Source organism: Endobacterium cereale (assembly GCF_009617585.1).
Taxonomy (GTDB): Bacteria; Pseudomonadota; Alphaproteobacteria; order Rhizobiales; family Rhizobiaceae; genus Neorhizobium; species Neorhizobium cereale.
Genome location: NZ_WIXI01000034.1, coordinates 1 through 51,987 on the forward strand (window position 1 = coordinate 1; position 51,987 = coordinate 51,987).

Annotated in this window: 48 protein-coding genes; 17 read left to right on the forward strand and 31 right to left on the reverse strand. The window is 60.0% G+C overall.

Annotation, left to right across the window (positions count from 1 at the left end):
* Positions 1–174 precede the first annotated feature (174 nt).
* The 6 genes from bluB to rpiA form a co-directional block, all read right to left on the reverse strand.
* Positions 175–870 carry a 5,6-dimethylbenzimidazole synthase gene (gene bluB / locus GAO09_RS05440; RefSeq protein ID WP_153353036.1) on the reverse strand — a complete coding sequence of 232 codons (696 nt, stop codon included), beginning with the start codon at positions 868–870 and terminating at the stop codon, positions 175–177.
* Positions 871–882: 12 nt separating this feature from the next.
* Positions 883–1,713, reverse strand: a complete 831-nt coding sequence (locus tag GAO09_RS05445) for a TolB family protein (RefSeq protein WP_153353076.1) — start codon at positions 1,711–1,713, stop codon at positions 883–885.
* A gap of 368 nt (positions 1,714–2,081) precedes the next feature.
* A complete protein-coding gene (locus GAO09_RS05450) occupies positions 2,082–3,458 on the reverse strand; it encodes a class II 3-deoxy-7-phosphoheptulonate synthase (protein ID WP_153353037.1) in 1,377 nt (458 codons plus the stop codon).
* A 170-nt stretch (positions 3,459–3,628) separates the two neighbouring features.
* A complete protein-coding gene (gene gor, locus GAO09_RS05455; protein ID WP_153353038.1) occupies positions 3,629–5,035 on the reverse strand; it encodes a glutathione-disulfide reductase in 1,407 nt (468 codons plus the stop codon).
* A 127-nt stretch (positions 5,036–5,162) separates the two neighbouring features.
* The gene (locus GAO09_RS05460; protein ID WP_153353039.1) at positions 5,163–5,720 is read right to left on the reverse strand and encodes a DUF2059 domain-containing protein; all 558 of its coding nucleotides are present in this window, start codon (positions 5,718–5,720) and stop codon (positions 5,163–5,165) included.
* Positions 5,717–6,433, reverse strand: coding sequence for a ribose-5-phosphate isomerase RpiA (gene rpiA / locus GAO09_RS05465; RefSeq protein WP_153353077.1), 717 nt, complete (start codon positions 6,431–6,433; stop codon positions 5,717–5,719). The genes GAO09_RS05460 and rpiA overlap by 4 nt, the downstream gene beginning before the upstream one ends.
* Positions 6,434–6,647: 214 nt before the next feature.
* Here rpiA and GAO09_RS05470 point away from each other — a divergent pair, with 214 nt between their 5' ends.
* Positions 6,648–7,355 (forward strand): HAD family hydrolase, encoded by a 708-nt coding sequence (locus GAO09_RS05470; protein ID WP_153353040.1) that lies wholly within the window; start codon positions 6,648–6,650, stop codon positions 7,353–7,355.
* Positions 7,356–7,435: 80 nt separating this feature from the next.
* Here the strand turns inward: GAO09_RS05470 and GAO09_RS05475 are convergent, their stop codons facing one another.
* Positions 7,436–9,769: a L,D-transpeptidase family protein gene (locus GAO09_RS05475; RefSeq protein ID WP_235937942.1), complete on the reverse strand. Its 2,334-nt coding sequence runs from the start codon at positions 9,767–9,769 to the stop codon at positions 7,436–7,438.
* A 446-nt stretch (positions 9,770–10,215) separates the two neighbouring features.
* Here GAO09_RS05475 and fumC point away from each other — a divergent pair, with 446 nt between their 5' ends.
* Positions 10,216–11,607: a class II fumarate hydratase gene (gene fumC / locus GAO09_RS05480; RefSeq protein ID WP_153353041.1), complete on the forward strand. Its 1,392-nt coding sequence runs from the start codon at positions 10,216–10,218 to the stop codon at positions 11,605–11,607.
* A gap of 271 nt (positions 11,608–11,878) precedes the next feature.
* Entirely contained in the window at positions 11,879–12,949 is a 1,071-nt protein-coding gene (locus GAO09_RS05485; RefSeq protein ID WP_153353042.1) for a GGDEF domain-containing protein, read from the forward strand.
* A gap of 34 nt (positions 12,950–12,983) precedes the next feature.
* Here the strand turns inward: GAO09_RS05485 and GAO09_RS05490 are convergent, their stop codons facing one another.
* The 3 genes from GAO09_RS05490 to GAO09_RS05500 are packed head-to-tail and all read right to left on the reverse strand — an operon-like array spanning position 12,984 to position 15,834.
* A complete protein-coding gene (locus GAO09_RS05490; protein ID WP_153353043.1) occupies positions 12,984–13,610 on the reverse strand; it encodes a pyridoxamine 5'-phosphate oxidase family protein in 627 nt (208 codons plus the stop codon).
* Positions 13,607–15,430, reverse strand: coding sequence for a monovalent cation:proton antiporter-2 (CPA2) family protein (locus GAO09_RS05495; RefSeq protein WP_324184743.1), 1,824 nt, complete (start codon positions 15,428–15,430; stop codon positions 13,607–13,609). Before GAO09_RS05495 ends, GAO09_RS05490 begins: the two co-directional genes overlap by 4 nt.
* Positions 15,431–15,459: 29 nt before the next feature.
* Positions 15,460–15,834 (reverse strand): gamma-butyrobetaine hydroxylase family protein, encoded by a 375-nt coding sequence (locus GAO09_RS05500; protein WP_324184820.1) that lies wholly within the window; start codon positions 15,832–15,834, stop codon positions 15,460–15,462.
* 309 nt (positions 15,835–16,143) lie between these two features.
* Here GAO09_RS05500 and moaA point away from each other — a divergent pair, with 309 nt between their 5' ends.
* Positions 16,144–17,130, forward strand: a complete 987-nt coding sequence (gene moaA / locus GAO09_RS05505) for a GTP 3',8-cyclase MoaA (protein ID WP_153353080.1) — start codon at positions 16,144–16,146, stop codon at positions 17,128–17,130.
* 11 nt (positions 17,131–17,141) lie between these two features.
* On the opposite strand, the gene GAO09_RS05510 is transcribed toward moaA, so the two are convergent.
* Entirely contained in the window at positions 17,142–17,774 is a 633-nt protein-coding gene (locus tag GAO09_RS05510; protein WP_153353045.1) for an FMN-binding negative transcriptional regulator, read from the reverse strand.
* Between the two features lie 148 nt (positions 17,775–17,922).
* Positions 17,923–20,484: a methyl-accepting chemotaxis protein gene (locus GAO09_RS05515; RefSeq protein WP_153353046.1), complete on the reverse strand. Its 2,562-nt coding sequence runs from the start codon at positions 20,482–20,484 to the stop codon at positions 17,923–17,925.
* Between the two features lie 248 nt (positions 20,485–20,732).
* On the opposite strand from GAO09_RS05515, the gene GAO09_RS05520 reads away from it, so the two are divergent.
* From GAO09_RS05520 to mobB, 3 genes are read left to right on the forward strand one after another with little or no spacing between them, the layout of a single operon-like run.
* Positions 20,733–21,641 carry a DMT family transporter gene (locus tag GAO09_RS05520; protein ID WP_235937943.1) on the forward strand — a complete coding sequence of 303 codons (909 nt, stop codon included), beginning with the start codon at positions 20,733–20,735 and terminating at the stop codon, positions 21,639–21,641.
* A 12-nt stretch (positions 21,642–21,653) separates the two neighbouring features.
* Entirely contained in the window at positions 21,654–22,283 is a 630-nt protein-coding gene (gene mobA / locus GAO09_RS05525; RefSeq protein WP_153353047.1) for a molybdenum cofactor guanylyltransferase MobA, read from the forward strand.
* Entirely contained in the window at positions 22,280–22,795 is a 516-nt protein-coding gene (gene mobB, locus GAO09_RS05530; protein WP_153353048.1) for a molybdopterin-guanine dinucleotide biosynthesis protein B, read from the forward strand. Before mobA ends, mobB begins: the two co-directional genes overlap by 4 nt.
* A 29-nt stretch (positions 22,796–22,824) precedes the next feature.
* Here the strand turns inward: mobB and GAO09_RS05535 are convergent, their stop codons facing one another.
* Positions 22,825–24,012 carry a vWA domain-containing protein gene (locus tag GAO09_RS05535; RefSeq protein WP_209018617.1) on the reverse strand — a complete coding sequence of 396 codons (1,188 nt, stop codon included), beginning with the start codon at positions 24,010–24,012 and terminating at the stop codon, positions 22,825–22,827.
* A 157-nt stretch (positions 24,013–24,169) separates the two neighbouring features.
* Positions 24,170–25,504: a solute carrier family 23 protein gene (locus GAO09_RS05540; RefSeq protein ID WP_153353050.1), complete on the reverse strand. Its 1,335-nt coding sequence runs from the start codon at positions 25,502–25,504 to the stop codon at positions 24,170–24,172.
* A 315-nt stretch (positions 25,505–25,819) separates the two neighbouring features.
* Between GAO09_RS05540 and GAO09_RS05545 the strand changes: the two genes are divergently transcribed.
* Together GAO09_RS05545 and GAO09_RS05550 are read left to right on the forward strand one after the other, a co-directional pair.
* A complete protein-coding gene (locus GAO09_RS05545; RefSeq protein WP_153353051.1) occupies positions 25,820–26,302 on the forward strand; it encodes a VOC family protein in 483 nt (160 codons plus the stop codon).
* A gap of 29 nt (positions 26,303–26,331) precedes the next feature.
* Complete coding sequence (locus GAO09_RS05550; protein WP_153353052.1) at positions 26,332–26,589, forward strand: hypothetical protein; 258 nt, start codon at positions 26,332–26,334, stop codon at positions 26,587–26,589.
* A gap of 31 nt (positions 26,590–26,620) precedes the next feature.
* Here the strand turns inward: GAO09_RS05550 and GAO09_RS05555 are convergent, their stop codons facing one another.
* Entirely contained in the window at positions 26,621–27,013 is a 393-nt protein-coding gene (locus tag GAO09_RS05555; protein WP_153353053.1) for a GFA family protein, read from the reverse strand.
* 48 nt (positions 27,014–27,061) lie between these two features.
* Entirely contained in the window at positions 27,062–27,808 is a 747-nt protein-coding gene (locus GAO09_RS05560; protein ID WP_153353054.1) for an NYN domain-containing protein, read from the reverse strand.
* 297 nt (positions 27,809–28,105) lie between these two features.
* Between GAO09_RS05560 and GAO09_RS05565 the strand changes: the two genes are divergently transcribed.
* A complete protein-coding gene (locus GAO09_RS05565; protein WP_153353055.1) occupies positions 28,106–29,476 on the forward strand; it encodes a dicarboxylate/amino acid:cation symporter in 1,371 nt (456 codons plus the stop codon).
* Between the two features lie 94 nt (positions 29,477–29,570).
* On the opposite strand, the gene GAO09_RS05570 is transcribed toward GAO09_RS05565, so the two are convergent.
* The 3 genes from GAO09_RS05570 to GAO09_RS05580 form a co-directional block, all read right to left on the reverse strand.
* Positions 29,571–29,783 carry a hypothetical protein gene (locus GAO09_RS05570; RefSeq protein ID WP_235937944.1) on the reverse strand — a complete coding sequence of 71 codons (213 nt, stop codon included), beginning with the start codon at positions 29,781–29,783 and terminating at the stop codon, positions 29,571–29,573.
* A 114-nt stretch (positions 29,784–29,897) separates the two neighbouring features.
* Positions 29,898–30,119 carry a hypothetical protein gene (locus GAO09_RS05575; protein ID WP_153353056.1) on the reverse strand — a complete coding sequence of 74 codons (222 nt, stop codon included), beginning with the start codon at positions 30,117–30,119 and terminating at the stop codon, positions 29,898–29,900.
* 84 nt (positions 30,120–30,203) lie between these two features.
* Positions 30,204–30,488, reverse strand: coding sequence for an I78 family peptidase inhibitor (locus tag GAO09_RS05580; RefSeq protein WP_235937945.1), 285 nt, complete (start codon positions 30,486–30,488; stop codon positions 30,204–30,206).
* A 162-nt stretch (positions 30,489–30,650) separates the two neighbouring features.
* Between GAO09_RS05580 and GAO09_RS05585 the strand changes: the two genes are divergently transcribed.
* Positions 30,651–31,709 carry a D-alanyl-D-alanine carboxypeptidase family protein gene (locus GAO09_RS05585; protein ID WP_153353058.1) on the forward strand — a complete coding sequence of 353 codons (1,059 nt, stop codon included), beginning with the start codon at positions 30,651–30,653 and terminating at the stop codon, positions 31,707–31,709.
* Positions 31,710–31,724: 15 nt separating this feature from the next.
* On the opposite strand, the gene GAO09_RS05590 is transcribed toward GAO09_RS05585, so the two are convergent.
* A complete protein-coding gene (locus GAO09_RS05590) occupies positions 31,725–32,147 on the reverse strand; it encodes a VOC family protein (RefSeq protein WP_153353059.1) in 423 nt (140 codons plus the stop codon).
* A 182-nt stretch (positions 32,148–32,329) separates the two neighbouring features.
* Positions 32,330–32,962: a Rossmann-fold NAD(P)-binding domain-containing protein gene (locus GAO09_RS05595; RefSeq protein WP_153353060.1), complete on the reverse strand. Its 633-nt coding sequence runs from the start codon at positions 32,960–32,962 to the stop codon at positions 32,330–32,332.
* A gap of 162 nt (positions 32,963–33,124) precedes the next feature.
* Here GAO09_RS05595 and GAO09_RS05600 point away from each other — a divergent pair, with 162 nt between their 5' ends.
* A complete protein-coding gene (locus GAO09_RS05600) occupies positions 33,125–33,832 on the forward strand; it encodes an ankyrin repeat domain-containing protein (protein WP_153353061.1) in 708 nt (235 codons plus the stop codon).
* Here the strand turns inward: GAO09_RS05600 and GAO09_RS05605 are convergent.
* The 3 genes from GAO09_RS05605 to GAO09_RS05615 all read right to left on the reverse strand — a co-directional run bounded on the left by GAO09_RS05605 (position 33,829) and on the right by GAO09_RS05615 (position 35,713).
* Complete coding sequence (locus GAO09_RS05605; RefSeq protein WP_153353062.1) at positions 33,829–34,371, reverse strand: GNAT family N-acetyltransferase; 543 nt, start codon at positions 34,369–34,371, stop codon at positions 33,829–33,831. The two genes, GAO09_RS05600 and GAO09_RS05605, sit on opposite strands and share 4 nt — an antisense overlap.
* 31 nt (positions 34,372–34,402) lie before the next feature.
* Positions 34,403–35,221, reverse strand: coding sequence for a hypothetical protein (locus GAO09_RS05610; RefSeq protein WP_153353063.1), 819 nt, complete (start codon positions 35,219–35,221; stop codon positions 34,403–34,405).
* Between the two features lie 105 nt (positions 35,222–35,326).
* A complete protein-coding gene (locus GAO09_RS05615) occupies positions 35,327–35,713 on the reverse strand; it encodes a hypothetical protein (RefSeq protein ID WP_235937946.1) in 387 nt (128 codons plus the stop codon).
* A 135-nt stretch (positions 35,714–35,848) separates the two neighbouring features.
* On the opposite strand from GAO09_RS05615, the gene GAO09_RS05620 reads away from it, so the two are divergent.
* Positions 35,849–36,334, forward strand: coding sequence for a GAF domain-containing protein (locus GAO09_RS05620; RefSeq protein WP_153353064.1), 486 nt, complete (start codon positions 35,849–35,851; stop codon positions 36,332–36,334).
* A gap of 11 nt (positions 36,335–36,345) precedes the next feature.
* On the opposite strand, the gene GAO09_RS05625 is transcribed toward GAO09_RS05620, so the two are convergent.
* The gene (locus GAO09_RS05625) at positions 36,346–36,687 is read right to left on the reverse strand and encodes a gamma-glutamylcyclotransferase family protein (protein ID WP_153353065.1); all 342 of its coding nucleotides are present in this window, start codon (positions 36,685–36,687) and stop codon (positions 36,346–36,348) included.
* Between the two features lie 22 nt (positions 36,688–36,709).
* On the opposite strand from GAO09_RS05625, the gene GAO09_RS05630 reads away from it, so the two are divergent.
* A complete protein-coding gene (locus tag GAO09_RS05630; RefSeq protein WP_209018618.1) occupies positions 36,710–37,282 on the forward strand; it encodes a GNAT family N-acetyltransferase in 573 nt (190 codons plus the stop codon).
* A 180-nt stretch (positions 37,283–37,462) separates the two neighbouring features.
* Here the strand turns inward: GAO09_RS05630 and GAO09_RS05635 are convergent, their stop codons facing one another.
* Positions 37,463–38,413 (reverse strand): cell envelope integrity TolA family protein, encoded by a 951-nt coding sequence (locus tag GAO09_RS05635; protein ID WP_153353067.1) that lies wholly within the window; start codon positions 38,411–38,413, stop codon positions 37,463–37,465.
* Positions 38,414–38,544: 131 nt separating this feature from the next.
* A complete protein-coding gene (locus tag GAO09_RS05640) occupies positions 38,545–40,749 on the reverse strand; it encodes an OmpA family protein (protein WP_153353068.1) in 2,205 nt (734 codons plus the stop codon).
* A 254-nt stretch (positions 40,750–41,003) separates the two neighbouring features.
* On the opposite strand from GAO09_RS05640, the gene GAO09_RS05645 reads away from it, so the two are divergent.
* Positions 41,004–41,810, forward strand: coding sequence for a class I SAM-dependent methyltransferase (locus GAO09_RS05645; RefSeq protein WP_153353069.1), 807 nt, complete (start codon positions 41,004–41,006; stop codon positions 41,808–41,810).
* Between the two features lie 143 nt (positions 41,811–41,953).
* Here the strand turns inward: GAO09_RS05645 and GAO09_RS05650 are convergent, their stop codons facing one another.
* From GAO09_RS05650 to GAO09_RS05660, 3 genes are read right to left on the reverse strand one after another with little or no spacing between them, the layout of a single operon-like run.
* Entirely contained in the window at positions 41,954–42,187 is a 234-nt protein-coding gene (locus GAO09_RS05650) for a hypothetical protein (protein ID WP_153353070.1), read from the reverse strand.
* 2 nt (positions 42,188–42,189) lie between these two features.
* On the reverse strand, positions 42,190–43,374 hold the full coding sequence (locus tag GAO09_RS05655) for a DUF1501 domain-containing protein (RefSeq protein ID WP_153353071.1): 1,185 nt from the start codon (positions 43,372–43,374) through the stop codon (positions 42,190–42,192).
* Positions 43,371–44,945, reverse strand: a complete 1,575-nt coding sequence (locus GAO09_RS05660; protein ID WP_153353072.1) for a DUF1800 domain-containing protein — start codon at positions 44,943–44,945, stop codon at positions 43,371–43,373. The genes GAO09_RS05655 and GAO09_RS05660 overlap by 4 nt, the downstream gene beginning before the upstream one ends.
* A 241-nt stretch (positions 44,946–45,186) precedes the next feature.
* On the opposite strand from GAO09_RS05660, the gene GAO09_RS05665 reads away from it, so the two are divergent.
* Both GAO09_RS05665 and uvrB read left to right on the forward strand, forming a co-directional pair.
* Entirely contained in the window at positions 45,187–47,247 is a 2,061-nt protein-coding gene (locus GAO09_RS05665; RefSeq protein WP_153353073.1) for an EAL domain-containing protein, read from the forward strand.
* A gap of 88 nt (positions 47,248–47,335) precedes the next feature.
* Positions 47,336–50,293, forward strand: coding sequence for an excinuclease ABC subunit UvrB (gene uvrB, locus GAO09_RS05670; RefSeq protein ID WP_153353074.1), 2,958 nt, complete (start codon positions 47,336–47,338; stop codon positions 50,291–50,293).
* A gap of 8 nt (positions 50,294–50,301) precedes the next feature.
* On the opposite strand, the gene GAO09_RS05675 is transcribed toward uvrB, so the two are convergent.
* The coding region (locus GAO09_RS05675) for an AIPR family protein (RefSeq protein WP_153353075.1) at positions 50,302–51,987 on the reverse strand (1,686 nt) is incomplete at its 5' end.

The window sequence follows — 51,987 nt, forward strand, 5'->3', positions numbered from 1 at the left end:
AACCCGCCAGCAGAGCCCGAGGTCGCAAAAGCCCCGGAACTGCCACCGGTGCCGGTGCGCGATTACGACGCTTCAAAAAAGGTCCGCATCGTCGGCCCGCGCTTTTTCCCCAACCAAAGCAATATCGATCTCGCCAATCCAGCTGGCGGCGCGCAGTTGCGCCAATAATGACCGTCAGGGCTTGTCCTGCGGCCAGCGGCCTTCATGGACGAGTTCGGCCAGCGGCAGACGCTCCCGCCAGCCCTTCACCGCCAGTTCCGGCTCGCTGTACAGCTGATCGACATAGCCGAGACAGAGCCAGGCAACGATCTCGACACGCTCGGGAATGCCCAGAAGCGCCTTGATATCGGCATCGTGAAAGATACTGACCCAGCCCACCCCGACACCTTCCGCACGCGCCGCCAGCCATAGGTTCTGCACGGCGCAGACGGTCGAATAGACGTCCATGCGTGGGTTATGGGTGCGCCCAAGCACGACAGGCCCGGCCCGGTCTGGATCACATGTGATGCAAATCGACAGCGGCGCCTTGCGGATACCTTCAAGCTTGAGGTCCCGATATATTTGTGCCCGCTCGCCGGAAAACAGCTCCGCCGCCTCCTCGTTGGCGCGAGAGAAGGCCAGGTGCGCCGCCGCACGCGTCGCCTCGTCGCAGATGAGGATAAAGCTCCAGGGCTGCATGAAACCTACAGAGGGTGCCGCATGCGCGGCTTCCAGCAAACGCTGCACCAGATCGTCCGGCAGCGGATCGGGCAAGAACTGGTCGCGCACATCGCGGCGCGAATGGATGGCACGATAAACGGCCTCGCATTCATCGTCCGAGAAAGGACCCGCCGCAGTCAGCGCATCTTCGGGTTTCGGTTTCGTCAGCATGATCAACAGTCTTCACGGCATTGGGAAATAACGGACATAGGCAAACTCGTCACCATTCGGCGCCCAATTGGGAGAGTTCATCGTACCCTGCCCGCCAAAGAGCTCGAACAGCGTTTCGATATTGCCGCCGTCCATATCCATCAGACGCACACGCACATCAAGATCGCGGGGATGGTCAAAAACGTCGCCGTCATAGGAAACGAACACCACCTTGTCGCCCTTCGGCGACGGATGCGGGAACCAGTCGCCGTATTCGCTGTCGGTGATGCGCTCGGCCGCGCCACCTTCCGCCGGCACGCGCCAGATCTGCATGCGGTCCGTTCGGCTGGAATTAAAATAGATCCATTTGCTGTCAGCTGAAAAATCCGGTCCGTCATTGCGGCCCTCGCCAAAGGTCAGCCGTCGCTCCTCGCCACCGTCCACCGGAATGGAATAGATATCGAACACCTGGTCACGAATGCCACAATAGGTGAAACGCGTGCCGTCCGGCGACCAGCCATGCCAATAGGACGGAAGGTTTTTGGTCACCAGTTTCGGTTCGCCACCGACAGCCGGCAGAACATAGATGGCCGATTTGTCGAATTCGCATTTGTCGGAAATGGCGATCAGCGTCCCATCGGGCGAAATGCCGTGATCGTTGTTGCAGCGTATGGCAAAACCGGTATCGACCGGCTGCGGCGCGGTCGTTTCCTCCAATGCCAGCCGGTACATGCGGCCATCACAGTTGAGCATCAGGTAACGCCCGTCGGGCGACCAGTTCGGCGCTTCGAAAAGCTTTTCCGTCTGCCAGACCACGCGGCTTTCACGGGTGCGGATGTTGAAGATCTCGATCGAGCTGCGCAGCAAACCGGTACTCCCTCTTTGACTGGAGGCACGGTGCTAACACACAAATCCGGCACGGTCTCGGCAGGCTGCAAATCTTCACCCGAACGGGTGAGACACACCTTAAAATAGCAGACGCAAATTAGTTATTACTAAAGAAAGGATTCGTTAATGTCTGCGAGTCAGTATATGCATGTCTTCGAATATACGTTACGCGCCAGACCCCACCCCCCAATCTCGCCGGGCGTATGTTCGAAGACTTCTTTATACGCGGGTTCCCCCATCCACCCCGCGCCCGTCCTGTTCAGCGTTTGCGGACGGGCAAACTGAAAAGGCCGGCGTCTACCCCCGACGCCGGCCTCTTTTTTCCTGTAGCAACAGTCCTTGGATCAGACCGCGACCGCCGCCATGCGCTTTTCGTCGCGGCCGGTCTTCATGCGCTCTGCCAGCAGGAATGCCAGTTCGAGCGCTTGGTCGGCGTTGAGGCGCGGGTCGCAATGGGTGTGGTAACGATCCTGCAGATCGGCACCGGTCACCGCGCGGGCGCCGCCCGTGCATTCCGTCACGTCCTTGCCGGTCATTTCGACATGGATACCGCCCGGATGCGTGCCTTCGGCGCGGTGGATCTGGAAGAAGCTCTCGACTTCCGACAGGACACGCTCGAACGGACGCGTCTTGTAGTTGTTGAGCGTGATCGTGTTGCCATGCATCGGATCGCAGGACCAGACGACCTTGCGGCCTTCCTTTTCCACGGCGCGGATCAGCTTCGGCAGATGATCGGCAACCTTGTCGTGACCGAAACGGCAGATCAGCGTCAGGCGACCAGCTTCGTTGGCCGGGTTTAGGATGTCGATCAGCTTGATCAGGTCATCCGGCTGCAGCGAAGGACCGCACTTGAGGCCAAGCGGGTTCTTGATGCCACGGCAGAATTCCATATGCGCATGGTCGGCCTGACGCGTACGGTCGCCGATCCAGATCATGTGGCCCGACGTTGCGTACCAGTCGCCCGAGGTGGAATCGACGCGGGTGAGCGCTTCTTCATAGCCGAGAAGCAGGGCTTCATGGCTGGTGAAGAAATCGGTTTCGCGCAGGCTCGAATTGTTTTCCGAGTTGATGCCGATCGCCCGCATGAAATCCATGGTTTCGGAAATGCGGTCGGCCAGCTTGCGGTAACGGTCCGCCTGCGGTGAGTCCTTGATGAAGCCCAGCATCCACTGCTGCACGTTGTCGAGATTGGCGTAACCGCCCATCGCGAAGGCGCGCAAAAGGTTCAGCGTCGCGGCAGACTGGCGGTAAGCCATGATCTGGCGCTCCGGATCCGGGATACGCGATGCCTCATTGAACTCGATGCCATTGACGATGTCGCCACGGTAGCTTGGCAGGCTGACGTCACCCTGGGTTTCGATGCCCGAGGAACGCGGCTTGGCGAACTGGCCGGCGATACGGCCGACCTTCACCACCGGCAGCTGGGCACCATAAGTCAGCACCACGGCCATCTGCAGGAAGGCGCGGAAGAAGTCGCGGATGGTATCGGCGCCGTGCTCGGCAAAGCTTTCGGCACAGTCGCCGCCCTGCAGCAGAAAGCCGTTGCCTTCCGCTACGTTTGCGAGCGACTTCTTCAGCCGGCGCGCTTCGCCTGCAAAGACGAGCGGCGGCCAGGTTGCCAGCTGCTGCTCGGTCTCGCGCAGCTTGTTGGCGTCCGGATATTCCGGAACCTGCTGAATAGGCATCTGCCTCCAGGTGCTCGGTGTCCAGTTCTGTGCCATGATACTCACCCAATCTGCACGTTATGGCCGTCCCGGCCATGGTGCCTTGTCGAAAATTTGAGGCGGCTTATATCCCTTTGCCCCTCACTTGCATAGACCGGCGACCCCGCCGATCGGTACGATCCGCCACGGATTTGGCAGCGGATCGGATAAGATCACATTGAACCGGATCAGCCGTCGACGCGTTCGCCGTTCTTCAACAGGTAGCTCGGCTTGTACATCGTCACCAGTTCTTCCGAAGCGGTCGGATGGACTGCCATGGTGCGGTCGAAATCGTCCTTGGTGCAACCGGCCTTCAGCGTGATGCCGAGAAGCTGCGCCATCTCGCCGGCCTCGTGGCCGAGAATATGCGCGCCTACCACCTTGCGGTCGCCTGCATTGACGATCAGCTTCATGATCGTCCGCTCGCTGCGGCCAGAAAGCGTTGCCTTCATCGGACGGAATTCGGCGCGATAGACTTCCACGTCGGCAAACTTCTTGGCAGCTTCCTCTTCCGACAGACCGACAGTCCCGATCTCCGGCTGCGAGAACACTGCCGTCGCGATCAGATCGTGATCCGGTGAGGTCGGATTGCCGCGATATTCGGTCTCGATGAAGCACATCGCCTCATGGATCGCCACCGGCGTCAGTTGCACCCGGTCGGTGACGTCGCCCAGCGCATAGATGTTGTCCACATTCGTGCGCGAATATTCGTTGACGATGATGGCGCCGCGCGCATCGGTCTTCACGCCTGCGGCCTCAAGGCCCAGCCCCTTGGTATGTGGGTCACGGCCAAGCGCCAGCATGACGGTTTCCACCTGCAGCGTTTCGCCGCCCTTAGTGCGCGCCGTGAGACCACCCGCCGGGTTCTTTGCCACATCATCGATCACGTCGGTGAGGATGATGCGAATGCCCTTGGCTTCCATTGCCGCATGCAGGCCACGACGCATGTCGATATCGAAGCGCGAAAGAATTTCCTTGCCGCGATAGATCAGCGTCGTCTCGACACCGAGACCGTGGAAGATATTGGCGAATTCCACGGCGATATAACCGCCGCCGGCAATCAGGATCGATTTCGGCAGGGTCTCGAGGTGAAAGGCCTCGTTGGAAGTGATGCACAGTTCATGGCCCGGCAGCGCCTCATGCGGGTTCGCAGTGCCGCCCGTGGCAATGACGATACGATCCGCCGTCACCGTCTTGCCGGTGGCGACCAGACGCACCGTATGGGCATCCACCAGTTCGGCGCGCGTCGCCAGAATTTCGGCGCCGGCATTTTCCAGGCCACGACGATACAGACCTTCCAGACGGTCGATTTCCTTGTCCTTGGCGGCGATCAGCTTGCCCCAGTCAAAGCTGCTTTCACCAACGCTCCAGCCGTAACCGGCGGCATCCTCGAAATGCTCGGGAAACTGCGAGGCGTAAACGAACAGCTTTTTCGGCACGCAGCCGCGGATCACGCAGGTGCCGCCAAAACGGTATTCCTCGGCGATCGCCACCTTCTTGCCGAGCGATGCGGCAACACGCCCTGCCCGCACGCCGCCGGAGCCGCCGCCGATGACAAAGAGATCGTAGTCGTAGGTTGTCGCAGCGGTGGTCATGGATGGCTCCAGTCAGAAATTCGGGAGGAAGGAATCGAAAAGAACGGCATGGATATAATGTGCGATTTCGCAAATGCAAAAGCCCGGCAAGAGCCGGGCTTTCGACAGGATGGCAGTTCGCAGCGAATTACTGCTGCGGAGCCTGATTGACGGCCTCGGCGCCGGAAGGCTGGCTCGGCGGCACGGCAACGACGTCGCGCAGCTTGGCAGTGCTCTGGCTGGTCAGGTCACGCGAGATGCCGTTTGCCCATATTTCGGCGGCGCGGCCCAGTTCACGCTGCACCAGCGGCAGCGTGCTGAGAAACTTCTTGCCGGCAGGCGAGCTGTGGAAAGCGGCAATCGCCTTCAACTCGTCCTCGGTGAAAGCCTTGGCATAAGCCGCTGCAGCTTCCTTTTCGAGATCTGCACGGCGCGATGCGAGCGCAATGGCCTCGGCATCGACGGTCTCGGAAATCTTGTCCTGGAAGTTCGGCGAGGACAGGATGAACTCAGCCTTCAGACGCTCGGCCAGGTTCGGCAGGATATTGTCGAACTGACGAGTTGCCTCGATGGCATTGATCGTGTCGCGAGCTGCCTGCAGATGCGAGGCGGAGACTTCCTGTGCCTGCGCGCCGGCAGAAAGAGCGAGGCCGGATACGAGCGTTGCCAGGGCGGCAGCGCGGCCCAAAACCGCTAGTCTGATCATGAAAGGTTAGCTCCTGTGTTGTTCGCTTTCAGCGTCCGCGCCCCTGCCGGTCCGGCAATGATCGCAAGTGACGCCATGTGAATGAAAAGCCCGTGTTCCACGACTCCGGGAATGGAATTCAGCGCTCCTGCAAGCGCCTCTGCATCAGGAATACGGCCAAAAGATGCGTCAAAAATATGATGTCCACCGTCCGTGGTGAAGATGTCCTCACCATTTCTACGAAGCTTCAGCTCGCCGGAAAGGCCGAGCCTTGACGCCCGCTTTTCGATGGCGACACGTGTCGCCACGGATCCGAACGGGTTGATTTCAATCGGCAGCGGAAAAGCGCCGAGCGTGTCGACGACCTTGCTCTCGTCGGCGATCACGATCATCCGCTTCGAAGCGCCGGCGACGATCTTTTCACGCAGAAGCGCGCCACCGCCGCCCTTGATCAGGAAAAGATTGCCGTCGACTTCATCGGCGCCATCAATCGTAAGGTCAAGTTCCGGCAACTCGTCCAGCGACTTCAACGACACGCCGAGCTCGACACACAGCCGCGCGGTACGCTCGGATGTCGGAACGCCCTCCACCTTGAGGCCGCCCGCCACCTTTTCGGCCAGCAGACGCACGAATTCTTCCGCTGTGGATCCGGTGCCTATGCCGAGCCGCATACCGTCTTCGACATGTTCAAGCGCGGCGGCAGCCGCCTTGATCTTCATTTCCCGGGCGTCCATGCGCGAGAAGCTCCCTGTTTGGTAATCCAGTCGTTTCGCTTGCTGCTGTTTACACGCCTCCCGCCATAAACAAAAGTCCCCGGCAACGACGTTTTCGACAGGCTTTTCATTTGATTGACTGCTGATGTTACTTGGCGGCCATTTGCATTCATTGGCTGCTTTGCCTAAACCGGAAAGGCTGAACCACTCCGCCCCCTCCCCGTAAAGCCTTCTCATGGCCTGCATAAATCCGAGGAATACTGACGTGAAAGCTCCCCTGGTCGTCTTCGATCTCGATGGCACGATGATCGACACCCATGCCGATCTCATCGAAAGCCTCAACCATACGATCACTTCGGCCGGACTGACGCCGGTCACCTACGAGGATTTGACACATCTGGTCGGCCAGGGCGCGCGCGTCATGATCCGCCGTGCCTTCGACCTGAAGAACACGCCACTTTCCGAGGACGAGCTGGAACCTCTGTTCGATCGCTTTATCGCCCATTACAAGGCGGGCATGCCCGGCAAAAGCCGGCCGTATCCCGGCCTGACTGCATGTTTCGATCGCCTCAAGGCCGCAGGCATGACGATTGCCGTCTGCACCAACAAACAGGAAACGCTGGCCCTGCCGCTGCTTGAAGGCCTCGGCCTTACCGGGCATTTCGCGGCGATCACCGGAGGCGATACTTTTGAATTTCGCAAACCCGACGGGCGCCATATCTTCGGCACCATCGAAAAAGCCGGCGGCGATCCGGCCCGCAGCATCATGATCGGCGACAGCGTCAACGACATTCTTGCTGCTCACAATGCCAAAATCCCGTCCGTTGCCGTCAGCTTCGGATATTCCGACGTGCCGGTCGCGGACCTCAATCCGACGACGATCATTGACGGCTTCGACGAACTGACACCGGAACTGGTGCTTCGCCTGATTGAGGCGCAGTAACAGTCACGAAAAAGGGCGCCAGTGGCGCCCTTCATTTTTTCAATCCGTCTTTCGACCAGACCCTCGACCGGAAAACCCGGTCAGGCCTGCGGGCTGCGTGCCTTGGCTGTCGCGGCCAGCGCCTTCATGGTCGCCACATCACGATCATAGACGTCGCCGAAATATTCCACCTTGCCGTCCTTGTTCGGCCATGCGGTGAAATAGGCGATGTAAACCGGGATATCCGCCGTCACCGAGGTCGGCACATTGCGGCCGCCGGCGATACGGGCATCCACTTCCTTCTCGCTGATGCTGAGCAGCGCCGCCGCCATCTTGCGCGGCTCGGCCAGACGCACGCAGCCGTGGCTGAGCGCGCGCATATCCCGCTTGAAGAAGCTCTTGGCCGGCGTGTCGTGCATGTAGATGGCATGCGCGTTCGGGAACAGGATCTTCAGGTCGCCCAACGCATTGTCGCTCGACGGCGGCTGACGCACGGAGATATTGCGGGTCGAACCGTACCAATCGACGCTGCTCGATGAAACGGTGCGACCGTTGACGGCCACCTCGTAACCCTGGCGATCGAGATAGCTCGGGTCATTGCGCAGTTTCGGCACCATTTCATTGATGATGATCGACTGCGGAACACCCCAGGACGGGTTGAATTCCACCGTCTTGATCTTGTCCTGGAAGAAGAAGGTCTGGTGCGCCTTGGAACCAACCACGGTGCGCATGGAGAACTGTTCCACGCCCTGCTCGTGATAGGTCACGCGGAAGGCCGGCTGGTTGATCATCACGTGGCGATCGCCAAGATCCGAAGGCAGCCAACGCAGCTGTTCCATCGCGACGATCAGCTTTTCGACCTTGTCCTCGTTGCTGTCACCGACGAGCGCACGAACGGTGCCTCGGCCGACAACACCGTCAGAGCTCAGACCGGATTCCTTCTGGAAATCCTTCACGAAGGCGACCAGTTCTGGCGTATATTCCGGAGTCTGCTGATAGGCGGCGATCGTTTCGGCCTGACGTGTCTTGAACGCGTCGGACGCTTTCTGCTCAATGGCCGCGAACACGTTCGCCATGTCCGGGCTGCTCATGCCCGGCTTCAAAAGCAGGTCATCAGGCAGCTGGATCGCGTCTGCCTGCTCGGAGGCCGCACGCAGATGCGCGAGTTCGGCCTTCATCGCCTTGAATTCGGGGTTGGCCGGAGCCAGACCGTCGAGATAGGCGGCGACATCCGGGGCATTCCTTGCCGCGTCGACAACGGCGGCCAGATCGACCGGCTTGCGCTTGAAATCGTGGAACTCGGAAATGCGGTTCGGGTCGAGACGACCACGCACCATGTCCTGCGCAAACAGCATGGCCTTTGCGGACAACGCCACCTCGAACTGCATCAATTCCTTGGCGCGTTCATCATCGACGACGACGGCCGGAGCAGGCTCTGTGACGGCAGGCTGCGTGGCTGGAGTGGTTTCTGCGGCAACCGGCGGCGTTACATCGGCAGCAGGAACCTCGGCGGTCGCGGTCGGAGCAGGCTCAGTCGCCGTTGCGGCCGGTGCTTCGGCGGTCGCGGGCGCAGCGGGATCAGCAGTGATGGCAGGTGCCGGCTCGGCCGTCGCAGCGGTGGCCGCCTCAGAGGTTCCTGCCGGAGCTGCTTCAGCGGTCGCGGCGACGGGCGCAGTTTGCGTGGTCGCTGTCGCGGCCGCGTTGTTGTTTTCCGCAGGAGCGGCTGGAGCCGTTTCGACCGTGGCAGCCGGTGCTGCCTCGGTGCCTGCAGCGGACGCAGCTTCCGCAGAGTTTGCCTCGGCCGGCGGCGTTGCAGCCTGTGGCGTCACCGCAGCTTCGGCCGTGTTCGTCGTCGAATAGGTCTTAACAGCGTCGGTCGCATGGGCCGTCGTCTGCGTCGGCGTTTCGGGGGCAACACTGGCGGTCGTCAGCAGCGGCTCGTCGACGGCGTAGTCGGCCGGGTCCAGACCGTAGTCAGCGGCTTTCTTCATCGCCGCCAGAACGGCACGCGCCTTTTCGGTCAGGTCTCCGTTCTCGACCCACAACGGCGCAGCATTCTTGGCATAATAGGCCTCGACGGCGGAAGCGACATCGGCAGGGACGGACACGCGGGCATCCACCAGGAAACGGGTCTGATCTGTCGCGGAAGCTGCAGCAAAACCAGCGGCTTTGACGGTGCGCATCGCGTCGGCCCGGTAGGTGAAGTATTTCGGTGGGGCGACCTTCGGCAGCGGCTCCGGATCACGTATGGCGCGCTCGGACGGGATTTCGACGACAGTGCCCGGCGAAGCCCTTCTGACATCTTCGCGAGAACGGCCTTTCAGCATGTCCATCAGCGTGTAGGCCTGAGCATCGACCGGCAACAAGGCCCCGCCCAGCATCGAGATCCCCGACAGCAGTGCGAGCGTGGTGGTGGTCTTCCGCAATTTCAGCAAGGCATTCCCCGTTCTAGCTCCACGATCACCGCGATTCGCTTGATGACCGTCCTCGAATATAAGCGGACATGTCTCTAGCCGAACATGCGCGCCATGAAAAGAAAACGAAAACGTTACAACAGCCCTTTGCTCGGCGGGCCCGTCGTCAAATCGTTTCCAGAACCTTAAGAAAACATTCGTTAAATTTTTACTGACACGCGCGTTTCTTTCCAGTTTCCACATTTCCCGTCGAAATCTCTATTCCTCTCATCGTGGCAATAATGGCACGAACGCGGCGGACCACAGGGTAAAACACCCAATTCTTGCAGTCTTCAACAGCCCTCTTCCGCTTGCAGTCATTTGACAATGGTATAGAAATGCGCCGCCGGCTCAGGCACATTTCACCTTTATTTTTTTAAGGCCGGCAAGTTCAGCCCGTAGTCGCGGGCGATGGGAGACAGAGGCATATGACGACGAACCGCACCGAAACCGATACGTTTGGCCCGATCGAAGTTCAGAACGACCGCTATTGGGGCGCCCAGGCCCAACGTTCGCTCGGCAATTTCAAGATCGGCTGGGAAAAGCAGCCGCTGGCCGTCGTTCGTGCGCTCGGCATCGTCAAGCAGGCCGCAGCCCGCGCCAATATGGAGCTTTCCGGTCTCGACTCGACCGTCGGCAAGGCCATCGTCGATGCCGCCCAGGAAGTCATCGACGGCAAGCTCGATGATCATTTTCCGCTCGTCGTCTGGCAGACCGGTTCCGGCACCCAGTCGAACATGAATGCCAATGAAGTGATCTCCAACCGCGCGATCGAAGTGCTCGGCGGCGTCATGGGCTCCAAGAAGCCGGTGCATCCGAACGATCACGTCAACATGAGCCAGTCGTCGAACGACACCTATCCGACGGCCATGCATATCGCCTGCGTCGAGACGATCCACCATCATCTGCTGCCGTCGCTGAAGCACCTGCATGCCGCGCTGGAAGCCAAGGTCAAGGCATTCGCCCACATCATCAAGATCGGCCGTACCCACACGCAGGACGCAACACCGCTGACGCTCGGCCAGGAATTTTCCGGTTACGCTGCGCAGGTGGCCTCCGCCATCGCCCATATCGAACTGACCATTCCATCGCTTTCCAAGCTGGCGCAGGGCGGCACCGCCGTCGGCACCGGCCTCAACGCCCCGGTCGGTTTTGCCGAAAAGGTCGCGGAAGAAATCTCGAAAATCACCGGCCTGCCCTTCGTCACCGCGCCGAACAAGTTCGAAGCACTCGCCTCGCACGACTCGATGGTGTTTTCGCACGGCGCGATCAACGCCGCCGCTGCCGCGCTGTTCAAGATCGCCAACGACATCCGTTTCCTCGGCTCCGGCCCGCGCGCCGGCCTCGGCGAACTGTCGCTGCCGGAAAACGAGCCGGGTTCGTCGATCATGCCGGGCAAGGTCAACCCGACCCAGTCGGAAGCCCTCACCCAGGTTTGCGCCCACATTTTTGGCAACCACGCGGCGCTCACCTTCGCGGGCAGCCAGGGCCACTTTGAACTCAACGTCTACAATCCGATGATGGCCTACAACTTCCTGCAGTCGGTGCAGCTGCTCGGCGATGCCGCCGTGTCCTTCACCGACAATTGCGTCGTTGGTATCGAGGCACGCGAAGACAATATCCGCAACGGCGTCGAAAACTCGCTGATGCTGGTGACGGCGCTCAATTCCAAGCTCGGTTACGACGCCTGCGCCAAGATCGCCAAGACCGCCCACAAGAACGGCACGACCCTGCGCGAAGAAGCCGTTGGCGGCGGTTACCTGACGAACGAGGAATTCGACCAGTATGTTCGCCCTGAAAACATGATTGGCCCGAAGTAAGGTCGCCCGATACCGCAATCACACCGAGAGCGGGAAAATTGGCGCCGGATCGTGACAAATCACGATCCGGCGCAACCATTTCGAGAGAAACCTTTTCTGGTATCATTGGCAAACAACGCCAAGAAAAACCCGTGGACAGCCTGCAATTCAAGGCTTGAAGCAACTGCAAATATCCAAGTATTACCGGCCGGAAACCATATCTTTAATCTTTTCCCAAGACTTTGACCGTAATCATAGGTTTAAATTTGGGTGGGACCAACGGGAGTAGCCGATGAACACGGCGACAGCGCAAAAAGCGCATGCTTCTGATTTAGCTGGGCAGATCGTTTATGCATTGAGGTCGATGGGCGTGGCGCCCATTCCTCGCAATTACCAGCTTTTCTACGAAGCTTATATCGGCAGCAATGCGCAGCTCTCCCGCGATCTCGTCGCGCTCGGTAGCCGCGCGACCCAGGAAGAGCTTGATCATCTCGCCGACGAATATCTCGGCCGCCCGCAGGCTGTGGTTATCGAGCGCGCCCATACACGTCTGGCCTCGGAGCTGGATGACGTGTTGCGTCTCATCCGCCAGGAGCAGACGTCGCTTGAGAGCTACAATCGTCTGCTCGAGGAAACCGCCTCGCGCATCAGCACCAAGACGCATTTTTCCGCCGACCTGCTATCGAACGCGATCGACCTTTTGACTGCCGCCACAGGCGATACGATGGCGCATGGCGAAAAGACTGTCGAGAACGTCGCGCAACGCTCTCAGGAGATGGACGATGTCCGTAAGGAACTCGACGAATACAAGCGCATCGCCAACACGGATTCGCTGACCCGGCTTTCCAACCGTCGCGCCTTCGATGAGAAGCTCGCCTCGCTCTTCGACGATCAGATGAGCCTTGGCGTCACTGCGCTCGTCCTGCTCGATATCGATCATTTCAAACGTGTCAACGACACCTATGGACACCCGGTCGGCGACAAGATCCTCGCCACGGTCGCCTCTGTCATTCGCAGCAATGTCCGAAAGGATGTGTTTGTCGCCCGCACGGGCGGTGAAGAGTTCGCCATGGTCATTCAAGGGCAGACTGCCGAGGAAGTTCTGGCCGTCTGCGAACGCGTGCGGCGTGCGCTGGAAAGCCGCCCTTTCCGCAATTCCCGGACGGGCATGGATTATGGTCCGGTAACGATATCACTCGGATTTTCCATGGCAGCCCAGGCGGAAGATCCCGGCCAGTTGTACGAGCAGTCCGACGTAGCGCTCTATCTCGCCAAGGGCAACGGCCGCAACCGCTGCCAGATGTTCGAAGACGGCATGCGCAAGGATTACATCGGCAAGGGCTGGCTGATCTATAAGAAGTGAGCGCCTGTGAGATGACCGGTATCCCGGTCACCCGTTACCACATCGTGGCGGCAGCCCTTGCCGCCCATTCGCGGTCATAGGTTTCCTTGTCGAAATCGGCCTTGGCCGCCTTCAGAAGCCCGCCGGGCGTCGGCAGGTTTTTGGGATCGACGAACCGTTCGGGGTTCCAAAGTTCCGAGCGCATCAATGCCCGCGCGCATTGAAAATACACCTCGTCGATCGTAACAACGGTGACGCTGCGGGGATGTTTTCCATCCATCTCGAAGCTTTCGAGCAGCGAAGGCTCAGCCGACACAACCGCACGCCCGTTGATGCGCATGGTCGTGTTCGAGCCGGGCACGAGGAACATCAAGGCCACGCGCGGGTCGCGCACGATGTTTTCGAGCGAATCGATACGGTTATTGCCGCGCCAGTCGGGCAAGGTCAGCGTCCGCTCGTCCTCGATGCGCACCACACCGCCGAGATCGCCGCGCGGCGAACAGTCCATGCCCTCGGGGCCGACGGTCGCCAGCGCCACGAAGGGTGAAGCCTCGATCATCTGGCGGTATTCAGCCGTCAGATAGCAGGTGACCTTGACCAGCGACGCCTCGCTGCTCTCGCCATAGATTTTTCGAAGTCCCTCGATGGAGGTGATGATGCCGTCGCTGTCGATATCGCTCATGTTGCCGCCTCTTTCACAGCGGCCTGTTCCGCTGCCTTGCGTTCACGCTCGCGCGCCGTTCTGGCGGAGATAATGTCCGCTGGCTGAGCATTGCCCTTGATCAGCGAACGACCTGCATAAATGCCGCCCACCTGTTCCATGGCAAAACGCTCGCGGTCGATTTCCCGGAACTCTTCCACCACGCTGGCGACCAATTCCTCTTCCTCGCCTAAAACCTGCATGACCTCGCCGGAGAAATCGAGCGCCGACTCGTAGGTCTCGCGGATCTGGTAATCGACGCCGGCCTTCAGAAGGTCGATGGCATGGCCGCGGTCATAGGCACGCGCCAGAACCGGTACCAGCGGATATTCTTCCTTGACGATCTCGGCGATCTTCACCGCTGCTTCCCTGTCGTCGATGCAGATCAGGATCGCTTTCGCGGTGGCGGCGCCCGCCGCGTGCAAAATTTCCGGGCGCGAGCCGTCGCCGTAATAGACCTTGAATCCGAAATCGCCGGCATCGCGCACGAATTCTGCATCCTTGTCGATCATCGACAGCGTATAGCCGCGCGCCAGAAGCGGCTGGCTGACGATCTGACCGAAACGACCGAAGCCGATGATCAGCACGGTATTTTCGATGTTTTCAGGCTCGGCCAGACCGCTCGTATCCACCGTCGGCTTGGGAGCAACACGCACGTAGATGGCTACGACCAGAGGCGTCACCGCCATGGAGATAACGATCGTCGCCGTCAGCACCGCATTGGTATCGGCATCGAGAATGCCGACTGAGGCGGCAGCGGCATAAAGCACGAAGGCGAACTCGCCGCCCTGCGCCATCAGGATCGCGCGCCCGAGGCTTTCCGCATGCGGCGCCTTGAGAAGCCGCGCCACGCCGTAGATAACCACGCCCTTGACGATCATGTAGGCGACGACTGCGACGAGCACATGCTGCCAGTTGGCAAATATCACCGCCAGGTCGACCGCCATGCCGACGCCAAGGAAAAACAGGCCGAGCAGGATGCCGCGAAACGGTTCGATATCCGCTTCGAGCTGGTGCCTGAATGATGATTCCGACAGAAGCACGCCCGCGAGAAACGCGCCCATGGCCATGGACAGCCCAGCAAAATCCATCAGCAGCGCCGATCCGAGCACGACCAGCAGCGCCGCCGCCGTCATCACCTCGCGTGCACCGGATTGGGCGAGCAGCCGGAAGAACGGGTTGAGCAGGTATCGTCCGGCAATCACCAGAGCCGCCAGCGCGGCAAAACCGATGCCGAGGGATTGCAGCCGCTCGACAACCGTCACCGTTTCGCCCTGCGGCGCCAGCAGCGTGACGATGGCGAGCAGCGGCACGATGGCCAGATCCTCGAACAACAGGATGGCGACGATATGCTGGCCTTTTGGCGTATGCAGATGATTGCGCTCCTGCAGCATCTGCATGACGATCGCTGTCGAGGTCAGCACGAAACCGGTACCGGCCACAAATGCCACTGGCGCCGATTGACCGAAGGTCAGACCGACCGCCATCAGCGCCGCGATACAGCCAAGCACCTGCAGCGCGCCGAGACCAAAAATGTCCTTGCGCATGTTCCACAGACGTGACGGCTGCATTTCGAGCCCGATGATGAACAGGAACATCACCACGCCGAGTTCGGCAATATGCAGGATCGCCTGCGGATCGGAAACGAGCTTCAGCCCGAACGGGCCGATTGCCAGACCGGCCGCCAGATAACCGAGCACGGAGCCCAGCCCGATGCGCTTGAACAGGGGCGCGGCAATGACGCCCGCCCCCAAAAGCGCCACGACCTGGACCAGTTCGCCCGCATTTCCTTCTGCCGCCACTCGATTACCCCTCTATTTCGTCTGATCTGTTATCGCGTTCTCGTGACAGGATCACGGCTCAGCCCCTTGGCCGCCAGTTCCGCCTCGTATTCGCCGAATTTCTCCGAACCTTCGAGCCCGAGCTCACGCAGGTAGCGCCAGGTGAAGATGCCGCTGTCATGGCCGTCATCGAAAGCGATGCGCACCGCATAATTGCCGGTCGCCACCACGTTGCGGATGGCCACTTGCCGTTTACCCGGCACCGTCACCTTCTGGCCCGGTCCGTGGCCCTGCACTTCCGCCGAGGGCGACAAGACACGCAACATCTCGGCCGGCAACGCAAAGCTCGCACCATCGTCGAAAACAACAGTCAGCATGCGCTTGTCCTGCGATACTTTCAGCTCGGTCGGCCAACTATCTGTGATCGGGTCGCTCATCTCTGCTCTTTCAATTTCGTTAATCCACGATTATGGACTTCATCAATTCGCCGCAAGCCCGTTGGCATCCGCATGACAGGCCGAAAGCCGCCGCTACCGGGCACTGCGCCTTAAAAAACATGCGCAAAGTCAAACGACTTGCGCGCAGTTTGTGCCAGCACACGGTGAGCGGCGCCAAAATGCATAAAACTTGACGTCGCCCCTGGGAATCACCAGATTCGGCGTGCAGGAGAAAATGACGTGAATTCTATAGTGACCCCACCGCTAGCCGTCACCCCGGCCGGCAGCATTGCTCCGATGATCGACAAGTTCGGTCGTGCGGTCACCTATCTGCGTGTCTCCGTTACCGACCGCTGCGATTTCCGCTGCACCTATTGCATGGCGGAAAACATGACGTTTCTGCCGAAAAAGGATCTGCTGTCACTGGAGGAGCTAGACCGGCTCTGTTCCGCCTTCGTGGCCAAGGGCGTGCGAAAACTGCGGCTGACCGGCGGCGAACCGCTGGTGCGCAAGAATATCATGCATCTTGTGCGCTCCATCGGCCGTCATATAGAAACCGGCCATCTCGACGAACTGACGCTGACCACCAATGGCTCGCAGCTTTCCCGCTTCGCGCAGGAGCTTTACGATGCTGGCGTACGCCGCATCAATGTCTCGCTCGATACGCTCGACCCGCAGAAGTTCAAGGAAATCACCCGCTGGGGCGATTTTTCCAAGGTCATGGAAGGCATCGACGCCGCCCAGAAGGCCGGGCTGAAGATCAAGCTCAACGCCGTCGCGCTGAAGGGTTTCAACGAAGACGAGATCCCTGACATGCTGCGTTTCGCGCATGGCCGCGGCATGGACCTGACCGTTATCGAAACCATGCCGATGGGCGAGATCGAGGAAGACCGGACCGACCGTTACCTGCCGCTCTCGGTGCTGCGCGAAACCCTCGAAAAGCAGTTCACCTTCAAGGATATCCCTTTCAAGACCGGCGGCCCAGCCCGTTATGTCGAGGTTGCTGAAACCGGCGGCCGCATGGGCTTCATCACGCCGATGACCCATAACTTCTGCGAGGGCTGCAACCGCGTGCGTCTCACATGCACCGGCACGCTCTACATGTGCCTCGGCCAAAACGACGCTGCCGACCTGCGCGAAGTCTTGCGTGAAAGCAACGACCCGGCACATCTGGCTGCTGCCATAGACGAGGCGATCGCCCGCAAGCCAAAAGGCCACGACTTCATCATCGACCGGAATAACCGCCCGGCGGTATCGCGCCATATGAGCGTGACGGGCGGCTGAGCCGGTCGCGACTATTCATCCGCTGGCGACAACCGTTTTTCCATCTGCCGCGCGATACCATCCTGTCCTGATGCGTAAAGACCGGCAACCGCGCCGCGATAATCACGCTCTTCCCGGTTCTGACTGAGCTTGGATTTGGCGACGACCCTGCGCACGGCGATCCTGAAAGCAACGATATTGCCGAGCATCTGGGCCATGTAGTCTGTGGGTGCATCGGCCATGCGCCATCCATCCGTTCCGTTCAACCGGCGCTCATGGGTCCGGGTGAGCAGTCCGACGGCCGCGCGCTTGGCGTGATCGTCATGTTGGAAGCTGATATTGCCGTAAACGTGCACGACTTGATAATTCCATGTCGGCACATGGCGATGATGCTCTCGTTTGGACGGGTAGAAATTCGGCGAGACATAGGCGTCCTCTCCGCGAAAAATCACCAGAACCTCGTGCGTTTCGGCGACAAGCCGGTGCATGTCGTTGGCGAGCGCGACGTGGCCGATCAGCGTTCCATCGGGGGCCGCCAGAAGCGGGATATGGTTTGCAATCAACCCGTCCGTCGTCTGCGCCACGATACAGCCCAGAGGCGCCGCTTCCGTCACCGCCTTGATCTCATCCCTGCTGATCTCTTCAAAATGTGGCGGAAGATACATTGCAACACCCGTCAAAATTGAGATTGCAAAGACGATACCCGTCATCTTCGATTTTGTCTCGTCCGGCCGGGAAGCAAAACAGAAAAAGGCCGGGATCTCCCCCGGCCTTCTCTTGTTGCTTTTGTGTCGTCTGGAGGGAGGGTGCGGCCTACGCCACCTCGCGGCCCCAACCCGGCCGGCGATCGTAGTCGCCCAGCTCGACCTGCATGTGCGGGTCGCGCGTCTTGAAATGCTCGATCTTCTCCGACAGCATTTCCACTCGACGGCGCAGGCCATGGATTTCGGCGTTGTTTTCCTCGACCATGGCGGCGTTGCGCTGGGTGATCAGTTCCACTTCCTGCACCGCATGCGTCACTTCACGGATGCCCGTTGATTGCTCGCCGGTGGCTGACGAAATGTCGGAGACGAGTTTGCGCACCTCGGCCACATGCGTGATGATCGACGATAGCGCCTGTCCGGTTTCCTCGACAAGATGCACGCCGCTCTTGACCTGCGTCGCGCTTACCGAGATCAGATCCTTGATCTCGCGGGCAGCACCGGCGCAACGCTGCGCCAGTTCGCGCACTTCCTGTGCGACTACGGCAAAACCGCGACCGGCCTCGCCGGCACGCGCCGCTTCCACCCCGGCGTTGAGCGCCAGCAGGTTGGTCTGGAAGGCGATCTCGTCGATCACGCCGATGATCGTCGCGATCTTGGCCGATGACTTGCTGATCTCGCCCATGGCGCCGACCGCACGCTGCACGACTTCGCCGGAACGCACCGCGAACTCCTCCGTTTCGCTGACGGACGTGGAGGTACGCTTGGCGTTTTCGGCCGTGGAAACGACGATCTCGCTCAGGTGCCGCAGCGCCCGCGAACTCTGTTCCAGTGCCGCCGCCTGCTGTTCGGTACGGCGGGCCAGATCGTCGGCGGAGCTGGCAAGGTTGCCGGTGCCACCTTCGATCTCGTCGGCCGTGCTGCGCACATCCGCGAGCGTCACGCGCAGCGTCTCGACGGCCTGGTTGTAGGTGCGGGCCATCTCGACAAAGTCTTCCGCGAGATCCTCGGCCATGCCCTCTTCCAGATCGCCCTCGGCCAACTTGCCGAGAACATGCGAGAGCGCATCAAGCGCGCGGCGCTGTTCTGCTGCCACGCGGGCACGTTCCGCACCCCGCTTCTGGGATTCCTCGGCCGAAAGTTCACGGGCCGATGCCGCTTCCTGTTCCAGTCGCACGTTTTCGACAGCGGCATCTCGGAACACGGTGACGGATCGCACCATGTCGCCGATTTCGTCGCCGCGTTCACGCCCCTCGATCGACACGTTGAGATCGCCGTCCGCAAGGCGCTTCATCACTTCGGTAACGCGGCGAAGCGGTCCGCGCAGCGTTTCGACCAGCATCAGGCCGCCGGCGATCGCCAGCACGGTGCCAATCACCATCGCAACGACCGAAAGCGTGGCGGAGCGTTCGCTGTCCTGCTTGCCGGTCTCCTGAGCCTGCGCCACAAACGCCTTCAGGCCAGCCATGCCGCCGGATAGCGTCTGTGCGGCGGCCGTCTTTTCCGTCTGCCAATCGGCGGCAATCCCCATGAGCTTGACCGAGGATTTATCGAGAGCGACCAGCTGGGTATCGGTCTTGGTGCCGAATTCCGCGAGCGTCATGTTGCTGCCCGCAAGTTCGGACACGCGGGCGCTTGCCTTGCGCAGCGTGGTCATGCCGCCCAGCACGGCCTTGCGACTGTCGTCGGCGGAGGTCATCCGCAGCCGCTCGACCAGCAACTGCAGTTCATCGATCCGACGAAGCGATTCTTCCGTCTGGGTCAGCAGTTCGCGCTGCGCGACGACATCGGCTTCGAGACCGACGAAACGCTCGGCCGCGGTCACCGCCTTGCTGGTCGCCTGATTGGCGAGTTCGCCCTGAATACGCATGAAGGCACTGGTGGCGATACGGGCGGCCTGTGCCTTGTCGGCAATCGACGCATCGCTGGTCAACGCCTTGCCAAGGTTGGTCATGGCTTCACGCACCGGTGCAAAGCCCTTTTGCGCCCGCTCCGGCACGAGGCCGATCACCTTGTCGAACTCGTTGTTCAACGTGCCAAGGTAAAGTTTTGCGGTGTTGACGGCCGCGTCGTCGCTCTCGGCGCGGCGCATGGCATCACGCAGTTCGCCGATCCGGCCGGCGATGGCATTGTAGGCATAGGCTTCCAGCAGCAGTCCCTTGGCGAAACGCTCCTTGCCATCCATCTGCTTGCGCAGCGTACCAACCTGCGCCTGAACACCCGTACCGAGCGCGCGCACTTTCGACATGCCCAGATCCATTTCGCGACCATTCTGGTCGCGCCGGCCCTTTACGGCCCAAAGCGCGTCCACATGCGCGCGCATGGCCGCGGCAAGGCCGATCACCGGAGCGATGCGCTCGCGATCTCCATCGGAAACCAACAGGCCCTGCAACGCACCCACGCCCTTTTCCTGGGTGTCGATATCGGCTTTCAATGCAGCCAGCGTCTTGTCGTTTGGGGTCGTGGAAAAACCCTGCAGGCTTGTCTGCAGGCGTTCGAAGTCGCCGATATTTTCGATCGTCGCGCGGGTCACGGTCATGTGCCCGTTCAGCGTCGTCGACGTGTAGTAGCCCGCCAGCCCGACGCCGGCGATCAGCAGCACAAGCGGCACCACGAACAAAAGAACTTTGGTTACGATCCTGCGGCTTTGCAAAAGCCGGTCGATGAAGGACATGCGGTTCCCCCCGCAAATGGGCACACGCACCAACCTCCCATCGGCGACACGCAGCCATCATTCCCGCCTCATGCGAGATTCACTCACAGTCTGAAAATTGAATTGAGCAACCGTTAACAATGCACGGAAGACGTTCAAAATAGCCTTTCGCGGCGACAGAACGTTTCCTTCTTCGGCATGCCAGGTCGAAGCGTTTCCATTTGCGGACAAACCGGCCTATTGAACGGACGTCCGGGACGGGGAATCACATGGCGGCATTATCGGCAAATTCGAGGGGCGCGTTCTACATGGTGCTCGCGATGGCCATGTTCATCTGCAACGATGCACTCGTCAAAGCCGCATCCACGCAGATCTCCATCGCCCAGATCATGTTCGTGCGCGGCGCCATGACGCTGGTGCTCGTTTTCCTGATCGCCCGCCACCTCGGCGCGCTTCCGACGCGTCGCATGCTCACCGATCGGACCATGCTCCTGCGGGTCTTTTTCGAAATCGGCGCGACCCTGACCTATCTGACAGCGCTCAGCCGTATTCCCTTCGCCAATGCCTCCTCCATCCTTCAGTCGTTGCCGCTTGCGGTGACGCTGGGAGCGGCTCTTTTCCTCGGCGAACCGGTCGGCTGGAGGCGCTGGGTGGCCATTCTCGTCGGTTTCATCGGCGTTCTGGTCATCCTGAAGCCCGGCCCTTCCGGGTTCGTTCCCGATGCCCTGTTTGCCGTTGTAGCCGTATTTTTCACCGCGGGTCGCGATCTCGTCACCAAACGCGTCGATCCGACCATCCCGTCGATTTCCGTCAGCCTCTTCACCACAACGGCGATCACGTCGCTCGGTGCCTGCCTGATCGTGCCGATGGGCGGATGGCGACCACTCGATGCCGACATGTTCGGCCTGCTGGCCTTGGCTGCCCTCGCGGTGCTGGTGGCCTATCAGTGCATCATTCTTGCCATGCGCAACGGTGAAATTTCCTTCGTGGCACCTTTCCGCTATACCAGCCTCATCTGGGCGCTCGGCATCGGCATCGTGTTTTTCGGAGAAATCCCGACGAACAGCATGATGATCGGCATCGTGCTGGTCATCGGCTCCGGCCTATACACCTTCTATCGAGAAAGCCGCCGACGTCAGGTGACCGCGGGCGAGACCGATCCCGCCCCACCCGCATGATGAGATAGAGCGATGACCACCGATAAACCGAAACGCGGCGCCATCGCCGGCATCATCCTTGCAGGGGGCCGTTCCAGCCGCATGGGACGTGAAAAGACAGTGATGACGCTTGCCGGCCGGCCAATGATCGCCCATGTAGCCGAGCGCTTCGGGCCGCAGGTCGCAAGCATCGCCATCAATGCCCTGCCCGGCTTTAGCGCGCATCGAAACCTGCCGATCGTTCCCGATACGCTCAAAGATCATCAGGGGCCGCTCGCCGGCATTCTTTCCGGTCTGCGGCATTTTTCCGCGCAAACCGGCTACACCCATATGGCAAGCGTTGCCGGTGACGGCCCGTTTCTACCGCTCGATCTCGTTGGACGTCTGACGACGGCTTGCCCGGATGGCAATACAATCGCCATCGCCGCGTCTGACGGCCACATGCATCCGGTCTATGCGCTCTGGCCGATCTCTGTCGCCGACGATCTCGAAACCTGGCTCGGCAATCCTGACAATCGCCGGGTCAAGGCTTTTTTTGCGCGCCATCCGACTGTAACGGTCGCGTTCGCGCCTGAAACAACGTCTTCGGGGCCGCGCGATCCGTTTTTCAACGTCAATACGCCCGAGGATTTCACACGGGCGCAAACCTATCTGGAGCAATGATGACGCAGCGCATCTTTGGCATTTCCGGCTGGAAGAATTCCGGCAAGACCGGCCTTGCCGTTCGCCTCGTCGCCGAATTCACCCGTCGCGGATATCGCATTTCCACCATCAAGCACGCCCATCATGATTTCGATATCGACAAGGTCGGCGCCGACAGTTTTCGCCATCGCGAGGCCGGCGCGCATGAGGTGACGATCGTGTCCGGCACGCGTTTTGCCATCATGCATGAATTGCGTGGGCAGGCCGAACCCAGCTTTGATGACATCCTTGCCCGTATCGCGCCATGCGATCTGGTGCTGATCGAAGGTTATAAACGCGAGCCTGTGCCCAAGATCGAGGCCCGGCGCCTGGAATCCGCCAATCGCGAACCCCTGGCGCCGAATGATCCACATATCGTCGCCATCGCCGCCGATCACGCCGTGGCAGACAGCACCATCCCGATTTTCGATCTCGACGATACGATGGCGATTGCCGACTTCATCGCAACCACGGTCGACCTGCCGCCAAGGTGAGCGACAGGCCTGCCGCTCAGGTCTGAACCTCAGTTCGTCAACCGGGTCGGCTGCGCGGTCGCCTTCTCGGCGATTTCGGCAAAGGCGCTGACAAGGGAATCGACCGTATTCGGTTCGTAATAATTTGCTTCTGTCGTGGCGCAGGCCTTGAGAAGGTCCTGCCCCCTCGGCGGCGCCATGAATGCGACGGTAAAGACCTTGATGCCCGCCGTCTTTGCCGCTGCGCACTGATCGCGCACGCTCTTGTCGAAAACCGCATCCCAAACGGCGCTGGCGCCGGTCATTTCGCCATCCGTCATCAGCACGATGACACGATCGACAGGATCATTGCCCTTCTTTTTCTGCTCCACGCTTTCGGTATCGGTCTTGGCAGGAGACGCCTTGATATTGTTGATGGCGGTCTGCATCGAAAGCGTCGCATCCGTGCCGCCGACGGCAGTCAGGATGTTGTTGACCTGTCGTCGGGAATCCGTCGTTCCCCAGGCCATGTTGGATTGCGCCACCATGGTCGTGGCATAGGTGATCGCACCGGTCCGGATGAATTTCGGCGTCGGGTCCACCTTGTCGAGCCCATCGAACAGCGCCGTCGCGGCTTCTTTGACGGCGTCGAGTTTGGTCACGTAATAGGTCTGGTAGGCAAGGCAGATGTTGAAAAGCTGCAGCGTGCAACGTGTTCGTTGCGTTGCGGTATTTTGCGCCATGGAGCCGGATGTATCGAGCAGCACTTCCATGGAAAGCCCACGCGGGCCACCGTAACCGCTCACGGTCTTGCTGGCGGCGGAAACATTCACCTCCTGACCGAAGAGCAGGCGCGTCAAAGGTGTCAGCGGCACCGGCACGGACGAATTGACCGCGACGGCGAAGGATTTCCCAGACACACCCTGCGCCGTGGTGGTGATCGACACGGTCGTGCCGGCCTTGATCGCGGCCACGCTTGTCGCGTCGGACGAGCCGGAAAAGCGGCCGGCCACGAAATTCTTGCCGTATTCCGACCCCGTCGAACTGTCGATCTTCTTGTCGGCAAGGCGCGAGGAAACAGCCAGTGCGGCAGCATCGGTCGCGTCCTGCAGCTGCGCCCTCGAAAGCACCATGTTGGTAGCATCGATCGCCATTCCGGCGGTCCCGAGAAGCACCGGAAGGATCAACGCCGTCATGAGGGCAAAATTGCCGTTCTCCTGGCGGATGAACCTGCGGATTGTCTGTTGGAATTGTCGCATGCCGAACATCACTCGAATGGATGGATCGGCCGCATTGTTTCAGCAATCACTTAATTAGTGATAACTTCATCAATTAGAAATGAAAGATATATGCAGTCTACGGAATATATAAAAACATGACGTCGCGCCCCGCATAAGGGCGCGACGTCGCGTCATATCAGACGTTTTCACCGTTTTCCTTGCGCGGGCTTGCCCAGCCCAGCGCATGGTAGAGAACGATCGCGCCGATTGTTGCCGTGCCGATGCCGTCGAGCGTGAAGCCGCCAACATCGAGCTTGAAGTTTCCTGCCCCCAGAACCAGTGCCACACCGACGGTGATCAGGTTGCGCGGCTCGGAGAAGTCGACCTTGTTTTCCACCCAGATACGGCCGGCCGTGGCCGCGATCAGGCCGAACACGACAATCGAAAGACCACCGAGAACCGGACCGGGAATGGTCTGGATCAGCGCGCCGAACTTTGGCGAGAAGCCGAGCAGGATGGCAACGAAGGCCGAGACGAGGAAGACCAGCGTGGAGAAAATGCGGGTGACGGCCATGACGCCCATGTTTTCCGCGTAAGTCGTCATGCCGGTACCGCCGAAGGCGCCCGAAAACATCGTGGCAACGCCGTCACCGATGAAGGCGCGGCCGAGATAGGGGTCGAGATTGCGGCCGGTCATGGCGCCGATCGCCTTGATGTGACCGAGGTTTTCGGCGACCAGAATGACGACGACCGGAGCGATCAGCGTGACCGCTGCAGGCGAAAACACCGGCGCGGTGAAGGTCGGCAGGCCGAACCATGCGGCAGCCGATACGCCCGAGAAATCGATCGGCGCGGCGTAGCCCATGCCGTTCGCCAGCACGAGATAGAGCAGATAGGCGAAGGCGCCGCCGATCAGGATCGGCAGGCGGCGGGTGAGACCCGGCGCATAGACGGCAACAACACCGACGGCGGCAACGGTGGCAATCGCCACCCAGCGCGACAGCTGGCTGCCATCCGGCGATGCCGCACCTGTACCCGATGCACTGGCAATGGCGATCGGCGCCAGTACGAGGCCGATAGCGGCCACGATCGCCCCGGTCAGAACCGGCGGCATCAGCATCTCGATCCAGCGATGGCCTGCCATCATCACGATGATGCCGATCATCGTGTAGAGCGCGCCGGCGGCGATGATGCCGCCCAGCGCCAGGCCAATATTCGGGTTGGGTGCGCCGGCTGCTGCGGCTGTCGCCACCAGAACCGGGCCGATGAAGGCGAAGGAAGAACCGAGATAGCTCGGCACGCGGCCACCGACGGCGATGAAGAAGATCAGCGTCGCAATGCCGGAAAACAGGATCGATACATTCGGGTCAAAGCCCATGATCATCGGCGCAAGTACGGTCGACCCGAACATCGCCACCACATGCTGAAAGCCCAGCACCACCGTCTGGCCGGCCGGCAGACGTTCGTCGGGCAAAATGCGCCCTTCCGTCTTCAGCCGCCAGCGCGGAAAATAACCACCCGTTTCGCTCATGTCAGTGCCCCTCTGTTGGTTCCCGCCAGCCGGCCGGGCGCGCGGTTCGGCCGCGCACCTGTTTTGCATTTCTTGGTCGGAGGCATGGATGCTTAAAAAACTGCGCTTCGCGGATAGGCGATCGGCATCGATCGTCGGTCACATCTATCGGCTCGCAAAAACCTTCGTTACTGCGAACCGAGGCCGCTGTCATCGGTCTTCACAGCTTTCCCACAACAGTCATGACCAAAAATCCAGCAAAACTACTGGCGAAATGCCGCATGCCTCTTAACTGATCATTTGAGGACCACAAACACTCCCGGGAGGAGACCCGCCATGGAAAAGAACAGGATCTGCCTTTGGTATGACAAGCAGGCGGAAGAAGCCGCCCGTTTTTATGCAAGAACCTTTCCCGACAGCAGTGTCGAAAAGATCATTCATGCACCCGGCGATTGTCCCGATGGAAGTCAGGGAGATGTTCTCGTCGTGGAATTCACCGTGCTCGGCATTCCGTGCACGGGCATGAATGGCGGCCCGCATTTCAAGCAGACAGAAGCCTTTTCATTCCAGATCTCGACGGAAGATCAGGCCGAAACCGACCGCTACTGGAACGCCATTGTCGACAATGACGGGCAGACAAGCGAATGCGGCTGGTGCAAGGACAAATGGGGCCTGTCCTGGCAGATCACTCCGCGTATCCTGATGGATGCGTTGAGAGAGGGCGGGCCGGCAGCCAAACGCGCGTTCGATGCGATGATGACGATGAAGAAGATCGATGTTGGAAAGATCGAGGCGGCGGTACGCGGAACCCCGGATTGATCACCCAATTGCCACGGTATTTTGTCTCCATGACGATTACATTACTTCCATTGCCGAGCGGCCGCTGTTCTCTGGAGTTCGCGCCCTCCGACCTCTCGTCGGTGGCGCTGGCGATCGAACGTCTCTACGGGGTACCAGACACGAAACTGCATCCGGCATCCGCCGAATACTGCTTTGGTGGGTGCTCCTTCATCTTCCAGAACGAGTGGGACGATCCCTGCCTGATTTCCTGCGCGGCAGAAGGCACCATAGTTCTTGAAAACCTTTACGCCGCTCTCACTCCATGAGCGACCCACGCCTGCCAGATAGTTTCGGGGCTCAGTTTTCCGTGCGCCTTGTCCCCTCGCGATCGCGCTCATAACGCCTCTTCACTGGAAATTCCGGCAACCAGCTTTCGCGGCGGATCGTCCACAATTCATAAGTCGGCTGAAACCGGTCGATCTCATCGAGCGTGCCGAGATTGACCTCGATCTCATCCCCGCTGCGCCCGAAAACATGCGAACCGCAATTCGGGCAAAAATGCCGGCCCTGATATTCGCGGGTTTCGCCTTCGAGCCGCACGGACGCCTCAGGAAAGATCGCCGAGGCATGAAACAGCGCGCCATGGGTCTTGCGGCAATCGAAACAATGACAAATCCCGACGCGATTGGGCTCTCCCGTGGCGATGATCCTGACATTGCCGCAACGGCAGCCGCCGGTGATGTCGGTCATGATGATGCTCCCTGTTGCGTAAAAGGCAGCAGAATTGCTCCGCAACCCTCATGCAGCCTTCTTCTTCTCGGCCGTCACCACCTTGAATCGGATACGCTGGATACCCTTCTTGGCGATGTTAATCTCGAACGCCTTGGTCTTACGGACCAATTCGCGAAGGTTCTCCGCACCATACGTCCGGGGATTAAAAGCGCGATCCAGGTTGGTGAGTTTCTTGCCCAACTCACTAAGCGGCACCCAGCCGTCCTTGCTTCCTAGCTGGGCGAAGGCCTGAACGATGAGCGGCGTCGCCGCGCTTGGCAACTGAGGGCTTGCAGGTGTGGGAGCGGTTTTCACCTCTTTAATAACGGCCGGCGGCTGCAAGCCTTCCGTATAAATAAACCGCTGGCACGCAAGCCGGAAACTTTCGGGCGTCTTCATTTCGCCAAATCCGAACACATCGAGCCCCTGCTCGCGAATACGCATCGCCAATCGGGTAAAATCGCTGTCGGATGACACAAGGCAAAATCCGTCGATCCCGCCACGGTGCAAAATATCCATCGCATCGATCGCAAGCGCGATGTCACAGGCGTTCTTGCCGGTCGTGTAGGCAAAAACCTGCTGAGGATTGATCGAATGCCTCGCCAGAACATCGACCCACGGCCTGCACTGGCCTGCGGAAAAATCGCCATAGATACGCCGGACCGTTGCATCGCCGAGCTTCGCGATCTCCTTGAACAAACCGTCGACGATCTTCGCCGATGCATTCTCCGCATCGATCAACACGGCAAGTCGACGTGGTCGTATTTCATGCATGCAATCCAGCTCCCCCAAGGCAAATAGACACGACAGCATCAAACAGCAAAACGTAGCCCGCAACCTGTGATCACAATATATCCGCGCGCACGCTTAACAATCCACCCCTCTCTACGCTGCCGACCTATGGAAGATTCATGCCGAACACACCGTCGGCTGAGCACGAAATCATCATTCGCACTTCAAATAGGCAAACACATCCCTTAACCCAGAGAGAATTCGGATTATCATCGCCCATATTCAGCGTGGCGCCGACTGCTCGGAACCGCGCGACATCCTTTTGGAAAGCTTTCGAAAATGCCAACAACACCCGGCACCGCCTCACCCGCTCCATCGAGCCCAAAACCCTTCTACAGCAACTTTGGCTTCCAGGTTCTCGCCGCCATGGTCATCGGCCTCGCGCTCGGCCTTCTTGCGCGTAACATCGGTCCTGATGCCGCCGGCAACCAGAATGCTCTTTCGGTGACGCTGCAGACCATCGGCACGATTTTCGTCCAGCTGTTGCGCGCCCTCGTGCCGCCGCTGATCTTTACCGCCATCGTCGCCTCGATCGCCAATCTGAAGAACGTCAACAACGCTGCCAAGCTGGTCTGGCAGACACTGCTCTGGTTCGCCATCACAGCGCTGATCGCGGTCGTCATCGGCATCGCGCTCGGCCTGATCATCCAGCCGGGCCTCAACAGTGCGGTCACCGAAGCCTCCGCCCGCGCACCGTCCTCTGCCGGCACCTGGCTCGATTTCCTCAAAGGCCTGATCCCAACCAACGTGCTCGGCCTTGAAGCCTCGACCAAGGTGGTGAACGGTGCCGCAACCACCTCGCTGAACTTCAACGTTCTGCAGCTTCTCGTCGTCTCAATCGCCTTTGGCATCGCCGCGCTGAAGGCCGGCAAGGCGGCTGAACCTTTCCTCGCTTTCAACCAGTCGCTTCTCGCCGTCGTGCGCAAGATTTTGTGGTGGGTGATCCGCCTGACGCCGATTGGCACGATCGGCCTGCTTGGCCGCGCTGTCGACCAGTATGGCTGGACGACGCTGGCGCAGCTGACATGGTATGCCGCCGCCGTCTATATCGGCCTCGCCCTCGTCCTCTTCGTCGTTTACCCGGCGCTGCTCCTCGCCCACGGCCTGAAACCCTCGCGATTCTTCGCGGGTGCATGGCCGGCCATCCAGCTGGCCTTCGTATCGCGCTCGTCGATCGGCACCCTGCCGGTCACCGAAACCGTCACCGAAAAGGCGCTCGGTGTGCCACGTGAATATGCGGCCTTTGCCGTACCGCTCGGCGCCACCACCAAGATGGACGGCTGCGCCGCCATCTACCCGGCGATCTCGGCCATCTTCATCGCGCAGTTCTATCAGGTACCGCTTGGGCTCCAGGAATACTTTTTGATCGTCTTCGTGTCCGTTCTCGGTTCAGCCGCAACCGCTGGCCTTACCGGCGCCGTCGTGATGCTAACGCTGACGCTCTCAACGCTCGGCCTGCCGCTCGAAGGCGTCGGCCTTCTGCTTGCCATCGATCCGATCCTCGACATGGGCCGCACCGCGGTCAACGTCGCCGGTCAGGCACTGGTGCCAACCATTGTTGCCAAGCGTGAGGGCATTCTCGATCAGGCGGCCTATGACAACGTCAAGGATATCGACGCGCTCGACGACCGCGAGGTTCAGGCGGCCTGATATCGCCGCGTTCCTCATCGACAACGAAAAAAGCGCTCCCCGGCAACGGGGAGCGCTTTTTCATTCGAGGTTTCCTTGGATGTCAAAGCCCGGATCAAAACATCCCCATCAGCCAGAAATCGATCTGTCCGAATGGCATTGCATTGCCAAGAAAACCGACTAGCGCCGACGCCGCGATCAATAACACTAGCCCCGTCAAGGTTCCGGCCACGATGCCCGCCCGAAAAGTCTTCGGCCGACGTGCGGCAATACTGGCGATGATCAATGACAAAACGGCGAAAAGCACCTGCAGGCTGACCTCTGTCATGGACATGCCCGGCAAGGAAAATTCTCTGATTGGTCAGGCACGCCAACATAGAGCGTTCCGCTACAATTCAATCGGGTCGATCGGGCTTTTCAAAGCTATCGCCGATAACCGAGATCAGTGCTTGACCGGCGCATAGGACGCCATCGCCCAGCCACGTCTACGCGCAAAACCGCGTATTCCATAGACCGCCTGAATGGCAAAAATCCACACAATCAGGAAGAGGCCCGGGTGCAGATCGGGATAAACAGCGCTTGCCACGCGAACACTTGTCCAAGCCGTCACCACTGCCAACACGGTCCAGGAAATCATCGAGATCCAGACGCTGGTTCGGGACATTTTCATCCTCCACAAAAGCCATCAGGTGTCACCAAGGGTAGCGCAATTCCCCCGCCGTTCAAGCGAAAGCCTTATCCTGCAGCCTCAGCCGCAGGATGCCTGCGTCACGCGTCCGGTCGCCGGATCGGTTTCGATCGTCACCCGGTCCTGCCGAAAGTCGCGCGTCACCATATCGCCCGGCCCGATCTGCCGCACGTTTGCCGCGCCTGTCAGGCGCTTGGCCCGCGCATCGCTGGGCTTCTTTTTGCCCACCAGCTTTTTCGCGGCTTCTGCATTGCAGAGCTTTGCCTTGGCTGGCGCGGCAAAGGCCGTAGCCGGGGCGCCTGCTGCAACGGCCAAAACCGCAAACACGGTTACCAAAATCTTCATCGCCATTCTCCACTGCGAACTGCGCCTCAACCTCGGCGATTTGTGTGCCGACATTACGGCAATACCGGCGATTTGCACGCCCCGCCCACCTGCTCCGCTCGTTATGACGTTGCCAGCATTCGCTAATTTTCCTAAGTGAGATCACCTGTTGGAGACTGAAGAATGGCCATGACCAAATTTTCCGGACGATCGCTGAAAGCATTTGTGTGTCTTGCTGCGCTTTTCCCGTGGACGGCGGCGCAGGCCACGCCCATTCTGGTGGTCGATACGGCTAGCCACGAGGTTCTTTATCAGGAGGATGCCGGTGCGCCGTGGTATCCGGCCTCCACCACCAAGCTGATGACCGCGCTGATCACCTTTCAGGCGCTGCGATCAGGCGAGGTCACGCTGAAGACACCCGTCGTCATGACCCGCAACGCCACCAGACAGGCCTTTCTCGAATCCGGCCTGACTTTTGGGCGCACGATGACCCTGGAGGATGCGCTTTACGGTGCTCTCGTCGCATCCGCCAATGATGTCGCGGTCGCGATTGCCGAAAAAGTCGGCGGCGACCTGCCCACCTTCATCCGTCGCATGAATGCGGAGGCGCAGCGGCTCGGCATGACCGGCACGCATTTCGCCAGCCCCAACGGCCTGTTCGACAAGGACAATTACACGACGGCGCGCGACCTCGCCATCCTCGGCATGGAGATCGAGAAGCAGTTTCCGCAATACCGCCAGTTCTTTGCCCCTTCGGCCGTCACCTTCGATGGCAAGGAGGTCAAGTCCAACAACCAGCTGCTGACCCGTTATGCCGGCACGATCGGCATGAAGACCGGTTTTCTCTGTGCCTCCGGCCGCAATTACGTCGGCCTTGCCGAGCGCAACGGCCGACAGGTCATGGTGGTCATGCTGGGCACCACGACGGAACGCGAGCGTAACGAACGCGCGGCGCAATATCTGGATGAGGCATTTGGCGGCCGCCTGCCCTCCATGGGCCGTGTCGAAACCATCGCCAACCGCGCGGACATTTCAGCGCCGGACATGCGTGTAAAACTCTGCACGCCGGCAAGTGCCGCTTATGAAACCGAGCGCAATGCCATGTATCCGATGGGCCTTCCCGGCCACGAAAGCTTTCTGAAAGACGAAATTCCCGGCATCACCCACGCGATCAGCACGTGGGCAACCGAAAATGTCGCGGACGTGCCTTTGCCAAAGCCACGCCCTCAGGAATTCCAGTAGGTAATCCGGAAGAAATCAATCGTCGGGCAGGAATTGCGGATTCCACACGACTTCCCAGACATGCCCGTCGGGATCGCTGAAATAACCGGCATAACCGCCGTAAAACGTATCCTGCGCGGTTTTGACAATGCGGGCACCGGCCTTTTCGGCTGCCGCCATCACCGCATCCACCTCTTTACGCTCATGGACATTGTGCCCGATCGTCATGGCAGTCGGGCTTACCGGCCCGGCCGGCAGTCCGGTATCATGGGCAATATCGGCCAGCGCCCACAAAGCCAGTTTCAGCCCGCCAGCGAGATCGAAAAAGGCGACGGCGCCATGTTCGAACTCGCGGCCGACAATGCCCTCGGTCGGCAGACCAAGACCATCACGATAAAAGACGAGGGATTTTTCAAGATCGGAGACGCCAAGCGTCACCACGGAAATACGCGGTTTCATAAGCCAAAACCCTTTCTATCGACGCCTGCCCGATGCGGGCGCCCTGATAGTCTTGGGCCGTCACCGCAGTGACGGAAGGACCTCCAGCCTGGAGGGGCCGGGCCAACCTTCCCGAACCTAACCTGTTTCAGACACGATAAAGGTAGGGATCTGCAGGCCGGGGGTCAAGCCAACCCGGTCCATCACGCCACCAGTTCCGCCGAGGAAACGACATGCACACCCGGCCGCGCTGCAATCGCCTGTTCCAGCAGAGCCTTGGCGATAACAGGCGCCGGATTGATCCGCCACGCTTTCGGCAAGACCGGCCCGAGGGTCTTCAGAACCACTTCGGCAACACCCTCGCCGCTGCGCCGTTCGGCACGTTCGCCGCCGATCAGTCCCGGCCGCACGAAACATAACGAGCGAAAGCCGACCGTTTTCAGATCCTGCTCCAGCTTGCCTTTGACGCGATTATAGAAAAACATTGATTGCGGATTGGCGCCGAGCGCAGAATTGAGCACATAGACCTGCGCGCCACGCCGATGCATGAACTGCGCAACGGTGAGCGGATAATCATGATCCACCCGTTCTAAGGCAGCCTGCGAGCCCGCCGCCTTGATCGTCGTGCCAAGCGTGCAGATCACCGCGTCGCCCTGCCAGAAAGGCTCATCGCCCGTCATTTGCTCGAGATTACAGACCGGCGCTTCCAGCTTGGGATGCGGCACAAGGGTTGTGCGACCCGGCGCCACCACGCGGGCGACCCGGGGATCGGCCAGCGCCAGTGCCAGTACATGGCTGCCGACAAGCCCGCTTGCCCCCACCAAAAGAAGTTTCATCGCGCCCCTCCGATCCAGCCAACCTTGTTCAAGGTGGGCAAGCATACCACCCCGCGCGCTACGCGGGATAGTCGCAGCGAAATAGGACAATCCCGCTCGCTCCCCTGCCCATCGGGTTTCCCGCGCCTATATCCTTCCCATGACGGAACCGGCACCATACCCATGACGCCACAGGCACGACCATTCCTGCACCGCACGGCCCTGACCGCGTCGGTCCGCATCCTCATCGCCGCCTCCCTGACACTCCTTCTGGCAAAGGCCCCCGCCATGTCGCAGATGAATGCCGAAACCCTGTTCGATGCCGCCAGTAGCGGCGACACCGGAGACATCACGCGGTTGCTTGAGGAAGGTGCGCCACTCGACGGACGCAACGAACACGGCCAGACCGCCCTTCTCGTCGCCACCCACGCCAATCGCATCGAGGCGGCAAAGGTGCTGATCGAGGCGGGCGCAGACGTCAACGCCAAGGATGAGATCGACGATAGCCCCTATCTCTACGCCGGTGCGCGCGGCCATCTGGAAATTCTGAAACTGACCCTGTCACACGGCGCGGATCTCAAAAGCACCAACCGTTATGGCGGCACCGCCCTCATTCCGGCTTCCGAGCGCGGCCATGTAGAAACGGTAAAAACGCTGATCGAGGCGGGCGTGGATGTCGATCATGTCAACAGGCTCGGCTGGACAGCCCTTCTGGAAGCGATCATCCTCAGCGACGGCGGCCCGCGCCATCAGGACATCGTCAAACTGCTGCTCGATGCCGGCGCTAGCCGTGACATTGCCGACAAGGACGGCGTGACGCCACTGGAGCATGCACGGACGCGAGGGTATGGGGAGATCGTGGCGTTGCTGGAGGCAGCCGGGCAGCGTTAGAGCGGTTTTCCAGCCTGCCAGTCACGACGCTCCAGTTCATACCGTACCTCGCCCTCCTCCGTGCCGGGGATCGGATCGTCGAAAACGGGAAAATCGGTAGCAACATGCGTCATGCCAAGCTTTTCCATCACCCGTCGCGAGCCGAGGTTCACTGCCATGGTGCCCGCAAAAATCGTCTCATAACCGGCTTGCCCAAAACCCCAGTCGACAAGAGCGCCAGCACCTTCGGTGGCCAATCCTTGCCACCATCCGTCGCGCTTTAACCGGTAGCCGAGTTCGGCCAGAACCGGCGCTTCCGGATAGAGGCAGAACCAGCCGACAAAAGCCTCGTCATCCTTGCGACGAGCAGTCCACACGTAGGATTCGTTGCCGCGCGGCATCAGAAACGAAACATCCTGCGATCCGACCGCGTTGTGATCCACCGCCCCACGATGCAGAAAACGCATCACCTCGGCATCGCGTTCAAGGCCGATGAAGTCGGCAGCGTCACCCGGCTGACAGGGAGCGAGCACCAGGCGTCGGGTTTGCAATGTGATCATGCCGAAATCCTCAGCAAGGCAGGCCACCGTCTCATCTTACCTGGATGTGAATATGGTCGTCATGACGGGCCGCGCGGCAGCCCTGAAAACGGATCGTCTCCCCACTCGCAGCCAGCGCATTTCTAAGATGCGGCTCGACAAAGATCTTTTCCAGCCCAAACTGTTTAGCCCCCACGGTGGAAAGCCATTGCAGGGCAAAGCCCGTGCGCTGTTCCTCTATCCGGTAGGAAGGAAAAAACGGCTGCAGCCAGTCGAAATTCCATCGCGTCGTGATGATGTCCTTGCGCCCTTCGCAAGGTTGTTCGTCACCTGCTCGCGGCTGTTCGAAGGCAAAATAACCGATCGGCGAGCGCGTCACCCCATCAACAAAATACCCGTCCGCATCCTTGTAATAGAAGGCGATATCCAGCTTGCGGCCATCCGCATGGGAAAGATGCGGCAGAAGCGGAAAACCGTCGATGAACGGAAAATTGCCGTCCAGCACCACGGTCGTCGTTCCCGGAAATTTTTCGTCCATGTCTTCGGACAATGCCGCGACCAGATCACGCATCCGTGGCGTCACGTAATTGCGGTTCAAGGCACAATAGAGCGCTGACCGCACCATCATCTTGTCACCCTCTCCGGCAAAACACGAAAGCGGAACCCGACCGAAGGCAGGCGCAGCCATGTTCGCCAGAAATGTTGCGGCAGCATAGAATAACAGGAAGACCAGTATCCTTGCCGAAAACCGCGACATGCCCATGACACGCGTTGCGAACAGCGAGAGCAGGTAAGCCATGCCGCCGATCTGGGTGAGAATGGTCAGGACGACAAAGATGAAGCACCGAAAGAAAAGTCGGAAGAAATGCATGTATGCTTTTCCTGATCGCCACATGTGCGTGATACGCCTCTAACCTGCTCGATGGTTGCGGACAATCCGCGAGATCAAGACTGACAGCACTGCGGGTACGACATCCTATTGGCGCGAGCCTGCCCGTCCGATCACATCCACCCGCTGGCAACTTCCGGTCGCCGGAATGATTTCGAGCTTTTCCCCTACTCGAAATTTTTCGCTGGGCCGGCCGATTCTGAATGGGTGCCGGCACGCATGGCTTTGCCCATCCGCTGCAATCCGGGTGAAGCTCAGGAGGCCGAATGTGAAAACATGCCTTTCGCCCTCACCGTATTGTGCCTCGTCCCAGACGGCCTCGATCGTCGCAACCGTCCGGTCAAAACTTTGCAGCCTCCAGAGATAAAGACCGCCGATCAGACCGAAAATGACCAACGCAGCCAGAAGACCGATTGCCTGCAGCCTGCGCATCTGCGCCATCACGGTGGCGTCTCTCGGAAAAACGGAATTCATGGCGGCTCCGCAATCATGGTTTCATCCGTTACCAACATGCCATCGGACGATTGCCGATTGCTTTCGCGATCCGCTCTTGCCGCCACAAATTTCACATCCTAAACCGTCTCCACGATATTTTGAGGAGCCGCTGCCATGTTCGAGACCGCCGCAATCGAAACCGAAGACAAGCCGGAATTCTATCGTCAGCTCACCCAGCAGCTGGCTGCCCTTCTCGAAAGCGAGCGGGATTTTATCGCCAATGCCGCCAACACGTCAGCACTGATTTTCCAGATGATGCCTGACCTCAACTGGGCCGGCTTCTACCTGATGAAGGAAGGCGAACTCGTGCTCGGCCCGTTTCAGGGCAAGACCGCCTGCGTGCGCATTCCGGTCGGTCGCGGCGTCTGTGGTGCAGCGGTCGAAAAACGCCAGTCCGTGCTTGTCGAGGATGTCCACGCCTTTCCCGGCCACATCGCCTGCGATGCCGCTTCGCGTTCGGAACTGGTCGTGCCGATTTTTCGCGGTGACGAAGTCATCGGCGTTATCGATCTCGACAGCCCGATTGCGTCGCGGTTCGATGGCGACGATCAGGCCGGCATCGAACGTGTCGCCGAAATTTTCCTGACCGCGAGCGCATAAGCTTCAGCCACTCACGCCTTCACATAGACCCATGCGAGAATGCCGGATTTGAGCGCGACCTCGATCCGCTTGTAATCGGACACTTCATAAGCGTCGGCGGCGGCAAGTTCCGCCGGCGTGATTCGAAACACCTTACCAGTCACTTCATCGGCGGGATTGCCGGAGGGCACGACGACCGGGTGGAACCGTTCGCCGCTTTTGGCCAGCACATCCGGATCGGTGATCTCGAGCATCTCCTTGGCGAACCCCGGCATGGCATCGTCAGTGCCGTCCAGCAGCCGTCCGAACGAGGATTTTTGCACCTCCGGATATTGCAGCGTCCCGTAGGAAAACAGAAAAACGGTCTCGTCCATGCCAGATCCCTCTCAGTCAATCGTGCGCCAGACATATGCAATCCAAAGCCTGACCGCCACAGGCATGAGCGAAGAAGCGCAGGACGCGCAAACATTCTGCCTTCGCATCATCCGTGATTTCTACGGCATCGAATACAACAGCGACTGGCACGCGGATCTCGACAGTCTCACCGGCAGCGCCGAAAGCGGCTGGTATTCGTCGCAGAATGGTGGCGGTTTTCGCATCGTCCGCGACGAGGTGGGAAACATCATCGCCACGGGCGGCCTCTATAATCTCGCGCGCAAGCCCGGCACGTCTGCCCGTCTTGCAGGCCGTTATGGCGACCGAAAAATCTGCCAGATCGCCCGCGTCTACCTCGATCCTGCCATCCGCGGCAAGGGTCTCGGCAGCCGTATCGTCTCGGAACTGGAAGCGGATGCACGCGCTCTTGGTTATGACATCGCTTACCTGCATGCCGATGCGCAGACGCCGGCCACGCTGTCCTTCTGGGCCAGCCGTGGTTACCGGGAATTCGGCCGGTTTTCCTATCCTTCGCCGTCAGGCGGGATGGATACGTCGGTCGATTTCGACAAGGTACTGTCGCGTTCGACCTGAAGACGCGGCACTAAACACCTATCGGACCATAGGTGCGATACAGGCTGGATGACAAGGACATCAACGCACTTTACCTCATGCCCCCCGGCAAGCTGGTTCTGCCTGATCACGGCGAACTGGCTCGTGCCATCCTGCACCGTGGCGAAGGACTAAAACCTCTTCCGTCTCGACCTGCATCCGTCAAAGGTCGCAAAGCGCCTTTATCCGGGCGAACTGTTTGCCGGCATTTTTCAGATCAAACGACGCGGACGCGCCCTGCGGCGCGGAAAATTTCAGTGTCTCGGAGGCCGCGAGAATCTTGACGAGCACCGCCTTTGCAGTGTCGCCCTCAAGAAAAAGTTTGTTCGGGATCGCCTGCATTTTCAAATTCTGCCGGTCGCCATCGATCTCCATTTCGACCGGCAGCATTCCGCTCCAGGTCACGTCCTGACCGAAATCGACCGCGAACCCCAAATCGCGCTTTGCCGGATCGACATCACAGAGCGCCATGGCGACCACTGGCGTGCCGTCGCCCCTGTATTTCTCAATCACCAGGTGATGCATGGCATTGCCACCGATCTTGAAATTCTCCAAAACGTCAATCTCCGTCTCTGCCTCCTTGCCCGTCGCCGGCCCCTTACCCGTCAGCAAACGTTGCAATTCCTCCTGTGTCGGCAGCGGATCATTCGCTGTCCGGAGTGGTGCTTCCTCCTGCGTCACCCTACCCAGCAGCGAACTGCCGTCAAAATTGAGGATGACCGTCTCCCAATCGTCGTAGAGGTCATCGTAGGCGGCGAGGTCGAAAGGTGCGGCTTTCTTGATCGCGCGGACGGCGACGGCGGCAAATTCCGGGAAAAGCGGGTCGTCCGACACAGTCTCCACGACCGGCTCGGCAACCAGAGAACCGTCACGCTTGAGATTGAATCGAACACGCACAATAGGCTGGGATGCCGGCACCTCAAGAACAAGCCAGTGGCGCACGACGGCCTTGAAAATCAACGCGCCGAGTTCTTGCTGGCGTTCTTCCGCGCTTTGCTCCTGCTGCGCAGCAATGCCATCCTCTGCCTCCGCTGTCGCAACCTGCCCGCCGTAAAACAGCGCGGCCAACAAGACTGCGCGCGTCAGCCCCTTCAATGTTGCAACCGAAATCATATCAAGCCCCCGCTATGTCATTTCGAGACCTGATCTAGCGCCGGCCCCTCTCCTGTCCAGTTGGTAAAAACCGCATAAAAAAGCCGCCGGGCGCAAACCCGGCGGCTTTCCGTTGTCGAGCCCGAGGTGCGTTACTTCTGCGCCACCGGCTTCACCAGCGGGGTGATGCGGCGGATGGTGACGCGGCGGTTGTCCTGTGACGGGCCATCCGTGCGCACCTTCAGGTAACGCTCGCCATACCCCTGCGTCGCCAGATTTTCCGGCGCGATATCGAAGGCATCGGTCAGCACGCGGGCAACCGATTCCGCACGTTCGTCGGACAGAACGAGGTTGCTGTCGTCGGAACCGACGGCATCGGTATGGCCTTCGATCAGGAAGGTTTCGGCCGGATCGCGTTCAAGCACTTCCTTGATCGCATCCGCCACCTTGCGCAACGAAGACGCCTGGTTCATCGGAATTTCGGCGCTGCCGGTCGCAAAGGTGATCGTATCGAGGTCGATACGGCGCACCTTGTCGCGGATACGTGCCGAATAGCGCACTTCATCCAGCGAATACACGCGTTCGACGCGCTCCACCGGCGGCTGTTCGAGGAACTCGTAATAATCCCTGTCCGGTTCGGTCGAGGTGTCGATGATATAGTCGTCCAGCGGCACCGTCAGGCGCATGGGCGGCAGGTCGAGACCCGGATCGCGCCAGCGGCGCGGCTGGTCGCGGTCTTCCATCAGTTCCGGTGCGTAATAGAGCACGTATTCGCGGCCGTCATCGCCAATGCGCGAACGCTGCACCACATCGCCGTAGCGGTTGCGGATTGTGACGATCTGCACACCGCCGTTACGCTCGATGATTTCGCGGGTACGACCGCCACGCAGGCGCTCGTATTCCGGCTCGTAACCCTCGTCGTAGAAACGACGGCTGTCGTCATGGCGTACGATCGTACGGTTGTCGAATTGCAGGATCACGCGGCCACCATCGCGGTCGCCTCCGCGTTCGCGAAAACCTTCGGGACGCTCAAAGCGCGGACGGCCATCGAGACGTTCGCCACGCTCGGCTGTTGCGGCTTCGAGCTTGATCGGCGGACGTGGACGTTCGCCGGGTGCAAGCGCCTGTGCCTCGGCATCGGAGGTCGGTGGCGGTGGCGGCGGGCCTGCGGGTGCGGCAACAGCCGGACCGCCTTCTGCTCCACCACGCGGCGGACGTGGACCACCTTCGCGAGGACCACGCGGCTGACCGGGCTGGCCCGGTGCGGCAGCAGCCGGTGCAGACGGATATTCCTTGGCGCTGTCGAGAATGGCGGCACCGTTTTCGACCGGCAGAACGACCGGTCCGGTTGCGGATGCCGGATCCTTGGCGATTTCCTTGGCGCGCTCGATTTCTTCAGGTGTGCGCGGCCCTGCCGGCGGAGCGGCAGCCTGACCAGGTGCCGGCTGACCAGCGGGCGCAGGTGCGGCGCCCGGCATGACACCGGATTGATCCGGTGCGGCCTGGCCCGGCGCTGCGGGTGCTGTGCCTTCCGGTGCAGGCGCATTGCCTGCTGTCGGAGCCTGTCCGGGAGTGGTTTCACCGGCAGCAGGCGCCTGTCCTTCGGCCGGGCGGGCCGGACGTTCCGAAGGTGCGGCCGGCTCACCGGCTGCCGGCGGAGCGGTTTCGGCTGGACGAGAAGCCGGAGCCTGCGCATCCGGCTGCGGCGCTTCGGCCGGGCGCTCACCTCTTGGGCGTTCACCCTGAGGACGTTCGCCTCTCGGCCGTTCACCTTGCGGGCGGCCCTCGCCCTGCTGGGCATCACCACGCGGGCGTTCGCCACGGGGACGCTCGCCACCCGGCTGGGTCTCGCCATCCTGCTCCGTACGTGCCGGACGCTCGGGTCTCTGCGGGCGCTCCTTAGGCTGTTCAGCAGCCGGTGGTTCAGCGGCGGGCTTTTCGGCTGCGGGCGGCTGTTCTGCCGGTGCCTCGCGGCGGGGGCGCGGCGCTTCGGGTTCGGGGGCCGCCTGCGGCTCGCGTGCCCGCGGGGCAGGTTCTGGAGCAGCCTGTGGTTCAGCTGCCGGCGCTTCCGGGCGTTGCGGCTCGGGTGCTGCCTGAGGTTCCGGCGGCTGTTCGCGCGGACGCTCGGCCTGCGCCGGTGCCTCTTCCTGCTGCGGCGCGGCGCCAGGCGGAAGGATCGGCTGTTCGCCGGACGGTGCATCCTGCACCCGGATGATTTCGTTATGCGCCGGCACATTCATTGCGCCCGGCGCCATGGGGGCTGCCATTGCCGGCTGCCAGATCAATGACAGCGACAGCACAGGCATGGCCACGCCAGCCCTGAACTTCTTGGCCATCAAACGGTGTTTCTTCGACATGGGACCTCCTTGGTGATCTCGCATCCCTGCAAAATTTCTGAACAAGACTCCTCTTGCGGGAGCTTGGCTCTGTTCGGGCTGCCCTCAACGGCTACCCATTAAAATTGTTCCCAAACCTGTACATGCAGGCCTGAACTCCACCTGAACGCTCCATTCAGGCAAAGCTGAGGCGGGCGCCGTCATCCGCCATTGCAAAACCACGTATTCCCGCTAAAAGCGCGCCCATATCAACCGGCACCGGAGAAGGACGCCCCATGACCAAGATCGACGAGGAAGCCCTGGCCGAAGCCTATAACCGCGCACTGGAACTGGAAAAGTCCGGCGATCTCGATGCCGCCGCGAAAGCCTATGCGCAGGTGCTGGAAATCGACCCGGAAGACCATGGCGGCGCCGCCGTCCGTCTCGCATCCATGGGCCGTGGTGAAACCCCGCCGCGCGCGCCGGACGCCTATGTCGAAACCCTTTTCGACCAACATGCCGAAAGTTTTGAGGACATTCTCGTCGAGCAGCTCGGTTACACCGTGCCGATGATGGTGCGCCAGCACCTGCAGTCGCTCGATCTCGGCCCCTTCAAACGCATGCTCGATCTCGGCTGCGGCACCGGCCTCACCGGTGGCACTCTGCGTGATATGGCGGAAGACATTACAGGTCTCGATATTTCCGAAAACATGGTGCAGATCGCCCATGAAAAGGATCTTTACGAGACGCTTTACGTCGGTGAGGTCGAGGATTTTCTCGAAGACAATGACGACGAGCCTTTCGACCTGATCACCGCCACCGACGTCCTGCCCTATCTCGGTGCATTGGAGCCGATCTTCTTCGGTGCGGCCGAAAACATGGTCAAGGGCGGCATTTTCGTGTTCTCCTCGGAAACCCTGCCGGCATCAGACGGTCGCCCCTATATTGTCGGCCCGCACCAGCGTTTCGTGCACACGGAAAGCTATATCCTCGACCGCCTGAAAGAGACCGGTTTCGAACTGATCGAGATGTCGGAAATCAACGTGCGCATGCAGGATGGCGAGCCAAGCCCGGGCCATCTGGTGGTGGCACGATTGAAGTAAGAAAAAAGAAGCGACTTGCTTCCTTCTCCCCGGATGCGGGGAGAAGGTCCGGCACGCACGTTGCAGATTGGCAAGGCGTGCTCCGAGGATCCGGCATGCCAACGACGACTGGGGCCGTCTCCCCCGTCCACCGGTTTACATCTTCAGTCCGCGGCGTCGTAACAGGTGGGCGCTTTTCTGAACCCGCCCCAATAGATCCACAGAGGTCGGCAGGACGGGCATTTCACCATGTGAGCCGCTTCCTGATTAAGGGCTTCCGTATCAAACGGATTTCTCCCTTGATCAAAATCCGTATCGGAAATCAGCAGCCACTCGATCGGATTGGGAATGTCTCCATAACTCAGACGCTCCCCGCATTTGCAGGCAATCGACGGCATCGCTACCCTCTCAGATACACCGACCCCGTATCGAAACTCAGGCCCGGAAACACCTTGGTCGTCAGGTCCCCGGCAGAAACACCGTACTGCTTGTGGATCATCGCCGCCGCCAGTTCGCGCAGGTCGCCTGTCGGCATCAGGTCGCGGCCTTCATACAGCTGGTCTTCTGCCAGCCCCGGCCAGTTTCCAAAAATCTTGCCGCCGTCGACGGCACCGCCCGCCAGAACCGCCACGCCGCCGGTCCCGTGATCCGTACCACCACTGCCGTTTTCACGTGCCGTACGACCAAATTCGGTCATGGCCAGAACAGCGGTCTTGCTCCAGGCATCCGCGCCCATGCTGTCCTTCAGCGTGGTGATCGCCAGCGCCAGCGTGCCCGCCACCTGCGCGAACTGCGCCTTCTGGTTCACATGCGTGTCCCAGCCGTTGATGGAAAAACTGCCGATCCGATAGTCGCGCGCCAAAAGGTTTCCGGCCAGTTTCGCCATTTCGGCCACACCGGTGCCACGCTTGCCGCTGGCATAAAGTGGATCGGTCGACATATCGGTGCGCACCGCCTCTTCGAAGGCCTTGGAGAACCCCCGGTCACCGGCATAAAGCCTTTCCAGAAAACGCACTTCGTCATCGGCGAGCGCCACATCCGATTGCGCAGACCACACGTCGACATCGTTGGGGCCGGAGAGGATCAGTTCCATCGAGGTGTTGATGTCGATCGCCCTGCGGCTCGCCGTGCGCGGAATGGCCGCCAGCGCGCGGTTCAGCCATCCATTGCGCTCGCGCTTCTCGGCACCGCCGCTTTCGAGAATATCCTGTCCGTCAAAATGGCTGCGCTCGTTGCGGTAAGGCGTCGAAACAGCATGCACGAAGGCAAGCTCACGCGCCTGCCACAGGGGCATCAGCGACTTTGCAGCCGGGTGCAAACCAAACCGGCCATCGAGATCGGTCAGGCCCGTGTCGGGCGTCAGTGCCAGCTTCGGCCGCAAGCCTGCGTAGGCTGCATCACCATAGGGCTGCAACAGGTCGAGCCCATCCATCGCCCCGCGCAGGATGATCGTCACGAAGCGGGCATCACCGGGCGTCGCGGCAAAGCTTACCGGCGTCATCACCGGCATGGCGGCAAGGCAGCAGGCAGAAGCGAGGAAGCCGCGGCGCGACAGTCGAAAATCCTTCGAAGCGTCCATCGTCATCTCCTGTTGAACTCCGGGGAAACAAGAACCATGGTCAGGCCGTGCACCTTGTTGGGTGCCTGCGCCACGATTTTTGTCGTGTCCGGCCGCGCCGCATCGGCCAGTGTTGCCGTCAGGAAGCCGGGCGGATCAAGGTCCTTGCCCAGCCCGCGCACAGCCAGACGCGCCCAGGCTATGCGTTCGCTGAGTTGGCTCGGTGAAAGCCAGGCGCCGGCATCGTCGGCAAAACCGGCCGGGCTCGGCGGTTGCCAGACAGGCTGCCCCATACGCCTCAGCGCGCCAAATGTCACGGCACGGGCATAACCCGGCTTCGGCGCGGCCGCCTTGGTGGCGGATTTCTTGATGTCGCTCGAAGCTCCATCCTCGGCGCTGGCGACAGCATCCGGCCGGCCCATGTCGGCGCCGCGCGGTCCGGGCTTTTCGGCCTGCACCATGTCGTCGCCGTCTTCGGCCTCTTCGGGCCGCACCGGCACTTCGGCATCCTCGTCATCCAGCGCCTTGGCCAGTGCCGTCAGCTCCGCTTCCTTGGCGTCGAGCGCGCGCAATCCGGATACGACGAAATCGAATGGCGGCTTGAATTTCTGCCCCTCGCCTTCCCATGCTCGCGGATGATCCAGCATCGCCTGATAGACCGCCGTCAGATTGCCGTCGCTCGCCGTCCATGCCGCCACCATCGCATCGATAATTTCCGTCGGAGGCTCATCGGCGATGAAATATTTCACGAGTTTGCGGCACACATGTTTTGCCGTCTCCGGTCGTTTTGCCAGATCATCCAGCATGGCGACATGGTCTGCATCGGTGCGGCCTTCCTCGCCGTATACCTTGCCCAGCAGCGACAGCCGGCCGGGTTCGGCGCGCTGGCGGCGATAACCGACTTCCAGCGTGCGGGCATCGACCGTGACCCCTGTCAGGATCAGCGCTGCACCGCGCACGTCTTCCTGGGTGTAACCGGATCCGGCACCCATCGTGTGCAGTTCCAGCAGTTCGCGCCCGAGGTTTTCGTTGAGCCCGGTGCCGTTGCGCAGACCGGCCTGCGATTCCGGTCCCACAGAGCGGTTCTGGTCGAGATAGAACAGCATGGCCGGGTGCAGAACAGCCGAATGCAGCAGGTTCACGAACGGACCGCCGATATTGGGGCGGATTGCCTCGGCCTCGAACAGCGACACAATCATCCGCATCGCATAGGTCTTGCGCGCGTTGACGGAAAAATGATCGATCCAGAAGCTCGCCAACCGCTCGAAAAAGCCGTTCTGCGAATGCACGGCCTGCATGATGCGGGCAAACGAATCGCGCCGCAACATGCGATCGGCTTCACGCAACGTGTCACGCCGCAGATCGGGATTGGGTTTCCCGGCCTGTGCCGCCTTCGCTTCAACTGCGCGTACGGATAGAAGGCGCAGCGCAGTCTCGCGTCGGCCATCGAACCCTTCCCTTGGAAAACGGGCCTTTGCCTTGGCGCCTCGCTCAACCTGTTTAATCAGGTCGGCAGCGCTGGCCGGCGCATTTTCTTCACCCGGCTTCAGGCCATAACCAAATCGGATGGCCGCCATGGTGGGGCGGGAAAGTGTCATCGAGCACCTCGTTTAGAACCTTGCACAAGGGGTGATGTAGCACTGCGACACAAACGGCAACAGATTAAGGCAAATTTCCTACATGAACGATTTGTAATCCGGCGTGATCGGTGCAGGGGCAGATTTCGCATCACACAATCGCAGATATAAACGCCGCACCGCCCTATTCGTTCCCGCGAAAACCAGACACCAAGTCACCTTTAAGCCATTGTTGCAATTAATATTTTTTTCATGGGAGCATGTGCATATTCCGCGCAAGCTGAAACGGGACGAGACATTCTGGATGCCAAGCCGCTTCCTGACTGACGAGAATGAAATCCGCATCAAATCGGAGATCGCAAAGGCGCAGGCAGCCTCGGTCATCGATCGAATGTACTATATGCTGGCCACCAATGCGGTTATCGCCGGTTGCGCCTACGCCGTTTCGACGGTCGGGCATGGAACCGATACGCTGGCACCATACTGGTTGGCTGCGCTTCTCCTGACACTGCTCGTCCGCGGCGTGCTGACAGCGGCAATGATGCGCCGCAACCTGCCGAATATGGAACCGGAAAAGACGCTCAGTCATCTCGCCGTCGGCAAGCTGGTGACAGGTTGCACATGGGCGGCGCTGCCCTTCATTTTCGACAATTTCGATGCCACCAGCGTCGATGGCGGCCTTTACCTGATGATGCTCGGCATCGCTGCCGCCACGGTACTGATGGGTGTCGGCAACAGCCTTGCGCCGCTTGCCTTCGCTCTTCCCGTCCACACAGCCGTTATCGTTTCGCTGATGTCGCAGGGTCTGCACGGACTGATGCTGGCGCTGTGCGTAACGGCTCTGACACTGCTGCTGTATCGCGGCAGCAAGCAATCGGAAGCGACGTTCGCCAGCAACACGCGCGCCAAGGTTCAGGCAGACGCGCTGGCGGAATCGCTCTCCAAGGCCAATAGCGAAATCCTCACCACCAATGCCCGGCTGGAACATCTGGCCAAATGCGATCCGCTGACCGGCCTCGCCAACCGCAACGCCTTCAACGAGGCGCTGGCCATCGGCATCGCCGATTGCCCGGAGGGCGGCGACCGCCAGCTGGCGCTGCTGATGGTGGATCTCGACGGCTTCAAGCTGATCAACGACACGCTCGGCCACAGCGTCGGCGACAATCTGCTCGTCTACGTTTCCAACCGCATGCGCCACTCCGTCGCCGGTGCCGACCTGATCGCCCGCCTCGGCGGCGACGAATTTGCGGTCATCTTCACTGGCCCGGATGCCGCCGCGAATGCGCGCGCCCAATGCGAGGCCATGCTGGAACGCAGCCACGGCCCGATCACCATCGCCGAGCAGTCCTGCATCGTCGGCACCTCCATCGGCCTGGCGATCTATCCGGATCACGCCGCCAATGCCGAGGACCTTTTCATCTGCGCGGACATGGCGCTTTACCGTGCCAAGGATTCGGGCCGCGGTCGCTGGTGCGAATTCCACCCGGATTTCCGCATCGCCGCCACCCGTCGTCACCAGATCGAGCAGGATCTCGGCGCCGCCATTCTCAGCGGCGCGGTCGAGGCCTGGTTCCAGCCGCAGGTCATGCTGGATGAAAGCGGCATTATCGGCTTCGAGGCGCTGGTGCGCTGGCACCATCCGCAGCTCGGCCCGATCGCGCCGCCGGATATCGTACAGGCCGCGCTCGCCACGCATCAGTCCGATCGGCTGACCGGCACCATCGCCAAGGCCGCCTGCCAGTTGCTGCAGCGACTGCCCGGTATGGGCCTGCCGCACGCCACTGTCTCGATCAACGTGTCACCGCGTGAACTCTCTGTGTATTCGGTGGTCGACCTCATCGACAGCATCGTCAAGCGCCACGCAATCGATCCGGCCCTGCTGGAAATCGAGATCACCGAGGAAGCGCTGCTCGATACCGACATGATCGGCGACCAGCTGGCCCGCATCTCCAGTTCCGGCTACAAGCTCGCCGTCGACGATTTTGGCGCCGGCCATTCCTCGCTCACCTACCTCACCGGCCTGAAGGTCGATCGCCTCAAGATCGACCGCGGCATCGCCGCCGGCGTCACCTCCAGCCGCCAGAGCCAGAACATCGTCTCCGCCCTTGTCGGCCTCGGCCAGTCGCTGTCCATCGACGTCCTTGTCGAAGGCGTCGAAACGCCGGAGGATGCCGCCGCATTGCAGGAACTCGGCTGCCACACCGCGCAGGGGTATTTCTTCGCCCGCCCGATGCCGCCGGAACGGCTCGACAACTGGATCGCCGAGCGCCCGTCCAACACGCGGCAGGTGGATTTCAAGCGCAGCGCCAACGCCAAGAGCTGAGGCGCGGCGCTGCCGCCGTTTCCCTTTTGTACTGGTTTTATGAGCCTGCCCCCTTCACAATGGACAGGACTCTCTCCATATTCGCGGCATGGCCAAATCTCCGAAAAAATCCACGCCCTCGAACCGCGGTTTTGAGGAGGCTCCCCAGGCTTCATTCGAAGGCGCGCCGCTTGAAGGCAGCGTTTCCGACTGGGTAAGGCAGCTCGAAGCCGAGGCGGAAGCGTCGGGTGTCGAAACCCAGCGCGAGATCGCCTCGAAAGCCGGCAAACACCGCAAGAAGATCGAGATCGCCGCCCGCGAAGAAGCGATAAAAGCTGCCGCGAAGGAAAAGCCGAAAACTGCCAAGAACACGACGGCCAGCAAGACCTCGCGCGGCGTCTCCATCGGCGCATCGTCGGACCCAAAGACCCGCGCCGCCGCCGGCCTCAATCCGATCGCCGGCATGGACGTCTCGCTGGAAGAAGCGGAAGCGCTTGCGCCCGGCGCCGTCACCGCCACGGTCGAAGCCCTCTCCGCCCTGATCGAAAGCGGTAACCCGCTGTTCAAGGACGGCAAGATGTGGACGCCGCACCGGCCCGTGCGCCCGCCGAAATCCGAAGGCGGCGTCACCATCCGCATGGATTCCGAATACCAGCCGGCCGGCGACCAGCCGACCGCCATCAAGGATCTCGTCGAGGGGATCAACAACAACGACCGTTCCCAGGTCCTGCTCGGCGTCACCGGCTCCGGCAAGACGTTCACCATGGCCAAGGTAATCGAGGCCACCCAGCGCCCCGCCGTCATCCTCGCGCCCAACAAGACGCTGGCCGCCCAGCTCTATTCCGAGTTCAAGAACTTTTTCCCGGACAACGCGGTCGAATATTTCGTCTCCTATTACGACTATTACCAGCCGGAAGCCTATGTGCCGCGCTCCGACACCTTCATCGAGAAGGAATCGTCGATCAACGAACAGATCGACCGCATGCGCCACTCCGCCACCCGCTCGCTGCTGGAACGCGACGACTGCATCATCGTCGCCTCGGTCTCTTGCATCTACGGTATCGGCTCGGTCGAAACCTACACCGCCATGACCTTTCAGATGGAAGTCGGCGACCGCCTCGACCAGCGCCAGCTTCTCGCCGACCTCGTCGCCCAGCAATACAAACGCCAGGACATCAATTTTATCCGCGGCTCTTTTCGAGTCCGCGGCGACACGATCGAAATTTTTCCCGCCCACTTGGAAGATGCCGCATGGCGCATCTCGATGTTCGGCGACGAGATCGACTCGATCACCGAATTCGACCCGCTCACCGGCCACAAGACCGGCGACCTGAAATCGGTCAAAATCTACGCCAACTCGCACTATGTCACCCCACGCCCCACCCTCAACGGCGCCATCAAATCCATCAAGGAAGAGCTGAAAATCCGCCTCGCCGAGCTGGAAAAGGGCGGCCGCCTGCTGGAAGCGCAGCGGCTGGAACAGCGCACCCGCTACGATATCGAAATGCTCGAAGCCACCGGCTCCTGCGCCGGCATCGAGAACTATTCGCGGTATCTCACCGGCCGCAGTCCCGGCGAGCCGCCACCGACCCTGTTCGAATATATCCCCGACAACGCCCTCCTCTTCATCGACGAAAGCCACGTTTCCGTCAGCCAGATCGGCGGCATGTATCGCGGCGACTTTCGGCGCAAGGCGACGCTTGCCGAATACGGCTTTCGCCTGCCGTCCTGCATGGACAACCGCCCGCTGCGTTTCGAGGAATGGGACGCCATGCGCCCCCTCACCGTCTCGGTTTCGGCGACGCCCGGCAATTGGGAAATGGAACAGTCCGGCGGCGTGTTTGCCGAACAGGTCATCCGCCCCACCGGCCTGATCGATCCGCCGGTGGAAGTGCGCTCGGCCCGCTCCCAGGTCGACGACGTGCTCGGCGAAATCCGCGAAACCGCGCAAAAAGGCTACCGCACGCTCTGCACGGTGCTCACCAAGCGCATGGCCGAAGATCTCACCGAATACCTGCACGAACAGGGCGTTCGCGTCCGCTACATGCACAGTGACATCGACACGCTGGAGCGCATCGAGATCATCCGCGATCTGCGCCTCGGCGCCTTCGACGTACTGGTCGGCATCAACTTGTTGCGCGAGGGTCTGGACATTCCGGAATGCGGTTTCGTCGCCATCCTCGACGCCGACAAGGAAGGTTTTTTGCGCTCCGAAACGTCGCTGATCCAGACCATCGGCCGTGCGGCGCGTAACGTCGACGGCAAAGTCATCCTCTACGCCGACAAGATCACCGGCTCGATGCAACGGGCGATGGACGAAACCACCCGCCGCCGCGAAAAGCAGGTCGCCTATAACGAGGAACACGGCATCACGCCGGAATCGGTGAAGGCAAAGATTTCCGACATCCTCGACTCGGTCTACGAACGCGACCACGTCCGCGCCGACATTTCCGGCGCCAGCGGAAAAGGTTTTGCCGATGGCGGCCATCTGGTCGGCAACAATCTGCAGGCCCATCTCAACGCGCTGGAAAAGAGCATGCGCGATGCGGCAGCCGATCTCGACTTCGAAAAGGCCGCCCGCCTGCGCGACGAGATCAAACGCCTCAAGGCCGCCGAACTGGCGACCATGGACGACCCGATCGCGAGGGACGAGGCAAGGAACCAGGAAGGCAAGGGACGCACCGCCTCTCCTCCGTCATCCTCGGGCTCGTCCCGAGGATCTGCTGCCGCCGAAGAAGGGCAAGCCTCCTACTTTGCCAAACCCTCGATCGACGACATGGGCCCGGGCACAGACACGGCAAAACCGCTCTTCCGCCGCAACTCACTGGACGAAATGACCGTCGGCCGCACGGAAAAGCCGACCACCGGCAAACTCCCGGAAAAACCGGTCACGGAACCCGGCAAACGGTTTTCACCGCTGATGGAAGGCCAGCCGCAACGCGCCGACAAGGACGATGTCCGCCCGCTGGTGCGCGGCAAGGTTGGCGCCGGATCCTATGAGGATGCGGGGGATACCAAGCAGCAGAAACGGCGCACGAAGGGCAAGACGGGGCGTCCGGGGCGGTGAATGGGGGCTTAAAACTCAAGATTTAATTGCCCCAACCCGAGTTCGTTCATAATCAATTCTTTAGTTTTGGCCGAACGAAACACTCTATAAAATGACTGAGATCGATATTCGTTCGCGATTTTTGACATTACTGCGCTTGCCAACTGAACGAATGATTCGAATTGCTCCTCTGTCGGAATGTCAAAACCGCGCTCTTTACTCAATAACGATATACAATACATGATATACCATTGGGTATACGCGACAAATTCGTTGTTTCCGTCAAATCCATCTTGTTGCCGAATACCTATAAGTTGGGTCTCTCTTATAGAATTGACAAAAATGTAAAGTCTCGCGAGTCGAACGAGGTAAACGGCATCTAACCTTTCCGAGAATATCCGATCGTACATCGATCCAAATATTTCGTCAGATTGAGTTTTCGCCAAATGCGGCTCATGAAGTCGATAAGCAAGTATTGCCTGGCCGAGCTTCAAGGAATCTATTCTATCACGACCATCCGAAATCTCGAATTGATTCTTTTTTCTTTCATACAATAGATTATTGTCTTCAAATACCGCAGCAATTTTCTTTTGAATCGCGTCGTTCGCCTTAAGATCTCTAGGAGCAATACGCGCCTGACTATTGGTGGCAATTGCAATTTGCTCGGATATATCTGGCCTGCTGGAAGCGAATATCTTAACCAGAAGAATAATCTCCGAGACCTTCTCTGGATTTCTTTTGTAGGCTTCGAGCAACGAATAAGACGTCTGCGCACCATTAACAATCTGGAATTCGGTCAACTGTATTTTTGAGCCACGTACCTTTTGGTGAGTAAAGTCTTTGGCAATTATCGTGATGCCGTTATTAAGATACCAAAATAGGTGGTTCTCATCGGACAATGCACTCTGATGTATCTGACGATTATATCCACCTTCCAAGCCCAAAAAGCCTCGAATGTTCTCATCAAAAAGATGCCTTTTGATGGAAAACCCGTCAGTCGATACCATCTCTATATATGATTTCGCGTCTACATTAGCGACCAGTCCGCGAATATCACAATCAACGCGTTCATATTTTTGGACATCTACGGTATCAAGGACGCCATTCCCATTTTCACGCCCATCATTTGAGAGAAGATTTATTACCTCCCCGTAATTTATCTCTTCAACCGCGACAAAATCATAGCTATCACAAAAAGAGTCCAGCCTCTTTTTCTCATGATCTACAAGAGGAAGTCCGTTAGACACCAACAATACATTGATGCGGAGAAATTTTCCAGAATCAATGAGACTCCATATATCGACTATTTTTTGCCGAAGTAGAGGATTCACGGACTCTAGCAATCCATTGGATCGGTCCGCAATGTCTCTTATCAAGGATACGAGTTTATCTACTTCGCTACCGGGAAAATTTCTTTTTGCGCTTTTTATACTAGCTGCATATTTGCTTTGTATCAAATTTACATGGACGATCCCGCCAGATTCCTGTATGTATACGGCATCAGCACCACGATCATGCCCCCCATCCGTTATAAGTGAGGAGATATCCTCTCCTGAACGAGGGAAGAGCGCATCAAGCATAAGATATAGAAATGAGATGGACCGATCATCTATACCTATACGATCTGAGGATTTGCTGATTTTACTTTCAAGAAGAGAGAATTCTAGTTCGGTTATCTGCCGCATTGTAACACCAACTGATTCAAGCAACCAAAG

Excerpts from the sequence above, each read along its gene's own strand:
- GAO09_RS05490 (WP_153353043.1), bottom strand. The coding sequence starts at position 13,610 with ATGAGCGATATCGACAGCGACGGCATCATCACCTCCATCGAGGGACTT.
- fumC (WP_153353041.1), top strand. The coding sequence starts at position 10,216 with ATGACGACGAACCGCACCGAAACCGATACGTTTGGCCCGATCGAAGTT.
- GAO09_RS05485 (WP_153353042.1), top strand. The coding sequence starts at position 11,879 with ATGAACACGGCGACAGCGCAAAAAGCGCATGCTTCTGATTTAGCTGGG.
- GAO09_RS05580 (WP_235937945.1), bottom strand. The coding sequence starts at position 30,488 with ATGAAGATTTTGGTAACCGTGTTTGCGGTTTTGGCCGTTGCAGCAGGC.
- mobA (WP_153353047.1), top strand. The coding sequence starts at position 21,654 with ATGACCACCGATAAACCGAAACGCGGCGCCATCGCCGGCATCATCCTT.
- gor (WP_153353038.1), bottom strand. The coding sequence starts at position 5,035 with ATGACCACCGCTGCGACAACCTACGACTACGATCTCTTTGTCATCGGC.
- GAO09_RS05460 (WP_153353039.1), bottom strand. The coding sequence starts at position 5,720 with ATGATCAGACTAGCGGTTTTGGGCCGCGCTGCCGCCCTGGCAACGCTC.
- GAO09_RS05470 (WP_153353040.1), top strand. The coding sequence starts at position 6,648 with ATGGCCTGCATAAATCCGAGGAATACTGACGTGAAAGCTCCCCTGGTC.
- GAO09_RS05600 (WP_153353061.1), top strand. The coding sequence starts at position 33,125 with ATGACGCCACAGGCACGACCATTCCTGCACCGCACGGCCCTGACCGCG.
- GAO09_RS05655 (WP_153353071.1), bottom strand. The coding sequence starts at position 43,374 with ATGACGATGGACGCTTCGAAGGATTTTCGACTGTCGCGCCGCGGCTTC.
- GAO09_RS05545 (WP_153353051.1), top strand. The coding sequence starts at position 25,820 with ATGGAAAAGAACAGGATCTGCCTTTGGTATGACAAGCAGGCGGAAGAA.
- GAO09_RS05595 (WP_153353060.1), bottom strand. The coding sequence starts at position 32,962 with ATGAAACTTCTTTTGGTGGGGGCAAGCGGGCTTGTCGGCAGCCATGTA.
- GAO09_RS05660 (WP_153353072.1), bottom strand. The coding sequence starts at position 44,945 with ATGACACTTTCCCGCCCCACCATGGCGGCCATCCGATTTGGTTATGGC.
- GAO09_RS05640 (WP_153353068.1), bottom strand. The coding sequence starts at position 40,749 with ATGTCGAAGAAACACCGTTTGATGGCCAAGAAGTTCAGGGCTGGCGTG.
- GAO09_RS05570 (WP_235937944.1), bottom strand. The coding sequence starts at position 29,783 with ATGACAGAGGTCAGCCTGCAGGTGCTTTTCGCCGTTTTGTCATTGATC.
- bluB (WP_153353036.1), bottom strand. The coding sequence starts at position 870 with ATGCTGACGAAACCGAAACCCGAAGATGCGCTGACTGCGGCGGGTCCT.
- GAO09_RS05605 (WP_153353062.1), bottom strand. The coding sequence starts at position 34,371 with ATGATCACATTGCAAACCCGACGCCTGGTGCTCGCTCCCTGTCAGCCG.
- GAO09_RS05610 (WP_153353063.1), bottom strand. The coding sequence starts at position 35,221 with ATGCATTTCTTCCGACTTTTCTTTCGGTGCTTCATCTTTGTCGTCCTG.
- GAO09_RS05620 (WP_153353064.1), top strand. The coding sequence starts at position 35,849 with ATGTTCGAGACCGCCGCAATCGAAACCGAAGACAAGCCGGAATTCTAT.
- GAO09_RS05510 (WP_153353045.1), bottom strand. The coding sequence starts at position 17,774 with ATGTATCTTCCGCCACATTTTGAAGAGATCAGCAGGGATGAGATCAAG.
- GAO09_RS05635 (WP_153353067.1), bottom strand. The coding sequence starts at position 38,413 with ATGATTTCGGTTGCAACATTGAAGGGGCTGACGCGCGCAGTCTTGTTG.
- GAO09_RS05575 (WP_153353056.1), bottom strand. The coding sequence starts at position 30,119 with ATGTCCCGAACCAGCGTCTGGATCTCGATGATTTCCTGGACCGTGTTG.
- GAO09_RS05625 (WP_153353065.1), bottom strand. The coding sequence starts at position 36,687 with ATGGACGAGACCGTTTTTCTGTTTTCCTACGGGACGCTGCAATATCCG.
- GAO09_RS05560 (WP_153353054.1), bottom strand. The coding sequence starts at position 27,808 with ATGCATGAAATACGACCACGTCGACTTGCCGTGTTGATCGATGCGGAG.
- mobB (WP_153353048.1), top strand. The coding sequence starts at position 22,280 with ATGATGACGCAGCGCATCTTTGGCATTTCCGGCTGGAAGAATTCCGGC.
- uvrB (WP_153353074.1), top strand. The coding sequence starts at position 47,336 with ATGGCCAAATCTCCGAAAAAATCCACGCCCTCGAACCGCGGTTTTGAG.
- GAO09_RS05555 (WP_153353053.1), bottom strand. The coding sequence starts at position 27,013 with ATGACCGACATCACCGGCGGCTGCCGTTGCGGCAATGTCAGGATCATC.
- GAO09_RS05450 (WP_153353037.1), bottom strand. The coding sequence starts at position 3,458 with ATGGCACAGAACTGGACACCGAGCACCTGGAGGCAGATGCCTATTCAG.
- rpiA (WP_153353077.1), bottom strand. The coding sequence starts at position 6,433 with ATGGACGCCCGGGAAATGAAGATCAAGGCGGCTGCCGCCGCGCTTGAA.
- GAO09_RS05645 (WP_153353069.1), top strand. The coding sequence starts at position 41,004 with ATGACCAAGATCGACGAGGAAGCCCTGGCCGAAGCCTATAACCGCGCA.
- GAO09_RS05565 (WP_153353055.1), top strand. The coding sequence starts at position 28,106 with ATGCCAACAACACCCGGCACCGCCTCACCCGCTCCATCGAGCCCAAAA.
- GAO09_RS05585 (WP_153353058.1), top strand. The coding sequence starts at position 30,651 with ATGGCCATGACCAAATTTTCCGGACGATCGCTGAAAGCATTTGTGTGT.
- GAO09_RS05615 (WP_235937946.1), bottom strand. The coding sequence starts at position 35,713 with ATGAATTCCGTTTTTCCGAGAGACGCCACCGTGATGGCGCAGATGCGC.
- GAO09_RS05515 (WP_153353046.1), bottom strand. The coding sequence starts at position 20,484 with ATGTCCTTCATCGACCGGCTTTTGCAAAGCCGCAGGATCGTAACCAAA.
- GAO09_RS05650 (WP_153353070.1), bottom strand. The coding sequence starts at position 42,187 with ATGCCGTCGATTGCCTGCAAATGCGGGGAGCGTCTGAGTTATGGAGAC.
- GAO09_RS05540 (WP_153353050.1), bottom strand. The coding sequence starts at position 25,504 with ATGAGCGAAACGGGTGGTTATTTTCCGCGCTGGCGGCTGAAGACGGAA.
- GAO09_RS05590 (WP_153353059.1), bottom strand. The coding sequence starts at position 32,147 with ATGAAACCGCGTATTTCCGTGGTGACGCTTGGCGTCTCCGATCTTGAA.
- GAO09_RS05550 (WP_153353052.1), top strand. The coding sequence starts at position 26,332 with ATGACGATTACATTACTTCCATTGCCGAGCGGCCGCTGTTCTCTGGAG.
- moaA (WP_153353080.1), top strand. The coding sequence starts at position 16,144 with ATGATCGACAAGTTCGGTCGTGCGGTCACCTATCTGCGTGTCTCCGTT.
- GAO09_RS05520 (WP_235937943.1), top strand. The coding sequence starts at position 20,733 with ATGGCGGCATTATCGGCAAATTCGAGGGGCGCGTTCTACATGGTGCTC.
- GAO09_RS05535 (WP_209018617.1), bottom strand. The coding sequence starts at position 24,012 with ATGCGACAATTCCAACAGACAATCCGCAGGTTCATCCGCCAGGAGAAC.